The following is a 56,679-nucleotide window of genomic DNA, read 5'->3' on the forward strand; positions in this document are numbered from 1 at the left end:
CCGCATGGCCTTAGGGCGGTAGCTCAATTGGCAGAGCAGCGGTCTCCAAAACCGCAGGTTGCAGGTTCGATTCCTGTCCGCCCTGCGCGTCAGCGCACGCTGACACACGGAAGGTACTCAGGTGAGTTCGATGGTCCAGGATGAGCCGGCGGGCGGCGACGTCGTCGCCAAGCGTGACGCGCCGCGCGAGAAGAAGCCCAACTTCTTCCTGCGCATCGTCATCTTCATCCGCCAGGTCTTCGCAGAGCTTCGCAAGGTCGTCACGCCGACCCGTCAGGAGCTGCTGAAGTTCACGGCAGTCGTGCTCGGTTTCGTCGTCGTGATGATGGCGCTGGTCTACGGGCTCGACGTGCTTTTCGTCTGGGTCACGAGCGTCGTGTTCGGCGTACCGGGCGGCACCGTCCCCTGAGCGGCGCTTCTGCGCCCGCGGAGCGCGTCGAGCGCTCGCACCACGAACGGAAGAGAACACAAGTGTCAGAACGATTCACCGACGACGCCGACTGGGCGACCGCGGCCGAGCAGTCCAGCGAGGACGACGAAGCCCAGGAAGGCAACCAGCTCGCCGCCGAGGAGCGCTCCGTCGCACCCGCCGAGCAGGTCGCCCTGCACATCGAAGACGAGAACGGCTCCGATGAGAGCGACGGTCTCGACGAGATCGAGGTCGACGACCCCGAAGCCGACGCGGTCGTGAATGACGCGCTCGAGATCGACCAGGCCGCCGAGGCCCAGGCCGCCGCCGAGGTGCTCACCGAGTCGCTCGAAGACGACGTCGCCGAGCGTTCCGCCGAGGCTGCTGACGAGGTCGCCCCCTACGACGGTCCCGACGTCAATGGAGAGCCCGACGCGCCTGTGCTCGACGAGGACTTCGTCGAGGACGTGGATGCTGCGGCGTCCGTCGTCGACGACGTCGAAGCATCCGTCTCGCCCGCCGATGCCGCCGAGGCCCCGGCCGACGGTGAGAGCGACGAGGACGCCGACCCGTACGAAGAGTTCCGCATGGATCTGCGGATGCTTCCGGGCAAGTGGTACGTCATCCACTCCTACGCCGGGTTCGAGCGCAAGGTGAAGGCCAACATCGAGCAGCGGAAGTCCACGCTCGAGGTCGAGGACGACATCTACCAGGTCGAGGTCCCGATGGAGGACGTCGTCGAGATCAAGAACGGTCAGCGCAAGATGGTCACGCGCGTCCGGATCCCCGGCTACGTGCTCGTGCGCATGGAGCTCAACGAAGACACCTGGTCGGTCGTGCGTCACACGCCCGGCGTCACGGGCTTCGTGGGCAACGCGCACAACCCGACCCCGCTCCGCTTCGAAGAGGCCTTCAACATGCTGAAGAGCCTCGTCGAGGTCAAGGAGGTCGCTCCCGCGAAAGCCGGCGCCACGAAGGGCGGCCAGCCGCTCGCGCGCAGCGTCGTCACCGAGGTCGACTTCGAGATCGGCGAGACGATCACGATCAAGGAGGGCTCGTTCGCGGGTCTTCCCGGTTCGATCAGCGAGATCAAGCCCGAGAGCGGCAAGCTCACGGTGCTCGTGTCGCTCTTCGAGCGCGAGACCCCGGTCGAGCTGTCGTTCGACCAGGTCACCAAGCAGTAACCACAGACTTCCTCTCGGTCCCTGAGCCTGTCGAAGGGTCCGAGAAGGGGAACCGCTGCCCGGAGATGCCGGACGTGCGGGAGAACGGATTCGGTCCCTGAGCCTGTCGAAGGGCCCGAATCGTTCGATGAAAGGAAAAGGAAATGGCACCCAAGAAGAGGGTTACCGGCCTGATCAAGCTCCAGATCAAGGCCGGCGCCGCCAACCCCGCGCCGCCGATCGGTCCGGCGCTCGGTCAGCACGGCGTCAACATCATGGAGTTCTGCAAGGCGTACAACGCGGCGACCGAGGCCCAGCGCGGCAACGTCATCCCCGTCGAGATCACCGTCTACGAGGACCGCAGCTTCACGTTCATCCTGAAGACCCCGCCGGCCGCCGAGCTCATCAAGAAGGCCGCCGGACTGTCCAAGGGCTCGCCGACCCCGCACACCACCAAGGTGGGCAAGCTCACCAAGGAGCAGGTGCGCGAGATCGCGACCACCAAGCAGCCCGACCTCAATGCGAACGACATCGAGGCCGCGTCGAAGATCATCGCCGGCACCGCCCGTTCCATGGGCATCACGGTCGAGGGCTGAGGGGAATACGAATATGGCTACCAAGTCCAAGGCCTTCCAGGCCGCTGCCGCCAAGATCGAGGCGGACAAGTTCTACACCCCCACCGAGGCTGTCGCCCTCGCGAAGGAGACCGGCTCGGCGAAGTTCGACTCGACCGTCGAGGTCGCGCTGAAGCTCGCCGTCGACCCCCGCAAGGCCGACCAGATGGTTCGCGGAACCGTCATCCTGCCCCACGGCACGGGTAAGACCGCCCGCGTCATCGTCTTCGCCACCGGTCCCGCGGCCGAGGCTGCCATCGCAGCCGGCGCCGACGAGGTCGGCGGAGCCGAGCTCATCGAGAAGGTCGCCGGCGGCTACACGTCGTTCGACGCCGCCGTCTCGACCCCCGAGCTCATGGGCCAGGTCGGTCGTCTCGGCAAGGTGCTCGGCCCCCGCGGCCTGATGCCGAACCCGAAGACCGGCACCGTGACCCCCAACCCGGCCAAGGCCGTCGAGGAGATCAAGGGCGGAAAGATCGAGTTCCGCGTCGACAAGCACGCCAACGTGCACTTCGTCGTCGGCAAGGCGTCGTTCTCGGCCGAGCAGCTCGACGAGAACATCGCCGCGGCTCTCGAAGAGGTCGTTCGCCTGAAGCCGTCGAGCTCGAAGGGCCGCTACATCCAGAAGGGTGCGGTGTCGACCACGTTCGGCCCCGGCATTCCGCTGGACGTCAACGCCATCGTCTGACGCATCGCGTACAAGAGGGTCTCACCGGTCTCCGGTGGGGCCCTCTTCGCGTCTGCCGTCAGGCCGTGTCGCGGATCTCGAATCCGCCCGCGCCGATTGCGGGGATGTCGGTGACCTGGAGGTCGTCGACGCGGGCGCCCGGCGGCCCGTGCGCCATCCAGGCGAGCATCGCGTCGATCTGCTCGCCCGAGCCCTCCACCTCGGCCTCGACCGATCCGTCCGCTCTGTTTCGCACCCACCCCGCCACCTCGGCGCGTCGAGCGAAACGGCCCGCCGAATAGCGGTACCCGACCCCCTGGACCAGACCTCGGACGACGACACGGATGCGGCGCATCTGCCCATCGTGCCGCACGCCCGGCGCCCTGTCAGTGCGGGAGCACCAGACTGACCGCCAACGCGATCATCACGACGGCGATCACCCCGTCGAGGATCCGCCACGCGCGGGGGGTTGCGAGCCACCGGCTGAGGTAACGCGAGCCGAAGGCCAGCGCGAAGAACCAGGCCACGCTCGCCATCATGGCTCCCGCGGCGAAGACCCACCGGGTATCGCCGTACGCGGTGGCGATCGAACCGAGCAGGAACACCGTGTCGAGGTAGACGTGGGGGTTCAGCCACGTCAGCGCCAGGCACGTCAGCACCACGGGAGCCAGACGCGGTCGCGTCGCCAGCGCTGTGGCGGCGGGCGCAGCATCCGCCCTCCCGTGGGCGGGCGCGACCTCGACGCGCAGCGTCGCACCGCCCGGGCGCCAGGCGCGGCGTGCGGCGAGGAGCCCGTAGCAGAGCAGGAACGCGGCACCCGCCCACCGCACGACGTCGATCACCCAGGGCACGGCCGCCAGCACGAGCCCGATACCCGATACGCCGACCGCGATGAGCAGCGCATCCGAGGCCGCGCAGACGAGCGCCACCGTGAGGGCGAACTCGCGCCGGAGCCCCTGACGCAGCACGAAGAGGTTCTGCGCCCCGATCGCCACGATGAGAGAGAGGCCGAGTCCGACGCCGGCGAAGAACGAGGTGAGCACGCTCCGACGCTACGTGCGCGGAGATATCACGTACAGCTCAATATTCTTCGCTGCCATTAGCTTTGCTTCATGCAGATCCCGCTCGACCTCGCCCGCACTCTCGCCGTGGTCATCGACGAGGGCACCCTCGAGGCGGCCGCTCGCCGCCTGCACATCACGGCGTCGGCCGTGAGTCAGCGCATCCGCGCGCTCGAGAACCGCCTCGGTCGCGTGGTGCTCGTGCGCTCCAAGCCCGTGCGGGCGACCGACGCGGGGGAGGCGGTCGTGCGCCTCGCCCGCCAGCTCGCACTCATCGAGCACGACGCCCTCGCCGAGATCGGCGACGAAGACGAGGGGGCGACGGCTGTCGTGCCCCTCGCCGTCAACGCCGACTCCCTCGCAACCTGGTTCCTGGCGCCGCTCGCCCGTCTCGCCGAACGCCGGCGCATCGTGTTCGAGCTGCACCGCGACGACCAGGACTTCACCGCGGGTCTTCTCGAATCGGGCACGGTGATGGGGGCCGTGACCTCGCGTGCGGAGCCGGTGGGCGGATGCCGCGTCCGCGCGCTGGGGGTGCTCCGCTACGAGGCCGTCGCCGGCGCATCGTTCGCGGCCCGGTGGTTCGCCGGGGGCGTGGATGCGGCGTCGCTCACCGCCGCCCCGGTGGTCGACTTCGATCGGCGCGACGATCTGCAGTCGCGATGGCTGTCGGCGAACGATGTCGACCCGTCGGCGCCTCCACGACACCTGGTGCCGGCGTCGAGCGAGTTCGCCGAAGCGGTCGTACGCGGACTGGGGTGGGGGCTGTTGCCGCGCTTCCAATCGGAGGCGCATCTGCGGACGGGCGGGCTCGTCGCCCTGGGTGGCCCGCCGATCGACGTCGCGCTCTACTGGCAGCAGTGGAACCTCACGTCCGACCTGCTCGACGCCATCGCCGACGAGGTGGTCGCCGAGGGGCGGCGGGTGCTCGCTCACTGAACGCCCACCGCCCGCTGGGCGACGCGGTCAGGCCGCCGTGATGTACCCGTTCGGGTTGAGCACGTACTTGCGGGCCGTGCCACTGTCGAAGTCGGCGTAGCCCTGCGGGGCTTCGTCGAGAGTGATCGGGGTGGCGTGGACGGCCGTGGCGATCTGCACCTTGTCGTGCAGGATCGCCATCATGAGCTGACGGTTGTACCGCATGACCGGGCACTGACCGGTGGTGAACGACAGCGACTTCGCCCAGCCGAGTCCCAGTCGCAGCGAGAGCGAGCCGACCTTCGCGGCTTCGTCCACGCCACCGGGGTCGCCCGTCACGTAGAGCCCCGGAATGCCGAGCGCGCCGCCCGCCGCGGTGAGGTCCATCAGCGAGTTCAGCACCGTCGCCGGTGCCTCCTGCGCCGAGTCGGAACCGTGACCGCGAGCCTCGAACCCCACGGCGTCGACCGCGCAGTCGACTTCCGGAACCCCGAGGATCTGCACGATCTGATCCTTCGGATCGCCCTTCGAGACGTCGACCGTCTCGCAGTCGAACGACCGAGCCTGGGCGAGGCGTTCCTCGTTCAGGTCGCCGACGATGACCACGGCGGCGCCCAGGAGTTGGGCGGAGACGGCGGCGGCGAGACCGACGGGCCCGGCACCGGCGATGTACACGGTGGATCCCGGACGCACCCCCGCGGTGTAGGCGCCGTGGAATCCCGTCGGGAAGATGTCGGAAAGCATGGTGAGGTCGAGGATCTTCTCGAGAGCCTGCTCGCGGTCGGGGAAGACGAGCAGGTTCCAGTCGGCGTAGGGGACGAGCACGTACTCGGCTTGGCCGCCGACCCATCCGCCCATGTCGACGTACCCGTAGGCGCTGCCCGGGCGATCGGGGTTCACGTTGAGGCAGATGCCCGTCTTGCCCTCCTTGCAGTTGCGGCATCGACCGCAGGCGATGTTGAACGGGACGGAGACGATGTCGCCGACCTTGACGAACTCCACATCGGGGCCGACCTCGATGACCTCGCCGGTGATCTCGTGGCCGAGCACGAGCCCCTCGGGAGCGGTCGTGCGCCCGCGCACCATGTGCTGGTCGGATCCGCAGATATTGGTGGCGACGGTGCGGAGGATCGCTCCGTGAGGAACTTTCCGTCCGACGTTCGCGGGATTCACCCCCGGCCCGTCCTTCAATACGAACTCCGGATACGGGGTGTCGATGACCTCCACGACACCAGGACCCTTGTACGCAACCGCTCGGTTCGTCGACATCTTCGTCGCTCCTTCGTGAGGGGGCGCGCATCGTCGCGCGCCGATGCCCCCACCCTCCCACCGGGGCACCCGTTGCGCGACCCCCCTCGCGCAACGGGCGGTTCGGATCAGTCGTCGCTGACGCGCAGGACGAGCTTGCCCCGCGTGTGTCCGTGTTCGAGCTCGCGGTGCGCGTCGGCCGCCTCGTCGAGCCCGAACACCCGATCCACGTAGACCTGCACGGCGCCCGACTCGAGCAGGCGTGCGACCGTCGCGAGCGTTCCGCCGTCGGGCACGACCTTGAAGCTCGTGGCGCGGAAGCCTTCGGCGGTCGCCGCCTCGTAGAACCCCGGCCAGGCGCCGGTCGGCACCTCGATGAGCAGTCCGCCCGGACGGAGCACCCGGAGCGAGCGGGTGCCCGTGTCGTCCATGACGTTGCCGACGAGATCGATCACCACGTCGACGTCGGAGACGTGATCCTCGAAGCGCTGGGTGGCGTGGTCGATGACGGTGCGGGCGCCGAGTTCGCGCAGCCAGTCGGCATTGCGGACGGAGCCCGTCGCGATGACCTGCGCCCCGAAGTACGACGCGAACTGCACCGCGAAATGGCCCACGCCTCCGCTGCCGGCGTGGATGAGGATGCGCTGCCCCTCGTGAGCGAGGGCGGTCTCGACCACCAGGCCCCACGCGGTCAGCGCCGCCACCGGCACGCCGGCGGCTTCGACGTGCGAGAGTGACGCGGGCTTGCGCGCGAGCGAGAGCGCGGGCACCGTGACGTACTCCGCGTAGGTGCCGCCGGTGCGGGGGAAACCCGCCATACCGAACACCTCCGTTCCCACGGGGAACGCGTGCGCCTCGTACGGGGATTTCACGACGACGCCGCTGAAGTCGAAGCCGAGTACCGTCGGGAACGAACCGATCGCGGCCGACACTCCCGCGCCCGATCGCGTCTTGGCGTCGATCGGATTGACGCCGGCGGCGACGACCCGCACGAGCACCTCGCTCAGCACCGGTACGGGGGTGTCGATCGTCGCGAGGTGCAGCTGCGCAGCATCCCCCGTCCTGTCGATGACCGCGGCGTTCATCGTCGACGGCAGCGCGGGCGGATCGGCGAGCGCGACGTCGGAGGGGGACTCGGGGCGGTGGGGCCGGAATCTCATCGGCGCTCCTTCCGTGCGATGGGCGACGACGGCGACGGTGCCGGCGACGGACACCAGTCAACCGCGGAAGTGTCTCCGCGGTGTTACGCGGGTGTCACCGCGGAAAGAAGCTCGCCCTTCAGGCCTCCGGCGTCTCGCCGGAGGCGAGCGAATGCAGCAGGCGGGTGAGATGGCGGATGTCGTCGATCGACCAGTCCTCCAGCACGGTGAACAGGCGCCCCTTCTGCGGAGCGCGGGCGACGGCCAGGCGCTCCGCGCCCTCGGGGGTGACCGTGATGAGTCGAGACCGTCGATCACCCGGGTCGAGCGTGCGCGCGACGAGTCCGAGCCCCTCGAGCTCCGAGACGCTGCGGCTGACGAGCCCCTTGTCGGACGCCAGGTGCTCGGTGAGGGCCGAGAGCGTGGTCGACCCCGAGCGACCGATCAACGACAGCACCTTGAAGGTGCCGGGGAGCATGCCGGGGTGCACGCGGTCGGCCGCCGCGGCGAGGTGGCGGCGGTAGGCCATCATCAGCTCGGCGAACGAGCCCTCCAGCGCCTCGACCGCGACGGACCGGTCATCCCCCGCCGGTGCGTCGACCGGGATCGTCGCGTCGGCGGGGGAGTCGGTGGCGGTCATGTCAGTCATTCTCGCCGACGGACAAGCGCGTTGCACGTGCGTCGCTCTCGGGAACGGTCGTGACCGTACCGGTTCCGGCGAGCACCGACATGCCCTCGGAGGTCGAGACCGTCGCGAGGTCGGCTTCTCCGGCGTGGATCCGCTCGCTCGTCGTCATGCGGTTCAGCGGGTGGTTCGGCAGGAAGATGATCGCGATCAGGCTGATCACGGCGATCGGCACCGCGATGAGGAACGAGCTCGCGATCGACTGCGCGTAGATGTCCTCGACGATGATCCGTACGGACTCGGGGAGCGCCGAGACCTGCGGGATCGTTCCGGACTGCAGCTGCGCCGCTACTGCGGCGCCGTCGGCGCCGAGGCCCGCGATCGCCGTCGCGATGTCGGCTCCGCGATCGACGAAGAGGCCGGCGGCGGTCGTCGCCAGGGCCGCGCCCATGACCGAGACGCCGACGGTGCCGCCGAGGCTGCGGAAGAACGTCACGCCGGAGCTCGCGGCCCCCATGACCTCCGGACGCGCGGTGTTCTGCACGATCAGCACGAGGTTCTGCATCGTCATGCCCACGCCGGCGCCCAGGAGCGCCATGTAGACCGAGACGAGAACGAAGTTCGTGTCGTAGTGGATCGTCGACAGGAGGGACGACCCGGCGATCAGCAGCACGCCACCGGCGATGAGGTAGGGCTTCCAGTGGCCGTAGCGCGAGATGAGCGAACCGACGATCACGGATGCGAGGAGGAGCCCCGCGATCATGGGGATCGTCATGACACCGGCCTCGGTCGGGGTCGCCCCGCGCGCCATCTGCATGTACTGGCTGAGGAACACCGCGGTGCCGAACATCGCAAGGCCGGTCGCGATCGAGGCGATCGTGGCGAGGGTGAACGTGCGGTTGCGGAAGAGCGTGAGGGGCACGAGGGGCTCCGACACGCGCAGTTCGACGATGACGAACAGGACGGCCGAGACGATCGCACCGCCGACCATCAGCACGGTCTCGGTGCTCCACCAGTCGTAGTCCTTGCCCGCGTTGGTGACCCAGATGAGGATCAGCGAGACCGCGGTCGCGAGCAGCACGATGCCGAAGTAGTCGATCTTCACCGCCCGCTTCGGTCGGGCCGGGAGGTGCAGGGTGCGCTGCTGGATGAACAGCGCCGCGACCGCGAAGGGGAGCGCGACGAAGAAGTTGAAGCGCCAGCCGAACGAGTCGGTGATGACTCCGCCGAGGAGCGGGCCGCCGACGGTGGCGACGGCCATGACGGCGCCGAACAGACCCATGTAGCGGCCGCGCTCGCGGGGGCTGATGATGTCGGCCATGATGACCTGGCTCAGCGCGGCGAGGCCGCCGGCGCCGAGTCCCTGAACCGCGCGGAACGCGATGAGCATCTCGGTGTTCTGCGAGAAGCCGGCGGCCGCCGTCGCGAGCACGAAGATCGCGATGGCGATCTGGATCAGCAGCTTGCGGTTGAACAGGTCGGCGAGCTTGCCCCAGATCGGCGTCGAGATCGCGGTCGTCAGCAGGGTCGAGGTGATGACCCAGGTAAAGGCGGCCTGGTCGCCGTTGAGGTCGTGAACGATGACGGGCAGCGATGTCGAGACGACGGTCGATGCGAGCATCGACACGAACATCCCGAGGAGGAGTCCGATGAGCGCGGGCAGCACGCGCCGTGGCGCGGTTGCGGGCTCGGAAGCAGTGGTGGCCATGAGAACCTTTGCGAACGAGGAAGAAGAGTCGCGACACCGTCGACGCGATAGTTGACTTTCGTCAACCTTACTCCGATTGTTTGACTTTCGTCAACTATCCCCGCATCGTGCGGTGCGCTGCTCAGCCGTCGGTCAGCGCGAGTGCGCGGAATCTCTCGCGCGGAGGTTCGACGCGCGGGGCGGGTGCTCGCGCCGCCATGGTGCGGCGGTGCAGCTCGTCGATCAGCGCCGTGGCCAGACGCACCAGGTTGTCGATCTCGCGTTCGTCGCGGTCGACCCACTGGCACTGAGGCTCGTCTCCGACGGGCACGAACTCGTCGTGCTCCTCCCACGTGACGAGCGTGCGCTCGGCGCCGAGCACGTGCTGCTGCCACCAGACCTGTCGCAGATAGGTGCGCGGGATGCTGCGCCACTTCTTGTTCGTCGTCTTGATCTCGGCGAGGATGACCCGCCCCGCAGCATCCACCGTCACACCGTCGGGTGTCGCGAGGTGTCGCTTCTCGACGACCGCGTGGAACAGTGCCGAGGACGGCTGGATCCCGTGCGTCGCGGCGACCCACGCGGCGATCTCGGGCTCGCGTGCCTTGCCGTGCGCCGTGTAGGCGTTGCCGGAGAACCCCGATCCGAGCAGCTTCGCGTCGGCTGCCCGGGGGATGACCCGGTCGCTCGTCAACGCGGCGACGTCGGTGGCGGTGATCCCCCGCGAGCGTGCGCGCACCCACGCGACCCGGTCGCGCGAGTCGGCCACGATCCGCGCTGCCAGCTCAGGGCTGCGCGCGGACAGTTCGGGGGACATGCGTTCGACCCTAACCCCGTCTCCCCGCCGTGCGCGCCTCGACGCGCGTCGAGATCACGGCTTCGGTCCGAGAGCGCGGCGTACTGCCGCGCCGCGGCCGTGCGTTCGGCAACAACCCGTGCGTTCGCGCCTCGTCGCCCTCTCCTGCACAGGGGCGTCAGTGCGGAGGGAAGTCGGCATATGCAGATGCGGGGCCTGCACGGGCGCGCAGAGGGGCTGAAGTGGTCGCATGCGACATCTTGGGCCGGGTGAGGCGCGGCGCCTCCTGCGAACGCGCGAGGATCTGTTCCTCGAAGGAGCGACTCGACGCTCCATCGAGGCGGAATTGCAGCGAGGAGAGCTGCGGCGCGTCCGTCGCGGATGGTTCGTCCGCGAGGAGGAGTGGCGGGGGCTGTGGTCCGAGTCGCGCCATCTCCTCCACGTCTGGGCCGTCATGGAGGACGCTCGCAGCGCCGCCGTCGTGGCGTCGCACACGGCGGCCGCGGTCATGTGGGGCCTGCCGTTGTGGCGAACTCCCACGCCCCGCGTCCACCTGACGTCCCGCACGGATGCGGCGATCTCGAGCGGAAGCGACGTCATGCGTCACCGGCTCGACCTGCCCGAATCCGACGTGACGATCATCGAGGGGGTGCCGTGCACGACTCTCGAGCGAACGGTCTTCGACCTCTCGCGCACGCTATCGATGGAAGCGGCACTCGCTGCAGCCGACGCGGGGATGCGGCTCGTCAGCGTCGATGGCTACACCGTGGACGAGGCTGCCGCGGGGCAGTGGCGGGAGGGGATGCGACGTCGGCTCCACGATGCGACAGGGGTCCGTGGGGTCCGACGGGCGCGCTGGACGGCCGAGACCGCCGACGGCCTCGCGCAGCTGCCGGGAGAGAGTGTCAGTCGGCTGCAGTTGCTCAGGTTGGGATTCCGCAGGCTCAGACTGCAGGTTCCGGTGCCCTCGCCCGGGGGCAGCTTCTACTGGGTCGATGTGGGCATCGAGGATGCGGCGACGTGGGGCGAGTTCGACGGCGCCACGAAGTACACCGATCGCGTCATGCGATCGGGTCGCTCCATCGAACAGGTGATGCTCGAGGAGAAGCAGCGCGAGGACTGGATCCGCGGAACGACCCGGCGCCCCCTGGTGAGGTGGGGTGACCGCCACATCGCAAGCCCGCGCGCGCTCGGCGAGCGTCTCGCGGCGTTCGGCGTACGTCCACCCCGCTGACGCTGCGGCGCGAGCGCACGGGTTCTGCTCGAGCGCACGGCGTGGGCGCGGCTCTTACGTGCTCTCTCGGGCACACGGCGTGCGTTGGGGGATTTGGTGGGGGCGGGGGCGGGGGCGTATGGTGGGGGGTAAGCCAAAGACCGCCGGTCATCGGGGTGCGCGAAAGCGCAGCACGATCGAAGCAGCTGACGCGAATCCCGCGAGGGATCGTGAACGCAGACCTGCGCAGGTGTACGAACGAATTCCCGATCGGGAACCACGCTCCGTGCCTTGCGCCGGAGCGTTTTTTCATTGCTGGGGAAAGACCGGATGCTGCGGCCCGACGCCCGCTCCCGCGGTGCGTCTCGTACACACAAGGAGTGGCCATGGCGCAGAAGGACGCATCGGTTGCCGAGCTCACGAAGCACTTCGAGGACTCGACCGCCGTTCTGCTGACCGAGTACCGCGGTCTGACGGTTGCCCAGCTCAAGGAGCTGCGCAACAACATCCGTCAGGACGCGGAGTACGCCGTGGTGAAGAACACGCTGACCAAGATCGCCGCGTCCAACGCGGGCGTGACGGGTCTGGACGACGAACTCAAGGGTCCGTCGGCCATCGCCTTCGTGCACGGTGACCCGGTCGCCGTCGCGAAGGGGCTGCGCGCCTTCGCCAAGGCTAATCCTCTTCTCGTGATCAAGGGTGGGTACTTCGACGGTGCCGCCCTGACCGCGGATGAGGTCAACAAGCTCGCCGACCTCGAGAGCCGTGAAGTCCTGCTGGCGAAGCTCGCCGGTGCGATGAAGGCCTCGCTGTTCGGCGCCGCATATCTGTTCAACGCACCGCTGTCGAAGGCCGTTCGCACGGTCGATGCGCTGCGCGACAAGCAGGAGTCCGCAGCCTGACACGGTCAGGCGCGGTACGAATAACCCCGATCAAGGAGAATCATCATGGCAAAGCTCACCACTGACGAGCTGCTCGACGCCTTCAAGGAGCTCACGCTCATCGAGCTCAGCGAGTTCGTCAAGAAGTTCGAGGAGACCTTCGAGGTCACCGCTGCGGCTCCGGTCGCCGTCGCCGCTGCCGGTGCCCCCGCCGGTGGCGCCCCCGCCGAAGAGGAAGAGGTCAAGGACTCCTTCGACGTCATCCTCGACTCGGTCGGCGACAAGAAGATCCAGGTCATCAAGGTCGTCCGCGAGCTCACCTCGCTCGGCCTCGGCGAGGCCAAGGCCGTCGTCGACGGTGCCCCCAAGGCCGTGCTCGAGGGCGCGACCAAGGACGCCGCTGACAAGGCGAAGGCCGCTCTCGAAGAGGCCGGCGCCAGCGTTACCCTCAAGTAACCCTGTCCACGAAGGGCCCCGGATGCTTCGCAGCATCCGGGGCCCTTCGTCGTGGGCCCCGGATCGTGCCCCGTCAGCGGGGTGCGGCGGTGGAGGCCCGGACGACGAGCTGCACCGGGATCGTCGACCGTGCGGGGGCGTCGGCGTTGTCGACCATCCCGAGGAGGATGTCGACGGCCTGCTCGCCCTGCGCGGCGGGGCGCTGCTCCACCGTCGTCAACGCGAACATCTCCGCGTAGTCGTGGCCGTCGACTCCGACGACGCTGAGCTGGGAGGGGACGGCGATACCCAGCCGGCGGGCGGCGACGATCGCGCCGATCGCGATCTCGTCGCAGGCCGCGACGATGGCGGTGGGTCGGCTTTCGACATCGGCGAGCAGGGCGGCGGCGGCGGCGTAGCCGTCGGTGATCGTGAGTGTCGATTCGTGGATGCCGATTCGATCCGACAGTCCCGCGCCCGACATCGCCTGGCGATAGCCGGCGATGCGGTCGATCACGTCGTGGGCGGTGGGCTCGCCCTTCGGTGTCGCGCCGAGGAACACGATGGCTCGATGGCCGAGCGCCAGCAGATGCTGGGTGATCATGCGGCCGATGGCGGTGTTGTCGATGCCGAGCGTGGCGATCTCGGCCAGTTCGTTGCCGATGCAGACGGTGGGCTTGCCGAACGAGAGCAGCCGGGCGATGTCGGCGTCGTCGGGCTCGAGGGCGACGGCGATGACGCCGTCGAATCTCTTGCGGGCGAGGAAGTGCGTGTACAGGCTCGCCCGATCGCGTGAGTCGGGCTCGGCGACGTACAGCGTCAGGTCGTAGCCGCGCGGGATGAGCGTGCGCTCGACACCCTCGATGATCGAGCCGAAGTACCAGCGATTGACGCGCGGCACGATGAGGGCGACCGTGTTCGTGCGGCCGGTCGCGAGGCTGACCGCACTCGTGGTGGGCACGTAGCCGAGCGATCCCGCGGCATCCTGTACCCGTCGCCGGGTCGCATCCGAGACGTACCCGCCCCCCGTGAGGGCGCGGCTCGCCGTCGACTTCGAGACGCCCGCCAGGCGTGCGACATCGGCGATTCCGCTCACTGGTAGCCCTTCCTGCATCGCGGCATCTCTGCACACGGACGGCGGCGTCGCCGATCCGGATCACAGAAACCATAGTGCAGAGCGCGAAAAAAGAGAACCGGTTCCACACGGTGTCGGATGCGGCGGGCGCGGGTTTCACGCGAGGTTATCGTTTCGTGATGATTCACCGTTGTATCCGGTGAGTATCTCGCTTACCTTGGTGTGGAATCGGTTCCCGAACGGAACCTGCGCAGGTGCAAGTCGCGCCCGCGCCCTCGAAGAGGAGGAATCACATGATCAGTTCGCAGCGACGCCGCGTGATCGTACCGATCGCGTTCATCGGCATCGCGGGGCTTGCTCTTGCAGGCTGCGCAGAGGGTGGCACCTCGGACGACTCGGGCTCCGTCGAGGGCCAGACCGTGCAGATCGCCGGTGGCATCACCGGTGTCGAGGCAGACGACCTCAACGCGTCGTTCGAGCAGTTCACCGCGGACACCGGGATCGAGGTCGTCTACACCGGCGACAAGAGCTTCGAGGGCAACATCGTCACGAAGGTCACCGGCGGCTCCGCCCCCGACATCGCGATCGTTCCCCAGCCCGGTCTCGTCAAGGCGCTCGTCGACACCGGCGAGGTCAAGCCGGCACCCGAAGCCGTCGAGTCGAACGTCGACGCGAACTGGTCGCCCGACTGGAAGACCTACGGCACTGTCGACGACGTGTTCTACGCCGCTCCCATGCTCGGAAACGTCAAGGGCTACGTCTGGTACTCGCCGAAGCAGTTCGCCGAGTGGGGCGTCGAGATCCCGACGACCTACGACGAGCTCCTCACCCTCACCCAGACCATCCGCGACACCACGGGTACCGCGCCCTGGTGCGCCGGCTTCGCGTCCGACGCCGCATCCGGCTGGCCCGGAACCGACTGGATCGAAGACCTCGTGCTGCGTCAGTCCGGCGCCGACGTCTACGACCAGTGGGTCGCCAACGAGGTGCCCTTCACCGATCCGAAGATCAAGGACGCCTTCGACGCGGTCGGCGAGATCCTGCTCAACCCCGAGTACGTCAACGCCGGCTACGGCGACGTGAAGAGCATCAACTCGACGGCGTTCGCCGACGTGGCCGCTGCTGTCTCCGACGGTCGCTGCGCGATGACCCACCAGGCATCGTTCCTCTCGGCGAACTTCCTCGAGGCGAAGACCGCCGCAGGCGCGACCCCCGAGATCGGCCCCGAGGGCGACGTCTACGCGTTCCTGCTCCCGGGCATCGAAGCCGACGGCGAGACCTTCGTCGAGGCCGGCGGTGAGTTCGTCACGGCGTTCTCCGACTCCGCGGCCACGCAGCAGGTGCTCGAGTTCATGTCGACCCCCGAGTTCGCCAACGCCCGTGTGGAGCTGGGCGGCGTCATCTCGGCCAACAAGAACGCCGACCCGTCGCTGGCTTCCAGCCAGTTCCTCACCGAAGCCATGGAGCTTCTGCAGGACCCCGAGACCGTCGTCCGCTTCGACGCATCGGACCTGATGCCGGCCACCGTCGGCAACGGATCCTTCTGGAAGGGCATGGTCAACTGGATCGACGGCCGCCCGACCGACCAGGTCCTGAGCGACATCCAGGCCGGGTACGACAACTGATCTCGTAATGAGTGCGCGCCGCGGGGATCCCATGATCCCCGCGGCGCGTACTCTTCTCCGCACTACGCGAAAGGTATGACAATGTCGCATACGCTCACCGCGCCACCGGAAGCTCCGCCGGAACAGCCGCGTGCTGTCGCGTCGCAGCCGGGCCGCCGCGCCGCCACCATCGGCGTGATCGTCGCCGCCGTGGTGCTCGTCGTCGCGCTGGTGGCGCTGTTCGCCGCCCCGGCGGTCGACGATGCCCCCAAGACGACCATCGGGTTCTCGCTGAACAGCTTCTTCGTCTGGATCGGCAACCTGAACCCGCTCGTCCAGATCCCGATCGCGGTCGTCGCCTTCGGCGCCGTGGTCGCGCTGATCCTCCTCATCATCGAGTTCGCCCCCCGGGCCGGTCGCGGCTACTTCTGGATGCGGCTCGTGATCTGCTTCGCCGTTCCGGTAGTCGCCTTCATGCTCCTGCGGCCCTACCAGAACGCCGTTCTGTACGTCGTGGGCATCGCGCTCGCGCTCGGCGCACTGCTGTTCTTCTTCGACTACCGCTCGCGAGCGGGGGCCGGGTACTTCTTCCAGCTGGTGGTGTTCCTGCTGCCGGCGGCCATCCTGCTGCTCCTCGGCCTCATCTACCCCGCGATCTCGACGATCTACCAGTCGTTCTTCGACAAGAGCGGCGAGACGTTCGTGGGGCTGGAGAACTACATCTGGACCTTCACCAACCCCGAGGGGTTCTGGTCGGTCATCAACACGATCATCTGGGCGATCTTCGCCCCCACCCTGTCGACGGCGATCGGGCTGGCGTACGCGGCGTTCATCGACCGGGCGCGCGGCGAGAAGATCCTGAAGCTCTTCGTCTTCATGCCGTTCGCCATCTCGTTCGTCGGTGCCGGCATCATCTGGAAGTTCGTCTACGACTACCGGCAGGGCGAGCAGATCGGCATCCTGAACGCGATCGTCACGCTGTTCGGCGGTCAACCCATCGGGTGGCTCGATCAGACGCCGCTCGTGAACACCTTCGCGCTGCTGGCGGTGTTCATCTGGACCCAGACCGGTTTCGCCATGGTGATCCTGTCGGTCGCGATCAAGGCGGTGCCGACCGAGCAGCTCGAAGCCGCGCAGCTCGACGGCACGACGCCGTGGCAGCGATTCATCAACGTGACCGTGCCCGGCATCCGCGCCTCGCTCATCGTGGTGCTGACCACCATCACCATCGCCTCGCTGAAGGTGTACGACATCGTCGCGGTCATGACCGGCGGGCGCGCGAACTCCAGCGTGCTCGGCTTCGAGATGGTCAACCAGCAGCAGCGGTTCCAGAGCTTCGGGCATTCGTCGGCGCTGGCCGTCGTGCTGTTCCTGTTCGTGCTGCCGCTGATCGTCTACAACGCGCGTCAGATGCGCAAGCAGAAGGAGATCCGATAATGGCCACGGTGCAGGAGGCCCCCGCCTACAGCGCGCGCGCCGCCAGGAAGACGGCTCGCGAGACCCGTCGCAACGAGGCGGAGGCGCACAAGCGGCTCACCTCGCGGACCGCGACGATCATCGCGATCGTCATCGCGATCTTCTGGACGATTCCGACATTCGGTCTGTTCGTCACCTCGTTCCGACCCGGTGCCGACTCCCAGACGTCGGGGTGGTGGACGGTCTTCGTGAACCCCGGGTTCACTCTCGACAACTACTCCGAGGCGCTGACGTCGGGAGGCACCGCGCTGACGCTGGGCGACTCGTTCCTCAACTCGCTCGCGATCTCGATCCCTGCCACGATCATCCCGATCTCGATCGCCGCGCTCGCCGCGTACGCGTTCGCGTGGATCGACTTCAAGGGCAAGAACCTGCTGTTCGTCTTCGTCTTCGCCCTGCAGATCGTGCCGATCCAGATGGCGCTGGTGCCGCTGCTGTCGCTGTTCTCGCGCGGCCTCGAGATCGGCGGCACGGCCGTCTTCCCGGGTTTCGAGCTGCGAGATGTCGACCACAGCTTCGCGACGGTGTGGATCGCGCACGCGATCTTCGCCCTCCCGCTCGCGATCTTCCTGCTGCACAACTTCATCTCGGAGATCCCGACCGAAGTGATCGAGGCGGCACGTGTCGACGGTGCCGGTCACGGCCAGATCTTCTTCCGGATGATCCTGCCGCTGGCCATGCCGGCCATCGCCTCGTTCGCGATCTTCCAGTTCCTCTGGGTGTGGAACGACCTGCTCGTCGCGACGATCTTCGCGCCGACATCGTCTCTGCCTCTGACGCAGACGTTGAACTCGCTGTCCGGGTCGTGGGGTGATCGCTGGTACCTGCAGTCCGCCGGTGCGTTCATCTCGATCATCGTTCCGCTGATCGTGTTCTTCTCCCTGCAGCGCTTCTTCGTGCGGGGTCTGCTCGCCGGCGCGACGAAGGGCTGACACAGGGCGCGGGGCGGAAGCACTCCTGGATACAGTGTGCCCATGGATGCTTCCGCCTCCCCCTCCCCGCTCGTCCAGGTCGACGTCGAGACCGGTCTGACGACGGCGCAGGTCGCCGAGAGGGTGGCAGCGGGCACGACCAACGCGTATCGCGCCGACTCGAGCCGGAGCATCGGCAGCATCGTCCGTGCGAACGTGCTGACCCTCTTCAACGCGATCGTCGGTGGCTGCTTCCTCGTGCTGCTGCTCCTGGGACGCTGGCAGGACGCCCTGTTCGGGCTGAGCGCGCTGGCGAACGCCGTGATCGGGTGCGTGCAGGAGTTCCGCGCGAAGGCCGCGCTCGATCGCCTCGCCCTGCTCAACGCCCCGCTGGCCCGGGTGCGTCGTGACGGCGAAGACGCCGAGATCACACCCGACGCGATCGTGCTCGACGACGTGCTGGTGCTCCGCGCCGGCGATCAGGTGCCCGCCGATGCCGTGGTGCTGTCGGAGCGGGCTCTGCAGATCGACGAGTCGATGCTCACCGGCGAGTCCGACGCGGTCGACAAGCGTCCGGGCGACGAGGCGCTGTCGGGTTCGATCGTCGTGGCGGGGGAGGGCGCGGCACGAGTGGTGCGTGTCGGAGCGGACTCGTACGCCAACTCGTTCGCCGCCGAGGCCAAGCGCTTCTCCATGGTCTCGAGCGAGCTTCGCACCTCGATCAACCGGGTGCTGACCTGGGTCGGCTGGGGGATCGGGCCGATCGGTCTGCTCGTGCTGAACGCGCAGATGGTCGCCGCCGGCGGGTGGGTGCAGGCCTGGGAGAGCGGGGCGTGGACGCAGGCCGTGGTCAACGTGATCGCCGCGCTGACCGCGATGATCCCGCTCGGCCTCGTGCTCATGACGTCGATCGCCTTCGCGGTCGGCGCGGCCAAGCTCGCGGCACGTCAGGTGCTCGTGAACGAGCTGCCCGCCGTGGAGGGCCTCGCGCGCGTCGACATCATCTGCCTCGACAAGACGGGCACCCTCACGGCGGGCGAGATCCGCTTCGACGGTGCGCACCCCGTGACCGAGGTTGCCGGGTGGCGTGATGCGCTCGCCTGGTACGGCGCCGCACCCGATGCGAACGCGACGGCGAAGTGCCTGCGCGACCCGTTCCCCGAGCCCCGACCCCGCGAGGTGCGGGGCACCGTGCCGTTCTCGTCGGCGCGCAAGTGGAGCGCGGTCACGCTCGACGGAGCCGCGGATGCCGGGGGTGGAACGTGGGTGCTGGGGGCTCCGGAGATGGTGTTCCCGGATGCGGCGACCGACACCACGACGCCGCTGGGCTCGCTCTCGGTGACGCTCTCGTCGTCGGGGATGAGAACGCTCGTGCTCGCTCACTCGCCCGTTGCGCTGTCGGACGACGACATGGAGGCCGAGCGTCTCCCCGGCGCTGTCCAGCCCGTCGCGGTGCTGACCTTCCGCGAGGAGGTGAGGCCCGACGCCGCCCAGACGCTGGCCTACTTCCGGCGCCAGGGCGTCAGCATCCGGATCATCTCGGGCGACAATCCGCGCACGGTCGCCGCGATCGCCCGCGAGCTGGGCGTCGATGCGGGGGAGGGCGTCGACGCGCGCACTCTGCCCGACGACGAGGCGGCGCTCGGCGAGGTGCTGGAGAAGAACATCGTCTTCGGCCGCGTGACCCCCGACCAGAAGAAGCGGATCGTGCTGGCCCTCCAGGCCCGCGGGCACACGGTGGCCATGACCGGAGACGGCGTGAACGACGCCCTCGCGATCAAGACCGCCGACATCGGTATCGCGATGAACTCGGGAGCCGCCGCGACGAAGGCGGTCGCGCGCCTCGTTCTGCTGGACAGCCAGTTCTCCCACCTGCCCGACGTCGTCGCGGAGGGGCGGCAGGTGATCGCCAACATCGAGCGCGTGTCGATGCTGTTCCTGACGAAGACGGCCTACGCCACGACGCTGGCGATCCTCTGCGGGGCGCTCGTGATGGAGTTCCCGTTCCTCCCGCGTCAGCTGTCGATCACCGACGGTCTGACGATCGGCATCCCCGCCTTCTTCCTCGCCCTCATGCCGAACGCGCAGCGCTACGTGCCCGGCTTCCTTCGGCGCTCGTTGACGTTCGCGATCCCCTCGGGCGTGCTCATCGCCGTGGCCTTGACCGTCTACGCGCGGATCGCGGCCGAGATGGGCGTGGCCCAGCCCGAACTGCGCACCGGCGCGACGATCATCCTCGCGGTGATCGGCATCTGGGTGCTCGCGGTGCTGTCGCGACCGATCAACCGGTGGAAGGGGCTCGTCATCGGGGCGATGTTCATCGCCCTGTTGGCGATCTTCACGATCCCGCTGTCGACCGGCTTCTTCCAATTGATCGATCCGGGTGAGGATGCGGCGTACCTGGTCGCCGGCATCACGGTGGCGACCGTCGGGGGCATAGAGATCGTGCGCGCCGTCCATCGCCGTTTCCTCGTGCGCACGCTCGGAGAGAACCCCTTCGCGGCGGTCAGCGGCGGAACCAGCGACTTCCCGGCGGCGCCCACAGCGCGGCGACGATGAACACGTCGACCACGATCTGGATGAGTGTCACCGGATCCCACGACGTCGTCGCGACCGTGATGACGTGCAGCACGAACTGCACCACGAGGTAGACGGTCACCGCGAGGCGCGCGAGGCGGCGCCCGCGGCCCACGGCCGACGCGACGGCCAGCGTCAGCAGCCCGAGAAGAATGATCCCGGCTCCGAGGAGGGAGACGATGAGCACCTCGGCTTCGGGCACCTGGTAACGGCTGAGTAGCACGAGGAGACCGAGGGCGGCGTTGGACAGCCCACTGAGGTAGACCAGCACGAGCACGATCGTCACCAGGACGGGACGACGCATGCGCGCGGGGGTCGCAGCATCCGTCGTCATGCGATCACTGTAGCGTCGGGCGGATCGATCGCGTCGAAGCGGTCAGGCGGCGCAGCTCAGGCGCGTCTGCATCGATCGCATCGCATCGATCTCGGAGGACTGCCCGGTGATGATCGACTGCGCGACGGTGAGCACCCTCGGCTCCTGACCCAGCTCGACCACGGCCTGGGCCATCGGGATCGCTCCCTGGTGGTGGCGGATCATCAGCTCGAGGAAGAGGCAGTCCGCCTCGGAGCCGGTGGCCGCTTCGAGCTCGGCGAGCTGCGCATCGGTGGCCATGCCCATCTCGTCGCGGAGCTCCTGCTCGGTGGCCGTGGCGGGATCGTGCTGATGGGCCGACGAGTCGGACATCCACGACATCAGCGGACCGCCGGTCTGGGACAGACCCCATTCGACGAGCCAGCCGTACATCTCGCCGCGCTGCCCGGCCTGCGCGGTCGCGATGTCGTGCGAGAGGATGCGCAGCTCGTCGTCGGAGGTCTTGCGGTAGATCTCCATCGCCATGCGGACGGCCTGCTCGTGGTGCACTTGCATGTCGCGGGCGAAGCCCGCCTCAGCCGATACCGTCGAGGGGCGCGCCGGCGCGGCGGTCGCCCCGAACGCGGTGAACCGGCCGAGCGCGAAGGCGACGGCCACGATCGCCAGGACCGCGACCGCGACGAGGATCCACCGCGTCGCGGGGCGGACGGGCTTCGCCTCGTCGGTCACGTCAGAGCTTGCCGGGGCCGTTGAGCGCGCCCGAGCAGACGGCGTTGGGCTCGGGGGCGTTCTGGCTGCGCCAGTACTCCGTGAAGAACTGCTCGATGCGCGGGTCGTCGGCCGCGTCGATCTTGAGCTGGTGGTTCCAGGCGCTCAAGACGATGGGGGAGTCGAGACCCTCGTAGGGCGAGAGGAGCATGTAGGTGGCGGGGAGCTTCGACTTCAGGGTCGTGAGCTCTTCGTCGCTCACGGCGCTGGCGTCGTAGGTCACCCAGACCGCGCCGTGCTCCATCGAGTGGACGGCGTTCTCGTTCGCCTGGGGCTCGGTGTACACGCCGCAGTTCAACCACACGGCGTTGTGCGGGCCACCGGCGGGCGGGGTTTGCTCGTAGGTGACGGCGTCCTCGACGTGGTTGTTGGGGAGGTCGAAGGTCTCGACGCCCTCGATTTCGGCGCCCGAGGCGTTCGCGCCGGGGTACGTGGGCGCCGCTTGCGGCGCGAAGATGAACGAGGCGGCGACGAGCGCGATGATCGCGAGCCCGGCGGTACCGCCCACGACCCACCACAGCAGCTTGCTGCGGCGGCGCTTGGCGAGCTGACGCTGGTACTCGGCCAGCTTCTCCTGGCGCTTCTGCTCGCGCTGCTGCTTGACCGTCTGGTTGATCTGCGACTGCGTGGCGGGGTTGCCGCTGGTGCGGCGATTCTCGGAAGACATGTGCGTGGTGTGGGCGCTTCTGCTCGGGGGCGAGGACCGTCGGCGGAACTCCGACGGTTTCACCCTATGCGGGAGGATGCGTTCGAGACTGAGAATGCTCTCGAACAGTCATGAATGACACGGTGCGCAGACCGGATCGGTTCGATATCATCGATATCAGACGACCGAATCGATTCGATCCTGTGAGATCGAACGCCGTCGTCGCACCGATCTCCCTCCTGGTGCCCGGCGCGTCCGGGTGTCCGCCGACGTCCCGAAACGAAGACTTCTTGCTCGACACCGCCTCCACTCCCGTCGTCCCCGACCGTGCACCGACGGCGCCGCCCGCCACGACCGGTGCGATCCGCACGCTCGGGTCGAATCCGGCGACCGCGCCGATCATGCTGCACCCGGGCGACGCGATCCCGGCGCGACGGCGCATCGTGTTCATCGTGCTGCTCGGGGCGCTGACGGCCCTCGGCCCGTTCACGATCGACATGTACCTCCCCGCCTTCCCGATCCTGCGGGAGGACTTCCAGACGACGGAGGCGGCCATCCAGCTGACGCTGGCCGGCACCATGATCGGCTTCGCCCTCGGCCAGTTGATCGTCGGTCCGCTCAGCGACAAGGTGGGGCGCCGCATCCCGCTGCTCATCGTGACCGGTCTGCACGTCGTCGCGAGCGTGCTCGCCGCTTTCGCGCCCAGCCTCGAGCTGCTCGGAGCCGCGCGTGTGCTCATGGGGATGGGCGCCGCCGCGGGTGGCGTCGTCGCCATGGCCATCGTCCGCGACCTCTTCGGCGGCAAGCGGCTCGTGGTCGTGCTGTCGCGCCTGGCGCTCATCACGGGCGTCGCGCCCGTGATCGCGCCGCTGGTCGGCTCGGCTCTGCTCGAGATCATGCCGTGGCGCGGTCTGTTCATCGTGCTCGCCGCGTACGGCGCGCTCATGCTCGTATGCGCCCTGTTCCTCATCTTCGAGACGCTTCCGCCCGCCCGCCGTCAGGACCGCGGCGCGACCACGGTGATGCAGCGCTACCGCAGCGTCTTCAGCGACCGTGTCTTCGTCGGGGTCCTGGTGATCGGAGGCATGAGCTTCAGCGGACTGTTCTCCTACCTGTCGGCGTCGTCGTTCCTCTTCCAGGGCACGTACGGGTTCAACGCGCAGATGTACGGCGTGCTCTTCGCGGTCAACTCCGTCGGCCTCGTCATCGGCAACCAGATCGCCGCCCGCCTCGCCGCGCGCTTCGGACCGCAGTGGGTGCTCGCTTTCTCGACGGCGGTGCTCATCCTGGCCTCGGGGGCGATCATCGTCGCCGACCAGCTGGGTCTGGGGCTGTGGGGCACGGTCATCCCGCTGTTCGTCTTCATGAGCGCGTGCGGGTTCACGTTCCCCTGCGTGCAGGTGCTCGCCCTCGACCGTCACGGCAAGGCCGCCGGCACCGCCGCATCCGTGCTCGGAGCCGTCAACTTCGGCGTCGCCGGCCTCGTCTCGCCGCTCGTCGGTTGGCTCTCGGGTTCGGCGGGGATCACGGCGACGTCGATGGCGGTCGTGATGTTCGGCTGTGCCCTCATCGGCGCCGCGTCGCTGTGGTTCATCGTGCGACCCAGGAGCGTCGCTCAGCTGACCCCCTGAGCCGTCAGCTGAGCGGCTGGTGGTCGGCGTCGGCCCGCACGCAGCACCGGGGGCGGCGGCCACGGCACTACGCTGACCGCATGAGCGACCCCACGGCGGAGGCGGAACTGGCGCGACTGCGCGCGGAGGCGGAGCTCGCGGAGGCGCGGCTGCAGGCCGCCCAGGCGCGCGCCGCGCTCGCCGCGGCAGAGGCGGCGCACGCGGGCTCGGCACCGACCCCGGATGCAGCGGCAACACCCGATGCGACGGCACCGGATGCGGCGGCCGCCCGTGGCTCGGCCCCTGATCCCGCTGCATCCGGCCCGCTGAGCAGCGACGAGGTCGCCGCGCTCACCGAGGCGTACGCGTTCGCCGGTGCTGCGCTCGACCTCGGAGCGCTCGTCAACGGCGAGGCCGTCGCGTCGGCGCAGGTGCGCATTCCGCTGGCCATGACGAACCGTCACGGTCTCGTCGCGGGGGCGACCGGTACCGGCAAGACCCGCACGCTGCAGCTGCTCGCCGAGCAGCTCTCGGCGCACGGGGTCGCGGTGTTCGCCGCCGACATCAAAGGCGACCTGTCGGGCGTGGCCACTCCGGGTCAGCCGAACGAGAAGCTCCTCGCCCGCGCCGCCGGTATCGGGCAGGACTGGGCCGCCGGGGCCTCGCCGACGGAGTACTTCGCCCTCGGCGGCTCGGCGGCCGGGTCGGGGGCGAGCCGGGGCGTGCCCATCCGCGCGACCGTTTCGGGCTTCGGCCCGCTGCTGCTGGCGAAGGTGCTCGGACTCAACGCGACGCAGGAGTCGAGCCTCGGTCTGGTCTTCCACTACGCCGACCGCGAGGGGCTCGCGCTGGTCGACCTGTCGGACCTCCGCGCCGTGCTGACCTTTCTCACGAGCGATGAGGGAAAGGCCGAGCTCAAGGAGCTGGGCGGATTGTCGTCGGCGACGGCGGGCGTCATCCTGCGAGAACTCATCACCTTCGCCGACGCCGGGGCCGACGTCTTCTTCGGTGAGCCCGAGTTCGACGTCTCGGATCTCCTGCGCACCGCGCCCGATGGACGCGGCGTGATCAGCCTGCTCGAGGTGCCCGGGGTGGCCGACCAGCCGACGCTGTTCTCGACGTTCCTCATGTACCTCCTCGCCGAACTGTTCGAGGTGCTGCCCGAGGTCGGCGACCTCGACAAGCCCAAGCTCGTGTTCTTCTTCGACGAGGCGCACCTGCTCTTCCGCGACGCCTCGAAGGACTTCATCGCCGCGATCACGCAGACCGTGCGGCTCATCCGGTCCAAAGGCGTCGGGGTGTTCTTCGTCACCCAGACGCCGAAGGACGTGCCGGGCGATGTGCTCGCCCAGCTGGGCTCGCGCGTGCAGCACGCGCTCCGCGCCTTCACGCCCGACGATGCCCGAGCGCTGCGGGCATCCGTTCGCACCTATCCGACGTCGGGGTACGACCTCGAACGGGTGCTGCAGGAGCTCGGCACCGGTGAGGCGATCGTCACGGTGATGGGCGAGAAGGGCGCTCCGACGCCCGTCGCGTGGACGCGGCTGCGCGCCCCGCGCGGACTCATGTCGCCGACACCGGCTGCCGCGATCGAGGCGGCGGTCGCCGCATCCGCGCTTCTGCCGGCCTACGGCACCTCGATCGATCGCGAGTCGGCCCGCGAGATCCTCACCGCGCGCATGAACGCCGCGCACGAGGCGTTCGCCGCCGCGGAGGCGGCGAAGGAGAAGGCGAAGCTCGACGCGGAGTACGCGAAGCAGCAGGCGGCGATCGACAAGGCCCGCGCGGCGGCCGACAAGAAGGCCCAGCAGGAGTACGAGCGGTTGCTGCGGCGGACGGCGGGGTCGACCCGCACCACCTCGCGCCGCGCACCCAAGACCCCGATCGAGCAGATCCTCGGTTCGACATCGGCGGACACCCTGCTCACGGGCGTCATCCGCGGACTGTTCGGCACCGGCCGACGGTAACGCGGCGTCCCGTCGGCCGGTGCCGGTCATCAGTGCCGCTGCACGTCGAGCGGCATCGTCGAGGTGTCGAGCAACGGGTTGTCGTCTTGGTGCGCGACAAGATCGCGGGCCTCGGCGGTGGTCTCGACCGTCGGCACCGATCCGAGGAGCGGCCGGCGAGCGGTCTCCCGCATCGACAGGAGGGCGACGAGCCCGAGCGCGGCGAAGAACATGATGTAGAACGCCGGCATCAGGGTGTTGCCCGTCAGCTCGATGAGACCCTGGCTGAACAGCGGCGTCGTGCCGCCGAACAGCGAGACCGACACGTTGTAGGCCACGGCCATGGCCCCGAACCGTGAGGCGGTCGGGAACAGCGCGGGCAGCGCCGAGGCCGAGATCGCGACGTAGAACGCCACCGGGATCGCCGCCAGGGCGAGGGCGATCATCACGGCCCACAGCTCGCCGATCTGCATGATGAGGAACGCGGGCACCATCAGCACGAGCGCCGACCCCGCGGCCAGAACGTAGACGGGTTTGCGTCCGATCCGGTCGCTGAGGCGTCCGATGAAGGGGAGCGCCACCGACATGACGATCAGCACGGGCACGGTGGCGACCGCGGCGAACAGGTTCGAGACGCCGACCTCGCGTTCGAGGTACGTGGGCATGTAGCTCGTCAGCGCGTAGCCGGCGGAGTTCGTAGCCGCCACCAGCGCGATCGCGATCAGCAGCGACTTCCCGTGGTGGCGCACGATTCCGACGAGACCCTGGCGGGCGAAGGGCCCGTCCTCGGCGATCGTGGGGTCGGCCCCCTTCTCCTGCGCCAGCTCGAACGAGGGGGTCTCGGGGATGCGCAGGCGGAACCAGATCGCGACCGCGCCGAGCGGGATGGCGAGCAGGAACGGGATGCGCCATCCGTATTCGACCATGCCGTCCGGCCCGCTGACCGAGGAGACGATCGCGGTCGTGATCGCCACGACGCTCGCACCAGCGGCGAAGCCGATGTAGGAGCCGACGTCGAGCCACGACGACCAGAAGCCCCGGGAGCGATCGGGCGAGAACTCCGACACGTAGGTCGTCGCCCCGGCATACTCGCCACCGGTCGAGAAGCCTTGGATCATCTTCAGCAGGTACAGCGGCACGATGGCCCAGAGCCCGATCTGGGTCGAGGTCGGCAGCATCCCGATCAGAGCGGTGGCGAGGGCCATCATCGCCATCGTGAGGAAGAGCACCTTCTGGCGGCCGATCCGGTCGCCGAGGGGGCCGAGCACGAAGCCGCCGAATGGGCGGACGAGGAACGAGATGGCGAATCCGAGGAGGGTCACCAGCAGGCCCCAGGGCTCGGGAAGGTCGGAGGTGAAGACGACCGCCAGGGTGACCGCGAGGTACCCGTAGATGCCGAAGTCGAACCATTCCATGAAGTTGCCGACGACGGTGCCGCCTATGGCGGTGCGCACTTTCTTGCGGTCGACGACGATGACGTCGTCGACCTCCAGGCGGGGGGTGGACGATGTGGGCGGTGTTGACTCGCTCATCGGTCCAGCCTTTCGCGATCACCCCGTCGATTCCAGTCGAGGCCGCGACGTGCGATGTCGGAAGGGATGCGGTATGGGCGCACGAGTGCGGTCAAGCCCTCCGGGGGAGAGGATGCTGCGGCGTAACGTCCAGGTATGAGCGAGCTGACCGCGCCCACCGGGCGCGAACCCGAACTGCGAGCCGAACCCCGGACGGACGGGACGCCGCCGCGCGCGCTCGTGATCGGCGCCACCGGATACCTCGGCGGACGACTCGTCCCCCGCCTGCTCGAAGCGGGCTACACCGTGCGCGTGCTCGCCCGGTATGCGCCGCGAGTGGCCGCCTTCGAGTGGGGCTCGCGGGTCGAGGTCGTCGAGGGCGATGCGGGCGATGCCGACGCGGTGGAGCGGGCGGTCGCCGACGTCGACGTGCTCTACTACCTCGTGCATTCGATGGCGGCCGGGAAGGACTTCGAAGACACCGACCGCGTCGCCGCGCAGACCGTCGCCGACGCGGCGGCCGCAGCATCCGTCGCGCGCATCGTGTACCTCGGCGGACTCCACCCCGACGATGCGCCGCTGTCGGCGCACCTGCGCTCGCGTGTCGAGGTGGGGGAGATCCTCCTCGCCAGCGGCGTGCCGACGCTCGTGCTGCAGGCCGGTGTCGTCATCGGCTCGGGGTCGGCGTCATTCGAGATGGTGCGGCACCTCACCGACGTGCTGCCCTACATGCCGGCGCCCAAATGGGTGCGCAACCACATTCAGCCGATCGCGGTGCGCGACGTGCTGCACTACCTCCTGGGCGCCGCGCGCGTCGACGCGACCGTGAACCGCGCCGTCGACATCGGCGGGCCCGACGTCTTGCGCTACGGGCAGATGATGAACGGCTACGCGGTGGAGGCGGGGCTGCACCAGCGCGCGATCGCTGCGCTTCCCGTGCTCACGCCGCGGCTGGCTTCGCACTGGGTGAACCTCGTGACGCCGATCCCGCGGGCGACCGCCCGGCCCCTCGTGGAGTCGCTGCAGAACGAATGCGTGATGAAGGACCACGACGTCGACGCGCTGATACCCCGCCCCGCCGGAGGACTGACGCCGTACCGCCGAGCGGTCGCTCTCGCGCTCGGGCGTGTGCAGGACGACACGATCGAGACCAGCTGGCAGGACGCCGAGGTCTCGGGCGTGCCGAGCGACCCGCTGCCCAGCGATCCCGAGTGGGCGGGGCGGATGGTCTTCGTCGACGCTCGCTCGGTGACGACGACGGCGTCGCCCGAGCAGGTGTGGGCGGTGATCGCGGGGATCGGCGGGGCGAACGGCTGGTACTCCTCGAGGCTGCTGTGGTCGATCCGCGGCCTGATGGATCGGGTGGTCGGCGGCGTCGGTCTCGCACGCGGACGCCGCAGCCGCGCGGTGCTCACGGCCGGCGACGCGCTGGACTTCTGGCGCGTCGAGGCGATCGAGCCGGGGCATCTGCTGCGCCTGCGCGCCGAGATGAAGGTGCCGGGTCTGGCCTGGCTCGAGATGCGCGTGAGCCCCGACGGCGACGGCGCCCGCTATGAGCAGCGCGCGGTGTTCTTCCCCAAGGGCCTGGCCGGACGCCTGTACTGGCTCGGAGTGCTGCCCTTCCACGGGCTGATCTTCCCCGGCATGGCCGCCCGGATCACCGCGGCCGCCGTTGCGGCCGGCCAGCGGTCCGAGCGCGTCGCGGTTTAGGGTGAGCAGCATGCAACGCACTGCCGCCGTGATCACGGTGTCCGACAGGTCGGCGACGGGCGAACGCCCCGATGCGAGTGGTCCGGTCGCCGTCGAAGCGCTCCGTGAGGCAGGCTTCGCGTGCGAGGAGGCGGCCGTGGTCGCCGACGGCGTCGACAGCGTCGAGGCGGGACTGCGGGCCGCCATCGCGGCGGGAGCGCGACTGATCGTCACCACCGGCGGCACCGGCGTCGGGCCGCGCGACCTCACGCCCGAGGGCACGCGGCGGGTCGTGACGCGGGAGCTCCCCGGAATCGCCGAGGAACTGCGTCGTCGCAGTACGGCCGAGAAGCCCGCGGGGATGCTCTCGCGCGGCGTCGCCGGTGTCGTCGACGGATCGGGGGCGCTCGTGGTGAACCTTCCGGGCTCGCCCCGCGCCGTGGCGTCCGGCATGCCCGTCATCGCGTCGATCGCCGGACACGTGATCGACCAGCTCGGCGGATCGGACCACTCGTGAGCGCCGTGCGCCTGGCCGCGCTCTCCGACCGACCGCTCGATCTCGACGCGCACCTCGCGGCCGTCGACGATGCGACCGCCGGGGCGGTGACGACCTTCATCGGTCGCGTGCGCGATCACGATCCCGATGCCTCGACCGAGGTCGTCGCACTGGAGTACTCCGCGCACCCCGACGCCGAGGCGACGCTGCACGGCATCGCCGAACGTGCCGCGGCCGGCACCGACGCGATCGTCGCGGTCAGCCACCGCACCGGGCGGCTCGGCGTGGGCGACGCGGCCGTCGTCATCGCGGTCGCCTCGGGGCACCGCGCCGAGGCGTTCGAGGTGTGCCGCGCGGTGATCGAGGCCATCAAGCTCGAGCTGCCGGTCTGGAAACGCCAGGTGGAGGCCGACGGCACCACGGCGTGGAAGGGCCTCGGAGGCTAGCTCACCCGCCGGGCTCGGCTCGGCTCGGCCGCTCGAGACGCGGGGGATCGCGCGAGGTGCGGGCTGTGGCGCGGGGATTGCCCGCGTGTGGGCCGATTGCCCGCGTGCGGGGACGCGGGCGGGGGCGGCTCAGCCGCCGGCAAACGGCGGCAGCACGTCGACGAGCGTCGCGTCGACGAGCGTCGCGTCGGTGTCGGTGCGCACGCCGTCCACGAGCACCGCGCAACGCGGCAGGATCTCGCCGAGGTCGGGGTGCTCTCCGACGATCGCCGCGCGGAGGGCGGCGAGGGATGCTTCGAAGCGGTGCTCCTCGTCGACGCCCGCGCGCTCTGCGGCCGCGGCGAAATACCTCACACGGACGCTCATTCGGGGCGCGTCCAATCTCCTGAGCGGCCGCCGGCCTTCGCCGTGATGCGCACGTTCTCGATCACCGTGGCGCGGTCCATGCCCTTGATCATGTCGACGATCGCGAGGGCCGCGACCGAGACCGCGGTCAGCGCCTCCATCTCGATGCCGGTGCGGTCGGCGGTGCCGACGGTGGCTTCGATCTCGACGCCGCCGTCTGTCACGACGAGGTCGACGGATGCTGCGTGCACCCCGATCACGTGGGCGAGGGGCAGGAGGGCGGGAGTGGACTTGGCGGCCTGGATGCCGGCGATACGGGCCACGGCGAGGACATCGCCCTTGGGGGCGGTGCCGTCGCGGAGCGCGGCGATCACCTCGGGAGAGCAGCGGACGAAGCCCCGCGCGGTGGCCGACCGGACGGTCGGCTGCTTCGCGGTGACGTCGACCATGCGGGCGTGGCCGGCAGCGTCGAGGTGGGTGAAGCTCATCCCACCAGTATGACGTCGAGCGGATCGCCCTCGGCGACCTCCGTGACCTCCGCGGGCACGATCGCGAAGGCTCGGGCCTGCGCGAGGCCTCCGGCCAGATGCGACCCCGAGCCCCCCGCGGTGGCCGGGCGCACGGTGCCCGCGGCGAGGTCGACGACGGCGGGGAGATACTGTCGCCGCGCCGGGGGCGTGCGCCAGCTCTCGGCCGCCCGCAGCCGCACCGCGGGGCGGGCGATGTCGGCGCGTCCCTGCAGGTGCAGGAGCGCGGGACGAACGAAGACCTCGAACGACACCGCGACGCTGACGGGGTTGCCGGGGAGGCCGAAGACGAGGGTGCCGCTCGGGAGCGTGCCGAAGGCCTGCGGCTTGCCCGGCTGCATCGCGACCGCGGCGAATTCGATCCCGCCCCGGCCCGCCCCGTCCGCCGAGAACGCGCCGCGCACGGGCTCGTACGCCCCCGCGCTCACCCCGCCGGTGAACACGATGACGTCGGCGCCCGCGGCCTCCGCCTCCCGGGTGACGCGTGTCACCTCGGCCGGGTCGTCGCCCACCCGGTGGAGCCCGACGAGCTCGGCGTCGGCTCCGACGAGCAGGGCGGCCAGCAGCGGACCGTTCGAGTCGGGGATGCTGCCGCGTCGTCCGTCGGCGCCGGGGGCGGTCAGTTCGCTGCCCGTCGACACGACGACCACGCGGGGCGCGCGAGAGACCCGCACCTCGCCGACGCCGGCGGCGACGGCGGCCGCGATCTGGAAGGCTCCCAGCCGCACGCCCGGCGCCATGACCTCGTCGCCCGTGCGCAGGTCGCCGCCACGGCGTCGCACGAAGAGCCCGGTTTCGCGAGGAGCGCGCTCGATCACCACGTCGTCGAGCCCCGCGGAGAGGCCCCCCGCGGTGTCTTCGAACGGCACGATGACGTCGGCGTCGCCCGGAACCGGGGAGCCCGTCATGATCCGCGCCGCCTCGCCGGGCCCGAGGGCGGGATCGAGGGAGGTGCCGGCGGGGAGGTCGGCGACCACCCGCAGCGTCACCGGTGCGTCGGGCGCCGCATCCGCGACGTCGTCGAAGCGCACGGCGAACCCGTCCATCGCGGAGTTGTCGAACAGGGGGATGTCGCCCGCGGCGATCACGGGGTCGGCGAGCGTGCGTCCGAGCGCCGCGGTGACGGGGAGCACGTCGACCGGAAGGGGGCGGACGGCGGCGAGGATGCGCCCGAGCTGCTCCTCGACGCTGCGCAGCCCCGGGCCTGCGCCGCTCACGCGGGCACCGCCGAGGCGCGCGCGAGGAGGGGCACTTCGCTCTGGCGGGCTCGGAGCGCGTCGATCACGACGACGCGACCGAGAAGGGGGTCGCCGGCCCCGGTGATCAGCTTCACGGCCTCGGTGGCGAGGATGCCGCCGATCTGCAGGCAGAGCGATCCGAGCACCCCGACCTGCTCGCACGTGGGCGGCTCGCCCGTGCTGTCGGTCGGGTAGAGGTCGTGGAGCGAGATCGGCGCGACGCCGGCCGGTGGCCGCGACCAGAACACGGTCGCTTGGCCGGCGAACTCCTGCACCGCGCCCCAGACGACGGGGATGCCGAGGGCGTCCGCTCCGGCGGCGACCGCCTCGCGCGTGCCGAAAGTGTCGCTCCCGTCGACGACGAGGTGCGCGCCCTCGAGCAGTCGCACAGCGTTGTCGGCGTCGAGCCGTTCGGCGCGGGGGATCACCCGGGTCGTCGGGGAGAGGTCGGCCGCGGCGCGGACGGCGGAGTCGACCTTCGGGCGGTCGAGGTCGCCCAGCCGGTGCAGCACCTGCCGCTGCAGGTTCGAGCCGTCCACCACGTCGTCGTCGATCACCACGATCTCACCGACACCGGCGGCGGCCAGGGCGAGGATCACGGGCGACCCGAGCCCCCCGGCGCCGATCACCGCGACACGGGCGGCGGCGAGACGGCGCTGGCCCTCGTTGCCGATGCCGGCGAGCACCGCGTGACGGGCGGTGCGGATGAGCTCGGTGGGGGCGAGGGCGTCGATCGGCTCGACCAGCGGTTGCATGCCCCTCAGGCTACGCGGGGTGCGGGGAGATGCGCCCGTTCTCGATACGAAGGGTGCGGTCCACGAGCGCGGCGGGCACGTCGACGTGCGAGATGAGCACGACCGCACGGTCGCCGGGCACCGCGGTGAGCAGATCGGCGAGCAGGGCGTCGGATGCTGCGGGGTCGACCCCCGCGGTCGGCTCGTCGAGCACCAGCACGGGGAAGTCGTGGAGAAGGGCCCGCGCGAGCGCGATGCGCTGCGCCTGCCCGCCGGAGACGAGGGAGCCGCGCTCGCCGACCGCGACGTCGAGCCCCCCGCGGCCGGTCGCCCAGTCGGCGAGGCCGACGCGCTCGAGGACGCCCTCGAGCTCGTCGTCGGTCGCGGTGTCGCGGGCGAAGAGCAGGTTCTGCCGCAGCGACTCGTCGAAGAGGAACGGCTGCTGCTCGACGAGCCCGACGGTCAGGCGCAGGTCGTCGCCTGAGAGGTCGCGCGCCTCGATGCCCCCGATCCGGTACGAGCCCGTGTAGTCGAGGAAGCGCACCAGCACGTGCGCGAGGGTGGTCTTGCCTGCCCCGCTCGGCCCCGTCACCAGCACGCGCTCGCCCGCCCCGACCCGCAGCGTCACGTCGTCGAGGCGCCCGGGGTCGTCGACTCCGGCTCCGCGACGCGGCCACGAGGCACCGAGGCCGCGCAGGTCGATCCCGCTCCCGTCGGGGCCGACGAGAGGCGCAGCCCGGCCGGTGGCGTCGGGTTCGTCTCGGGGGAGTCCTGCGGGGACCTCGCCGGGCACGGCCTCGGCGATCCGAGTGGCCGCCGCGCGCACCTGGCGCCACGACGCGAGGGCGAGGGGCACGGGGCCGAACACCTCGAACACGGCCATCGGCAGCAGTACGACGATCGCCAGCGCCGGGCCGGTGAGCGTGCCGTCGACCACGCCCGGGGCCGCGACCGCGAGCGCGAGAAGGGAGGCGGTGCCGGCCAGCAGCGACACTGCGCCGGCGGTGAGGCCCTGCGCGACACCTCGGCGCACCACGGCGCGACGCAGGCGCTCGTCGGCCCGCCGCACGCGGTCGTGCGCCGCATCCACCGCTCCGAAAGCGGTGAGCACGTCGATCGAGGTCAGCAGGTCGAGCAGGGCGTCGGAGACTTCCGACCGCAACGGCGAGATCGCGCGTTCGGCGCGTCCGCCGGCGGCCCATCCGACCCACACGGCGAGAGCGAATGCCGCGGTGAGGCTCAGTGCGAGCACGACGGCGGCGCTCCACGAGATGAAGGCGAGGAAGACGACGCTGCCGAGGGCCGCGAGTCCGGCGACGGCGAGCGGCTGCACCACGCGCAGCGGGAGGTTCTGCAACTCGTCGACGTCGTCGACGAGGTTCGATAGCAGCGCACCGCGGCGCGCGCGGCCGAGACCGTCGGGGGCGAGCGGCACGATCTCGCGCACCAGTCCCGCCCGCACGGTGGCGAGCTGGTCGAGGGCGGCGTCGTGGCCCGCGAGCCGTTCGAGGTAGCGGAAGACACCGCGCCCCACGGCGAACGCGCGCACCGCGACGACCGCGGCAGAGAGGTAGAGGAGCGCGGGCTGCTCGGCGGCGCGGGCGATCAGCCACGCGCTCGCCGCGAGCAGAGCGATGGCGCTGACGGCGGTGCCGACACCGGCGAGCACACCCGGGGCGAAACGGCGGGCCGACGGCTGCGCCGTCCGCAGCACCGCTCTCACACGCCCGTTCATGAGCGCACCTCCGTCGCTGAGTTGCCGCTTTCGGGGCCTTCCGCGGCCGTGGATGACCCGGGTCGCGGCAGGTGAGAGGCGGATGCTGCGGCAAGGGGAGCGGCGAGGGTGACCACGTCGTCGGCGATGCGGCGCGCGGAGGTGCGGTGCGAGACCAGCACCACGGCCGTGCCGTCGTCGGCGAGGGAACGCAGCCTCGTCCACAGGGCGGCTTCGGTGTCGGAGTCGAGGGCGCTCGAGGGCTCGTCGAGCACGAGGACGCCGACGCCCTCGGTGCGATGCAGCCGGTAGAGGGCGCGGGCGACGGCGATGCGCTGCGCCTGGCCGCCCGACAGACCCGCGCCCTGAGAACCCAGTGCGAGTGCGGGGTCGATGTCGTGCGCCTGGGCGTCGGCGAGGCTGCGGCGCACGACCGCCGCGTCGGGCGCCGGGTCGCCGAGCGCGACGTTGTGCGCCACGGAGCCCGCGACGAGACCGGGGCGCTGCCCCGCCCACGCGATCGCCGACCGTGCATCGGATGCCGCGACCCCGTCGATGTCGATGGTCCCCTCGTACTCGGCGAACCCCAGGAGGGCGGCGACGAGACTCGACTTGCCCGCCCCGCTCGGTCCGTCGAGCAGCACGATGCGGCCGGGGCGGGCGTCGAGATCGACCGGCGGCAGCATCCGTTCTCCTCGGCTGACCCGCAGCCCGCGCACCGCGATGCTCCGCCCGCCGGCACCGGGGCGGGCGTCGTCTTCCCGAGGGCCCTCTTGCTGGGCGCTGTCGAGCACGTCGAAGATCTCGTCGGTCGCGGCGACGCCCTCGGCGGCGGCGTGGAACTGCACGCCGACCTGGCGCAGCGGCAGATACGCCTCGGGGGCGAGAAGCAGCACGAAGAGCCCGACGAGCAGGTCCATCTCGCCGGCGAGCAGGCGGAAGCCGATGGTCACCGCGACGATCGCGACCGAGATCGAGGCGAGGAACTCGAGGGCGAACCCCGAGACGAACGAGACGCGCAGCACCGACATCGTCTCGCGCTTGTAGCGACGCGTGACGGTCTCGATGGTGTCGGCGGCCCGGTGCTGGCGGCCGAAGGCCTTGAGGGTGCCGAGCCCGTTGACGGTGTCGGCGAAGCGGGCGGCGAGGCGCTGGAGCGTGTCGAACTGGCGCCGCTGAACGGCGCGGGTGGCGAGTCCGATCAGCACCATGAAGAGGGGGATGAGCGGAATCGTCAGCACGACGATGAGGGCCGACAGGGGGTCGGCGAGCAGGATCGCGCCGATGACGATCGGCATCGTGAGGGCGGTCGCGACCAGCTGCGGCAGGTAGCGGCCGAAGTAGGCGTCGAGCGATTCGAGCCCGTGGCCGGCCACGACGGCGAGCGAGGCGGCGTTGCGCGTGCCGAGCCATCGGGGCCCCAGCCTGCCGACGGCCGTGACGAGCGCGTCGCGCAGCTGCAGCGAGGCGCGGGCCGCGCCCATCGCCGACACCCGCTCGGACGCGACGATCAGCAGGGAGCGCACCACGACGAACGCGGCGGCCGCACCCACCAGCGGCCAGAGCTCGTCGACAGGACGACCGGCGATGGCTCCGACGAGGGCCGAGGTCAGCGTCCACGCGAAACCGACGATCACACCGGTCTGGGCGAGCACGATCGCCGCCGTCACGCCGAGGAACGACCGCGACGCCGTCGCGTACCGCACGAGTCGAGGGTCGACCGGGCCGCGCACCCGGTCCGCCCGCTTCTCGCTCACCCGGTCCATCCTTCCATCCGCGCGACCGGGGTCGCGGGTCAGTGGACGGATGCTGCGGCCGTCTCGATCCGCTCCCGCGTCACCCGCTTGCGGAAGATCCAGTAGGTCCAGGCCTGATAGGCGAGAACCAGCGGTACGAAGATGAGCGCGGCCCAGCTCATGATCGTGAGCGTGTAGTCGGTGCTCGAGGCGTTCTCGATCGTGAGGTTGAACGCGGGATCGGTCGACGAGGGCATCACGTTCGGGAACAGCGCGAAGAAGAGCATCGCCACGGCGGCGACGATCGTCACCGCGCCGAAGGCGAACGCGCGCCCCTCTCGGTCGCGGGCGTTCGCGAGCACCGACGAGATGAGGCAGATCGCGGCGACCGCGCCGAGGGCGAGCACCGGCAGCGAGAAGTGCGCGGTCACGGTCCAGAGCACGAAGACGGCGGCCACCGCGACGGTGAGCACCCCGGCCCGTGTCGCCAGGCGGCGTGCCTTCTCGTGCACCGGTCCGTCGGTCTTGAGCGCCACGAACGTCACGCCGTGCACGAAGAACAGCAGCAGGGTGGTCGCACCGCCCAGGAGGCCGTAGGGGTTGAGCAGCGTCAGCAGCGATCCCGTGAACTCCATATCGGCGTCGATCGGCACGCCCTGCACGATGTTCGCGAAGGCGACGCCCCAGAGGAACGCCGGCACGGCCGAGCCCACGACGATCATCGTGTCGAAGCTGCTCTTCCACCGCAGCCCGTCGCGCTGGTGGCGGTACTCGAACGAGACGCCGCGGGCGATGAGTGCCAGCAGGATCAGCAGCAGCGGGAGATAGAACCCGCTGAACAGCGTCGCGTACCACTCCGGGAACGCGGCGAACAAGCACGCTCCGGCGACGATCAGCCAGGTCTCGTTGAGGTCCCATACCGGGCCGATGGTGTTGATGATCTGCCGGCGGCCGACGTCGTCCTTCGCCAGGAACGGCAGCGACATGCCCACACCGAAGTCGAAGCCGTCGAGCACGAAGTACCCGATGAAGAAGAATCCGATGATCCAGAACCAGAGGAATGCGAGGTCCATGTCAGCTCCTAGTAGACCGTCGTCGGGGTGTTCTCGACGGAGTCGGGTTCACGGGGGGCGTTCGGGTCGGGAAGGGGGTCGGGCCCCTTCTGGGCGTACTTGACGATGAGCCCGACCTCGATCACGGCGAGCACGGCGTAGATGCTCGTGAAGGCCACCAGCGAGAGGAGCACGTTCCATCCCGGAACGCTCGGCGAGACGCCGTCCTCGGTCAGCATGAGGCCGAACACGATCCAGGGCTGGCGGCCCATCTCGGTGAAGATCCATCCGACGAGACTGCCGACCAGCGGAAGCGGAGCGCTCCAGACCAGCACGCGCCACATCCAGGGCTTCATCGTGAAGCGCGACGTCGTGCGCGTCAGCCACAGGCCGGCGACGGAGAGGAGAGCGGCCGCGCCGCCCAGGCCCATCATCCAGCGGAAGGCCCAGTAGGTCACCCAGATGACGGGCGTGTAGTCGCCGGGGCCGAACTGGGCGTTGTACTGCGCCTGCAGGTCGTTGATGCCCTCGACGCAACCGTCGAACGAGTGCGTCGACAGGAGTGACAGCAACCACGGCACGCGCAGCGACCACACCTCCGCCGAACCGTCGGGGGTGCCGAGAGAGAAGATCGAGAACGACGCGTCGGCCCCGCAGGCGGTGTTGTACATCGCCTCGGCGGCGGCCATCTTCATCGGTTGGGTCTGCACCATGACGAGGCTCAGCTGGTCGCCTGAGAGGGCGACCCCGGCGAACGAGATCACCAGGAACCACATGCCGAATCGCAGCGAGGGTCGCATCATCTCCGCGTTGCGACCGCGGGCGAGATGCCAGGCGGAGACCGCGATGACGATCGCACCGGCGAACATCCACGCCGAGGTGATGGTGTGGGGGAAGGCGGCCAGGGCGACGGGGTTCGTCAGCATCGCCCAGAAGTCCACGAGTTCGGCGCGCGACCCGTCTGCGGCCATCTCGTAGCCGACCGGGTTCTGCATGAAGGCGTTCGCGGCGAGGATGAAGTAGGCCGACAGGGTCGCGCCGAGCACCGCCATCCAGATGCTCGCGAGGTGCGCGAGGCGCGGAAGCTTGTCCCACCCGAAGATCCACAACCCGATGAAGGTCGCCTCGAGGAAGAAGGCCAGCAGTCCCTCGAAGGCGAGGGGGGCGCCGAAGACGTCGCCGACGAAGCGCGAGTACGCCGACCAGTTCATGCCGAACTGGAACTCCTGCACGATGCCGGTCACCACGCCCATGGCGAAGTTGATGAGGAAGATCTTGCCGAAGAACCGCGTCAGGTGAAGCCACTTCACCGATCCGGTGCGGTACCAGACCGTCTGGAAGATCGCGACCACGAGGCCCATGCCCAGCGTGAGGGGCACGAAGAGGTAGTGGTAAAGCGTCGTCAGGCCGAACTGCCAGCGAGCGAGAAGCAGAGGGTCGAGCCACTCCACGGTTGCCTCCTAGTGAGCACTCATATGTGGTCTGACCACAGGATATCGCGCGTGATTCCGGGGATTGCGGAGGTCTCTCGCTGTCGAGCGATCACCCCTCCGCGTCGATCGTGGCGGTCAGTCGACCGGGTACTGGGGGACTTTGGTCCCAGCGTCCGCACGGAGCCCCGTGTCGATTCCGCGGGTAGCCTCGGAAGATGACCCCGCAGGAGCCGCGCTCGTGACCGCCGTACCGGTGGCGCTGCGGCGGCGCTCCGACGTCGAGGCGGCGGATGCGGCATCCGGGCCCCTCATCGACACGCACGGGCGCGTTCACCGCGACCTGCGGATCTCGCTCACCGACCGCTGCTCGCTGCGCTGCACGTACTGCATGCCCGAGCAGGGCAACGAATGGCTGGCCCGTAACAGCATCCTCACCCTCGACGAGATCGTCGAGATCGCGGAGGTCGCTGCGGCCGCCGGCGTGCATACCTTCCGCCTTACCGGCGGCGAGCCGCTGCTGCGCCGCGACATCGTCGACATCGTGCGACGCCTCGCCGTGATCGAAGGTCCGGGAGGGCCCGTCGAGATCGCCATGACCACGAACGGCATCCGCCTCCCCGAAGTGCTCGACGACCTGGTCGATGCCGGGCTCGCGCGACTGAACATCAGCATCGACACCATTCAGCGCGAGAAGTTCGCCTCACTCACACGACGCGACCGTCTGCCGGAGGTTCTCGAGGGGATCGCGGCGGCCGCGGCATCTCCGCTTCGCCCCCTCAAGCTCAACGCGGTGGCGATGCGCGGGGTCAACGACGACGAGATCATCGATCTCGTGCAGTTCGCGGTGGACTCCGGTGCGCAGATGCGGTTCATCGAGCAGATGCCGCTCGACGCGGGTCACACGTGGGACCGCGAGCAGATGGTCACGCGCGAAGAGATCGTCGCGACCCTCTCGTCCCGCTGGGACCTCACGCCGGTTCCGGGGCGCGGCGGAGCGCCCGCCGAGAAATGGGTGCTCGGCGGGGTCGAGAACGGCGGCGGTCCTCACGAGGTCGGTGTGATCGCGTCGGTGACCGCGCCCTTCTGCGGCGACTGCGACCGCCTGCGGCTCACCGCCGACGGACAGGTGCGCAACTGTCTGTTCTCCATCGCCGAGTACGACCTCGTTCCCGTGTTGCGCGGGGGAGCGCCCGACCGCGGCGCGGCCATCGACGCCGTCCTGCGCGCCAGCGTGCGCGGCAAGCTCCCCGGTCACGCGATCAACGATCCGTCGTTCCTGCAGCCGCCGCGCGGGATGAATGCCATCGGCGGCTGAGTCGGCTTTCGTATACTCGGTACGTACATACCCGATATCCCGTTCGGAGGCCGCATGTCGGTGCGCCACGCGCTGCTCGCGATCCTCGACCAGGGGCCGTGCTATGGCTACCAGCTGAGAGCCGAGTACTCGCGACGCACCGGGGCTGCGGTCAACGTCGGTCAGATCTACACGACCCTCGAGCGTCTCGAGCGCGACGGCTTCGTCGGCAACCGCGGCGCCGATGAGCGCGGACACGTCTACTGGGGCATCACCGATGCCGGGCGAGCGCTCGCGGCGCGGTGGGTGGCGGAGCCCGACGAGCCGGCCGCGCGCGGCGAGCTCGCACGCAAGATCGCCCTCGTCGCGACGTTGCCCGGCGTCGACGCCGAGAAGGCGATCGCGGCTCAGCGCGCGGCGGCGGTGCTGCGCCTCGCCGAGGCGGAGTCGTCTCCGGATGACGGGGGTGCCCCCGAGAGCGGGGGCGTCTCGTCCGTGATCCTGCGGGCCGCGGAGGGCGCTCACGCGCGTGCCGAGATCGAGTGGCTGGATGCCGCGGCCGCGGCGGTGACACAGAATCCGGTCGGGCGCACCTTCCCGCTGTCGGCGGAGCGGCCCCGACGAGGACGCCCGCGGACCGTCTCGTAGCTTCTGTCGACGGGTAGGACACAGAGTCGATTTCGTCAAGCCCGATCGCCCGCCCGACCTCGCGCGGCACAGTGGAGCGAGCGGACGGAAGGAGCTGCCATGGTCATGGAAGCGCGGCATATCGACCAGGAAGAGGCGTACGCCCCGTCTGAGGTTCCGTGGAACCGCATCGATCTCGAGCTGTACGAGATCGCCCGCGACGGCGTCGTCGTCGGGTTCATCGAAGTGGCAGGGCCCGTGTTCGTCGCCCTCGCCGGGCCTCGCTACGACCGCGCGGTCGAGGTGAGCCAGGAGCTCACGTTCCACGCGGCCGTCACGGCCGTGCAGCGCTGGCGCTGACGGCCCACGTCGCGGGAGACGTCAGACGAGCCGGTAGCCGGCTTCGTCGATCGCTGCGCGCACGGCATCGTTCGTGACGGGTGCCGAGGTTCGCATGCGCACGCGAGAGGTTCCGCCCGCGACCAGGTCGATGTCGACGCCGTCGACACCGTCGAGCGCGCGCAGCTCTTCCGTGACCGCGCGTACGCAGTGATCGCACGTCATCCCCTCGACGAGCAGCTCGCGCCCCTCGCTGGCCGCGGCGTCCGTCGCGGGTGCCGAAGCGACACCGCACCCGCCACCGCCGCAGCACGAGCCGGACGGTGCGACGGTGACCGCATCGCCGATCGAGGTGAGGGAAATCGGCTGGATCGTCACGGGAATCTCCTGTCGGAACGGGACGAGCGTGTCAAGAACGGACGAGACGAGCGATCGCCTCGTTTGCTTCGCGGATCTTCTCCTGTGCGACCGGACCACCCTGAGCCGTCGCCTCGGCCACGCAGTGACCGAGGTGATCGCTCAGCAGGGACAGCGCCACGGTTTCGAGCGCCTTCGTGGCCGCCGAGACCTGGGTGAGGATGTCGATGCAGTACTTATCGTCTTCGACCATACGCGCGATTCCGCGCACCTGGCCCTCCGCCCGGCGCAGACGCTTCAGCAGGTCGTCTTTGTTGGCTTCGTATCCGTGCACGCCTCGATGATACCCCCGGGAGGTATCACCGAGGGCATCAGACCGACGTGCGCAGGTCGTCGGGTCCGTCGTCGTCGAGACCCGCTCCGACCTCGTCCTCCGCGGCCAGATCTCCCTGCCCGTCCTCGCCGAGAGCGGCCTCCACGGGCGAGTCGCCCTGCGTGACGGGCTGATCGGCGTCGGTGAGATGGAGGTCGGATGCGGGGACGTCCTCGCGGCGCTCGGGCGCCGACTCGTCGTCGACCTCCTCACCGTCGAAGGCCGCGGCGAGCACGGCCTCGCCGTTCATCGTCGGGTCGTCGAGAGTCGTGTCGTCCTGCGTCGCGGCGAGGGCCGCGTCGTCGCCCGTCGTCGTGTCGAGGGAGTCGGATTCGTCGAAGGGGATGCTCATGGAGTGTCCTGTCTGTCGTGTCCTCCCACGGTGCCGTCCGCCACGGGCCGGCGCCCCCGGGTTGACGGCGCTGGCGGGGCGCGTTAGTCGGGTCTGCGCAACCCCCGCGCGGACGGCCGTCTTTGGGCGGTGAGAGGCATTACGGTCGACGTATGGCTTCCGCGGACCGCGACGACGAGGTGGATCTCCTCATCGACGCCTGGTCGCGTCGGCTCCCCGACGTCGACCTCACCCCCCTCGATGTCATGTCGAGACTCCGGCGCGTCTCGCACCGGCTCACGCGACTGCGGGCGAGCGCCTTCAACGGCGCCGGGCTGGCGAGCTGGGAGTTCGACGTGCTGGCGGCCCTCCGCCGCACCGAGCCGCCGCACGAACTGAGCCCCGCGCAGCTGATCGGGGCGACGATGATCGGCTCCGCCGCCATGTCGAACCGCCTCGACAAGCTGTCCGGTCGCGGTCTCATCCAGCGCCGCCCCAACGACATCGACCGCCGCAGCGTGATCGTCCAGTTGACCGACGAGGGTGCCGCGCGCGTCGACGCGGCGATGGGCGAGCTCGTGCGTCGCGAAGCGATCGAGCTGCGCGAGGTGAGCCTGGCCGATCAGGCCCACCTCGCCCGCATCCTGCGGCAGATGCTCGACACCGACACGTGAACCGGCTCGGGCCGGTTGCCCACGAGGAGACCGCATGATTCGGATAGCGACGATCGGCTCCGGCGCGATCACGACCCTGTTCGCCGAGGCCGTGGCCCGCACGCCCGGCATCCGCATCGAGGCGGTGTTCTCGCGCGACCTCGCGAAGGCCCGCGACATCGCGGACGGCTGGGGTGCGGCGGCGGCATACTCCGATCTCGACGAGATGCTCGCGTCGCCCGACGTCGACGCGGTCTACATCGCGAGTCCGAACAGCGTGCACGCCGAGCAGGTGCGGGCGGCACTGCGGGCCGGGCGTCACGTGCTCGTGGAGAAGCCGGCGGTCCTCAGCGCCGACGAATGGGGAGAGCTCGTCGCCGAGGCGGATGCTGCCGGAGTCGTGCTCCTCGAGGCCTTCCGCACCGACTACGACCCGGGCTTCGTCGCTCTGGTCGAGATGCTCCCCGAACTCGGGACGCTCCGTCGGGCGTCGCTGCGCTTCGAGGGTCTGTCGTCGCGTTACGCCAAGGTGCGTGCCGGCGAGCACGTGAACATCTTCGATTCCGTCATGGGTGGGGGCGCTCTTCTCGACCTCGGTGTCTACGGGCTGCACACGATGGTGACCCTGTTCGGTGCGCCGGATCGGGTCGCGGGCGAGGCGGTCACGATCTCTACGGGAGTCGAGGGGGCCGGGGCGGTGATCGCGGCCTATCCCGGCCTGGTCGTCGACGTGTCGTACTCGAAGATCACTCGCTCGTCGCTTCCGAGCGAGATCCAGGGCGAGCACGCATCGGTCGAGATCGATCACATCGCCAGCCCTCGCCGCCTCACGATCAGCGGTGCCGACGGCACCCGCACCGTGACGGTCGAGGGTGAGCAGCATGCGCTCGACGGCGAGGTGGCGCGGTTCGTCGAGCTGGTGGCCACCGAAGCATCCGCCACCGCCGATCAGGACCGCACGACCGAGACCCTGCGCCTCCTCGACGCCCTGCGCGCCCGGTAGGTTCCCGTGTCCGCACCGGCGGGGTCGCCGCGTGGCCTCTGTCTCAGCCGACGCGCCGGCGAGGTCTGCACGCGCGAGCGCGGGCACCGCGGCCTGCATCACCGGCGCGGCACCGGGCTCCTGTGGACCGAGCTCGAGGCCGACCCGCCGACGTGCCCGGGCGAAGGTCTCGCCGCGGGCGCGGCGCCCGAGCTCGCGGACGGCTTTCCCGGCGGCCGCGCGCTGTGCCCGGTGTGCACGAGGTTCGTCGCGCTGCGGCGCGACGGCACGCTGCCCCGGCACCGCAGCTGGCGCGGTCGCGCGTCGCGCGGCGAAGAGGCACGACGTCGGGAGTGGTTCAATGCGTTCGGCTGGTGAGCGAGTCGTAGAATCGGCGCGTGAACGCCCACCGTCCGAGCCGAGGGCGCCGCATCGCGGTCGCGGGCTTCGTGATCAGCACGGTGCTGCAGGCCGTGCTGGTCGTGCTGGGTCTCGCGTACATCCTGACCGACGCGCGCACCACGTCGCTGACGCTGCTGCTCGCGTGGTGCGGCATCGGCACGGCCTACGCGATCGGCATCCTGCTGGTGCTGCGCACCGCGAGTCGGTCGGCGGAGTCGGACGAGCCTCCCATGCTGCTCGAACTCGGCCTCGTGCCCCGCGCCATCTCGCTCGTCGCGACGATCCTCGTCAGCTTCGTCGGAGTGACCGCCACCGTGCAGCACATCCTGCTGGAGCCCCACGACGAGGTCGATGTCGCGCTCGACGCCATCGGCATCTGGGCGATGATCCTCGCGTGGGTGCTGTTTCACTGGGGATTCGCTCAGCTCTACCTGCAGCTCTATTACCGCGAGACCGATCCGCCGCTGCGCTTCCCTTCGGCGGCGGCGCCCGGCATCCTCGAGTTCGCCTACTTCGCGTACACCCTCGCGGTGAGCCTCGCCGTCTCCGACGTGGACGTGCTCGATCGACGGATGCGGTGGCGCGTGCTCGTGCACTCGGTGCTGAGCTTCTTCTTCAACGGTCTGATCATCGTCACGGCGCTCGGGGCGATCTCCGAGATCGGCAACGGCGTGCTCTGAGCGCGCTCACGTGCGCGGCGCCGGGTAGATGCGGCGCAGCACCAGACGCTGTCCGAGGGTCCACGTCACGGTGACCACGAGGTAGAGCCCCGCTGCCAGAGGCACGAACGCGGCCACCACGGCTGTGACGAACTGGAGGGCTCCGATCAGGCCCCCGGCGATGGCGGGCATCGCGAGGTCGCCGGCGACGGGGGTCATCCGGAACGCGCGTCGGGTGATCTCGCCGACCACGGCGATGACGACGACGATCGCCGCGCAGACGAGAACGCCCGCCGTGTCGCCGCGCGACAGCGAGCCCAGGAGGGTGGAGCCCAGCGGTACTCCGAGCAGGGTCTCGTCGAGGAGCGCGTTCGGGTGGCCGGCGATCGTGGTGTGGAGGAACAGGGTGTACAGCACGCCGACGACGGGCGCTTGGATGAGCACGGGCAGACAGCCGGCGAGCGGCGAGGTGTTCTCGTCGCGGTAGAGCTGCATGGTCTCGCGCTGCAGGCGCTCGCGGTCGTTCTTGTGCTTCTTCTGCAGCTCGCGCAGGCGTGGTGCGAGCCGTGCGCGCGTCTGTTCGGCCTTCGCCTGGGCGATGCCGGTGGGGATGAGGGCGGCGCGCACGAGCAGGGTCACGAGCACGACGGCGAGGGCGGCGGATGCGGCAGTGAGCGGTGCGAGCGCCGTGCTGAGCGTCATGAGCCCCGAGTACGCGAGGTCGAGGAGGGCGGCGAGGGGAGGGAAAGCGAAAAGGTCCACGGAGAGGTCCGTTCTTCGAGAGCGATCGATGGCGGGGTCGATCGGCCGCGAAAGGGACGCCGGGGGCGCCACGACGTCGACGGACGTGCGGGCGCGGCGGTCTACGCGGCCGAAGCCGCGGACTGCGGTGCTCTCGGGCGTGGGTGGCCCGCCGCATCCGGATCGCTCTGTGCGAGCGGCGTGGAGATGTCGATCGCGCGCCGCGGATGCGGGGCGCTGACGTCGCCGGAATCGGGCAGGCCGATGGCGACGGCCGCGAGCACGAGCAGACCGACCGCGGCGACCGCGACGGCGACGCCGATCGCGGCGGGGTCGGGGGTGGCGACGAGGCCCAGCACGGTCGCGAGCAGATGGAAAGCGGCGACGATGGATGCGAACACGCGCGCCCCCTTCCGGTTTCGTGGCGACACGATCACGCTAACACCCGGGGGAACGTCGGCGGGGTCGGCCCTGTCAAGCCCCGGGGCCGCGGTCGCGCACGCGCCTACCGTCGTACATATGTCTGATACATCGAACACGCTCGGATCGTCGGAGCCCACGGGCGACAGTGCCGAGAAGAACCCCGAGGAATGGGTCACCGGCGACGAGTCGATGACCGGTCCGCAGCGGTCGTACCTCGACACCCTCGCGCGGGAGGCCGGCGAGGAGCTCTCGGCCGACCTCACCAAAGCCGAGGCGTCGGAGCACATCGACCGTCTGCAGCAGAAGACGGGCCGCGGCGCGAGCTGACGGGCGTGTGCGGCAGGCCCCCTCGAGTCGGCGCGGTCTACTCGGGGGTGCCGTCCATCACCACGACCGATGAGCCCTCGAGCACGAAGCGCAGGGCGGTTCCGTCGGGGAAGTGATCTCGGAAGTCGGCCGGGACTCCTGCTCACCATGCTTCGCGCGTACGGGGCGCCCCGATCCCGGCCGAGCGCGTCGCGTGAAAGGGTAGAGCGTGCCTGAATCCCTGCTCGAACGCGTGCCGCGCGGTGCCGACTCGGATGCCGCCTATACCGGCTTCGTCGAGTGGGCGACCGATCGCGGCCTCTCGCTGTACCCCGCGCAGGACGAAGCGGTCATCGAGCTGGTCTCGGGCGCGAACGTGGTGCTGTCGACGCCGACCGGCACGGGCAAGTCGCTCGTCGCGATCGCCGCCCATGCCGCGTGTCTTGCCGCCGGGGGTCGCACCTACTACACGGCGCCCATCAAAGCGCTGGTCAGTGAGAAGTTCTTCGCCCTCGTCGACATCTTCGGCGCCGAGAACGTCGGCATGGTCACGGGCGACTCCTCGGTCAACCCCGACGCGCCGATCATCTGCTGCACCGCAGAGATCCTCGCGAACCTCGCTCTGCGGCAGGGCCCCGACGCCGTCGTCGACCAGGTCGTGATGGACGAGTTCCACTACTACGGCGACCCCGACCGCGGGTGGGCGTGGCAGGTGCCGCTTCTGCTCCTGCCGCGCGCGCAGTTCCTGCTGATGTCGGCCACCCTCGGCGACGTCACCGACCTCGCCGCCGACCTCACTCGGCGCACCGGCCGTCCGACCGCGCTCGTCACGGGGGTCGAGCGCCCCGTGCCCCTGCACTTCTCGTACGCTCGCACGCCCGTGCATGAGACGGTGCAGGAGCTGCTCGACACGCGCCAGGCTCCGGTCTACATCGTGCACTTCTCGCAGGCCGCCGCGATGGAGCGGGCGCAGGCCCTGTCGAGCATCAAGATCATCACGCGCGAGCAGCGCGACGAGATCGCCGAGGCGATCGGCGGCTTCCGTTTCAACACCGCCTTCGGGCGCATGCTTTCGCGGTTCGTGCGCGCGGGGATCGGCGTGCATCACGCCGGGATGCTGCCGCGCTACCGCCGGCTCGTCGAGACCCTCGCCCAGCGGGGGCTCCTCCGGGTCATCTGCGGCACCGACACGCTCGGGGTCGGGATCAACGTGCCGATCCGCACGGTGCTGATCACGGCACTGACGAAGTACGACGGCCAGAAGATGCGGCAGCTGAGCGCCCGCGAGTTCCACCAGATCGCCGGTCGCGCCGGTCGCGCGGGGTACGACACGGCCGGGACCGTGGTGGTGATGGCGCCCGACCACGAGATCGAGAACGCCGCGCAGATCATCAAGGCGGGCGACGACCTCAAGAAGCAGAAGAAGATCGTGCGCAAGAAGGCGCCGCAAGGGTTCGTCAACTGGACCGAGCAGAGCTACGACCGCCTGGTCGCTGCCGAGCCCGAGCCGCTCGTCGCCCAGATGCAGCTCACCGCCGCGATGCTGATCAACGTCATCGCCCGCGGCGGCGACGTCTTCGCGAACGTGCGTTCGCTCGTCTTCGACAATCACGAACCGAGAGCACGCACCTACGAGCTCGCCCGTCGGGCCATCGACATCTTCCGCACGCTCCGCACCGCAGGGGTCGTCGAGGTGGTCGACGGACGTGTTCGTCTCACGGTCGAGCTGCAGCCCAACTTCGCGCTCAATCAGCCCCTGTCGCCGTTCGCGCTCGCCGCGATCGAGCTGCTCGACCCCGCGACCGAGATCGGTGGCGGCCCTTCGACAGGCTCAGGGACCGAGGGGACCGACTCCGGCCCCGGCGTCGGCACGGGGCACTACGCCCTCGACGTGGTGAGCATCATCGAGGCGACCCTCGACGATCCGCGCCCGGTGCTCTCCCAGCAGCAGTTCCTCGCCCGCGGCGAGGCCGTCGCCCAGATGAAACGCGACGGCATCGAGTACGACGAACGCATGGAGGCGCTCGAGCAGGTGACGTGGCCGAAGCCGCTCGAAGAGCTGCTCGCGCAGTCGTTCGAGGTGTTCGCCACAGGTCAGCCCTGGATCCGCGATTTCGAGCTCTCACCGAAATCGGTGGTGCGCGACATGTTCGAACGGGCGCTGTCGTTCGGCGAACTCATCTCGGTGTACCAGCTCGCCCGCAGCGAGGGCCTTGTGCTGCGCTACCTCAGCGACGCCTATCGCGCGATCCGGCAGACGGTGCCGTCGGAGGCGCAGACCCCCGATCTCCTCGATCTCATCGCCTGGCTCGGCGAACTTGTGCGACAGGTGGACTCGAGCCTCGTCGACGAGTGGGAGGCGATGACGAACCCGCAGGAGCTCGCCCTTCGACAGGCTCAGGGACCGGAAGGTGGAGAGGTCGTGCCGCCCGCTCCGCCCTCGGTGCTGACGAACCGACGTGCGTTCAGCGTGCTCGTGCGCAACGAGCTCTTCCGTCGCGTGCAGCTGGCCGCGCTGCAGCGCGACGACGAACTCGAGACGCTCGACCCTGAGGTCGACTGGCCCGGCGCGCTCGACCGGTACTTCGACGAGCACGACGAGATCCTCACCGGGGGCGCGGCGAGATCGTCGGCGCTCGTGAGCATCGACGAGACGGATGCTGCAGCATCCGGTGTCTGGAAGGTCGAGCAGACCATCGACGACCCGGCCGGCGACCACGATTGGCGCATCCGCGGCGAGATCGACCTCGCGGCGTCCGAGGAGGCGGGCACCGCGGTGCTGCGCATCACCGAGGTGCTGCGGCTCTGACGGCCATTTTTCTGTCACCCGCAGGAAACCTGCGCGTGCCCCCGCGGTCAGACGCGCCCCGTTGAGTGCGTGATGGTTGTCGCGTGTGTTGCGACAACGCCTCTGACATCGCGACTGAAGTGGTTGACACATGCGCAGCATCACCCCCGTGGGGTCCAGATCCGTACGAATCGGCATTGTGGGGGCGGTGATCGCGGCGCTGGCGGTGCCGCTCGCGGCTCTTCCGGCCCAGGCGGCGACCCTCGCCGGCATCGAGGGAACGGGAAGTGCGGGTGACCCCTTCCGCATCGACAGCGCTGAGGACCTCCTGACCTTCGCGGCCGCCGCGAACGGCGACCCGGGCACCTACGGCGCTTCGCACCTGCAGCTCACGGCCGACATCGACATGGCAGGAAAGCCCGAGTTCCCGGGCATCGACCAGTTCTCGGGAAATCTCGACGGCACCGGCCACACGGTGAGCGACATCGTGTACGGCACGTCGAGCGCATCGGGCGGGCACCGCGGGTTCATCCGCCGCCTCACCGAGGGCACGGTGGCCAACCTGACGATCGAGGGCCCGAGCGCTGACAACGGCCAAGGAACGGGGTACATCGCCGGAGTCGCGGTCTACGCGACCCGAGCGACGATCACCGGCACCCAGGTCATCGACGCCGACTTCACCGCGACCAATGGCGAGAAGGTCGCCGGTCTGGTCAGTGAGTCCGACGGCAGCACGATCACGGACAACTTCTCGCAGGGCACGTTCGTCGCGGCGAAGATGCCCGGCGGCCTGGTGGCCTATTCGAAGGGCGCTTCGCGGATCGAGCGCAACCTCGCCGACGCCGACCTCACCGTGCTCCAGGCCGGTGCGGCCGGCGGATCACGCGGTATCGACGCGGCGATGATCGTGTCGTATCCCGGAAACCCGAACTCGGGAACCTTCGCGAACAACGTCGCCCTCGGCGGGTCGATCGCCTACACCGGCCTCATCGACGGCTTCGTCGGGCGCGTCATCGGCTACACGGGCTACTCGGGGTGGAGCGCGCTCGACAACCTCGCCAGCTCTGACATCACCATCTCGGGGGCGACGGTTGCCGGCCCCGGCACCAAGAGCCAGCATGGCCGCGACACGGCCCCGGCGGATCTCGCGAAGCAGTCGACCTACGAGGCGCTCGGCTGGGACTTCGCCGAGACGTGGACCTTCGACGCTGTGCTCGGCCACCCTGTGCCGACCTACATCTACTCGCTGGCCGGAGCGGGAACGGCCGACGCCCCGTACGAGATCGCGACACCGGCCGACCTCGAGTTTCTCGCGGCGGAGCTGAACGCGGGGAACGCCAAGTACACCGGAGCTTCGCACTTCGCGCTCACCGCCGACCTCGACTTCGCGGGTCGCGCACCCTTCGTCGGCATCGATCGCTTCACCGCCGTGCTCGACGGGCGCGGGTCGACGATCAGCGACATCACCTACGCCCGCAGCACCTCGTCGGCGCGTCTCGGTCTCATCCGTGCCATGAACGGCGGCGAAGTGCGCGATCTGGTGCTCGACGGAGTCACGGCGCACTCGGCCAGCACGGCCGAGGGTGACTGGGTCGCGGCGATGGCGGTCGTGGCAGAGAACTCCCGCTTCGACGGTGTCTCGCTGCTGGGCCTGGACCTGCAGGCGCCCGGGGCCGAGAAGGTGGCCGGTTTCGCCGCAGAACTCCGCGGCGACAGCCGCGTGACCGGAAGCTGGGTCGACGGCGCCATCACGGCGAAGAAGCTGCCCGCGGGCATCGCGTCCTACGCGCACAACTCCTCGGTGATCCGCGACAACCTCGCCTCGGTCGACCTCGACGTGACCGCTGCAGGCGGGGACGGAGGCACGCGCGGTATCGACGCGGGCGCCGTGGTCGCTTACCCGGGCTCGGGCAACAAGATCACGATCGAGCGCAACGTCGTCTACTCGGGCTCGATCGACTACAGCGGCCGTGTACCCGGGTTCGCCGGTCGCGTGCTCGGCTACTACCAGACGAGCGGCAACTACCGCGTGCCGACGCTTCGCGAGAACCTGGCCAACAGTGCCTTCACGGTGAACGGCGCGACCGTCACCGGCACCGCGACCGATGCGCACGGTGCGGACACCACCGCTGAGCAGCTCGCGCAGCAGGCCACCTACGAGAAGATCGGGTGGGATTTCGGCGCAGACTGGACCTTCGATGCGCAGCTCGGTCACCCCGTGCCCCGCTTCGTGCAAGACGCCGAGCGACCGAACCGCATCGCCACGACCTTCTCCGGCGACAGCAAGAGCCAGCGCGGGTTCTCGTGGTACTCGACGCTCTCCGGCGACGGCGGCATCGTCAGGCTCGGCACCGACCGTGAGCTCGCCGACCCGATGACGGTGAAGGCCGAGCGCAAGGTCAACCGCCACGGAGAGACGTTCTTCCAGGCGGTGGCCACCGGCCTCGAGCCCGGCACCCGCTACTTCTACCAGGTGGGCGATCACGCCGCTCAGGTGTGGAGTGCGACCGGCTCCTTCGTCACGAGCGACGGCGAGTCCGACTTCGCCTTCGTCGACCTCACCGACACGCAGTCGCAGAACCTGACCGAAGCCGAACTGTCGGCCGCGACGATCGCGAAGTCGCTCGCCACCGTGCCCTCGGCCGAGTTCGTCATCCACAACGGCGATGTGGTCGAGCACGGCGACCTCGAGCAGGACTGGATCGACCTGCTCGACGCGTCGCGCGAGAGCCTGCTCTCCACGACCCTCGCGCCGGCATCCGGAAACCACGACCAGGCAGCGAACGCCTTCACCGATCACTTCGCGCTCGAGGCACCGAACGGCCAGGACACCTCGACGGGTGCGTACTACTCCTACGACTACAACCGGGCGCACTTCGCCGTGCTGAACACCAACGAGGGCGGCGCGCAGGGCGTGTCGGCGAGCCAGATCGAGTGGCTCCGCAGCGACGTCACCGCGGCGCGCGAACGTGGCGCGCAGTGGATCATCGTCACGATGCACAAGGGGCCGTACACGACCGCCAACCACCTCGACGACGGAGATGTCATCGCCATGCGCGACACTCTCGTGCCCGTCATCGACGAACTCGACATCGACCTCGTCTTCCAGGGGCATGACCATGTGATGAGCCGTTCGAAGGTGCTCGCCTACGACGCCGCCGGCGTCGAGAGCGCCCGACCGGTCGAGACGACGGTCATCACCGAGATCGTCGCCGGCAAGCGCGCCGAGTACGCGCTCAACCCCGACGGCACCATCTACTTCCTGCCGAACACGGCCGGAGCCAAGCACTACCAGCAGGCGCAGAGCGTCGGCGGAGGCATCGACCTCGAGCGCTATCTGCAGTTGTTCGATCGCACGGGTGAGCAGAGTTCCGAGAACTTCGTCGGGGTCAACGTCACCGAGGGTCGCCTGACCGTCAACGTGTACGACATCAAGGAGAAGGGCCAGCCGCGCCTGTTCGAGAGCTTCGGCATCGATCGCGAAGTCACCCCGGTCAGTGCGCTGATCGATGCGCTCCCGGCAGTCGAGCAGCTGACGGCGGCGGATGCTGCGGCCGTGGCCGACGTCCGCACCGCGGTCGACGCCCTGTCGTCTGCCCAGCAGAGTGGTCTCGGCAACCTCGAGGCGTTCGAGGCCATCGAGGCGCGGATGCGCCAGCTGACCGGTGCCGTCGTGACCGACGGCAGCGAGATCGCGTGGGCGACGAACGCCGATGCGCGCCAGAGCGTGACGGTGCGCAACCACACCAGGACGCCGTTCGCCGACGTGCCGGTCAAGGTGACGCTGACCTCGACGCCGGGTCAGGATGCCGCGGGACTCGCCATCTTCGGCACCGATGGCGTCGCACTGCCGCACGAGGTCGAGACCTGGAACCCGGGCGGCGACTCCGTCATCTGGGTGCGCATGCCCGAGGTGCCCGCCGAGTCGGCGGCGACCGTCTGGGCGTACTTCGGCGCCGAAGGCGTCGAGAACGACCCGACCCTCGTCTGGGCCGAGGACTACTCGCTGGTCGAGCACTTCTCGCGTTCCGCCACCGCAGGGCAGACGCTCACCGACTCCACGGGCGCCCACCAGGGCACCGTCGTCGGAGGCGACCTCGTGACCGCGGCAGGCTCGCGCGGTGACGCCATCGCCGCGATGGGAACCTCACGCCTGCAGTACGCGGGCGACGTCGGAGGCGACGACGACCGCATCTCGATCAGTTCGGTCGTCTCGCTCACCGAGGCCCAACTGGCGCAGATGAAGGGGAACGCGCCGCTCGTGGCGAAGGAGTCTGCCACCGGCGACGGGCTGGCGAGCTTCTGGCAGGGCATCGTCCCCGGCGAGCGCCGTGTGGGCACCCGCTATCTCGGCAACAGCTGGGAGTTCGGCAACGCCGACCTCGGCCACCGCTTCGAGATGCCGTTCGACGGCAACAAGCACCTGGTCACGCAGACGTACGACGGTATGACCTACTCGGTCTTCATCGACGGCGAAGAGGTGCACTCGCAGTTCCTCGAGTACCGCACCACCTACGGCGACGCCAAGGTGCTGACCACGATCGGCGACTACTTCACGAACGACGGGTCTCTGAAGAGCCCCTTCGTCGGCGAGCTGGCAGAGGTGCAGATCGCCGGGGTCGAGTTCACTCCCGACTTCGAGGCGTTCCGCTACGCGAACTATCTCGGCGACGCCGTCGAGCTCGGTGACGTCGTCACGAAGGACGCCGACCGGGTGGTGCTCGCGGTGGCGACACCGCAGCCCGACGGCGAGATCGAAGCCGGACTCGTGGACGTGACCGGCACGGTCAGCAAGCGTTCCGAGCTGGTGGCCACCGTCGGAGGCGCAGAGGTCTTCCGACAGTCCGTCGACGCGGGTCAGTTCTCGGTGCCGGTGCCGGTCAACGCGGTGGGAGAGCAGCAGCTGACCCTCACGGCGACGGCGGGCGCAGCATCCGATGAGATCACCACGGCACTTTCAGTGAGCGACACGACCGCGCCCGCCCGCCCGGAGGTGTCGGACACCTCGGCCACGGCGACGAGCGTCGATCCGGCGGTCACCCTCACGGTGACCCCCCAGACCGACGACCGCGAGCGGGTGGACGCCTCGTTCTACGCCAACGCGACCGTGCCGCTCGGGGCGGCCAACACCGTCGTGCGCACGGGGTCGACCACCGACCGCACGCCCGAAGCGCTCACGCCGAGCAGCGGGGTCGTCGGTGGCGACCTGCTGCCGACGACGGTGGGAGACGACCAGAATCCGTTCCAGGTGTACACCGTGCAGCTGACGGACGAGCAGGCCGCTGAGGGCGAGTTCCACTTCTCATGGAGCGGCACGGGCGATGACCGTCGCGTGTCGGCGTGGGTGTGGGACAACACCGCGAGTGCTTGGGTGCTCTCCGACTCCGGGAACGACCGCGAGGGCGGTGTCGTCGAGCTCGACGTCGTGGCCCGCGCCGAGCAGGGTGCCGTCGCGAGCGACGGCACGGTGAGCCTTCTCGTGTGGCGAGGCCTCACCGAGCTGCCGTGGGGCGAGGGGCACGTCTTCGAGGCGGCTCCTGACGCGGCCGACTTCGACTGGGGCCTGCCGCACATCCCCGACACGCAGCTGTATTCGCAGGCGACGCCCGACTACATGACCAACCAGTTCGAGTACGTCGCGGCGCAGGCCGAGGAGCGCAAGACGAACATGGTCATCCAGTCGGGTGACTGGGTCAACCGTGAGTACCTCTCGCAGGAGTACCAGTGGAAGAACGCCGAACCGTCGGCGAAGGCGCTCGAAGACGCCGGGCTTCCCTACCTGATCTCCTGGGGCAACCACGATTACTCCGCCCCGCGCAACAACCGCGTGATGCTGCCGAAGTACTTCCCGATGTCTCGATTCGAGTCGAGCCTCGAGGGAAGTGACTGGACCTTCGGCGGAAGCAACGACATCGACAACTACTACTACACGGGCGAGGTCGATGGCGCGAAGCTCCTGCTGCTGACCGTCGGGTTCTTCTCGATCGACAACGCCAATGACGCCGGGCTCGCCTGGGCGCGCGGCGTGATCGCCGCGCACCCCGATCGCAGCGTGATCCTCGCCGTGCACCAGTCGGTGACCACCGGAACCAACCGCTGGGCGAACAGCAACGTCACCCAGATGATCGACGACTTCGACAACGTGAAGCTCGTGCTCGGCGGTCACATCTCCGGCACCGGCGTGGCGTCGCGCACCAATGCGCGGGGCAACACCGCGTACGGTCTGCTCACCGACTACCAGAGCCGTGTGTACGGCGGCCAGCAGTTCTTCCGCAACATGAGCTTCGACGCGGAGAACAATCTGCTCTACTCGAACACCTGGTCACCGCTGCTCGAGACCGCGGTGTCGGATGGTCCGTACCACTCGTCGATCGACGCGTCGGCCGTGCCGGGCTTCCACGGTTCGGACTCCGAGAACTTCGTGATCGAGTTCGATCTCGGGGGGACGACGACCCGCACCCTCCAGACGCAATCTCTGACGCTGTCGGCCGGAGAGCCCGTCAAGATCGGCGACACGGTCTCGACGGTCGGTGACGAGCCGGTGTCGATGGTGCTCGAAGGGGCAGAGGCCGGATTCGAGTACGAGTGGTACGCCGACCTGGTCGACGCGGCAGGCAACGCGACACGCAGCCCTGTCTCGACCTTCACGATCACCGAGGTCTCGGCGCCGACTGCTCCCCGCGACGTCACAGCCGCGGTGACCGCAGACACGGTGCACGTCGAGTGGGCCGCGCCCGAGGCCGACGGCGGCATGCCGGTGACGCGCTACGAGATCACGGTGGGTGAGAGGGTCGTGACCGTCGACGGGGGTATCCTCTCGACCGACGTCGCCGGCCTCGAACCGGGCACGTATGCGGTGACGGTGCGCGCCCAGAATGCGGCGGGCTGGTCGACGGCTTCTGCGGCGGTCTCGGTCGAGGTCACGGCTGCCCCCGAGGTCCCCACCCCCGTGGTGTCGGTCACGGGTGTTCTGAAGCCCGGAGGCGCGATCTCGGTCGCCGGTTCCGGACTCGCCGGGCAGACCGAGTACACCGTGCAGCTGCGTTCGACTCCGACCACGTTGGGCACGGTCACCACGGCCGCCGACGGCACCTTCGCCCTGTCGTCGACGATCCCGGCAGACACGACGCCCGGTGAGCACTCGGTCGTGGTCATGCTCGGTTCGGCGGACCTCGCCTCGACGAAGATCATGGTCACCGCGGGGTCCAGCGATCCGGGTGAGACGCCCGGCCCCGGTGAGACCCCCGGCCCCGGTGAGACGTCGGGCCCGGGTGCGACCCCTGGCCCGGGTGCGACCACTGCGCCGGGGACGACGCCCGGGTCGGCTGCCGGCCCCTCCGACGGCCTCTCAGGTCACCTGCCGACGACCGGTGCCGACGCCACGTGGGTGCCCTGGGCGGTGGGGGCGGCGCTGCTGCTCCTGATCGCGGGCTCGGGGGTGATGCTCGCGCGTCGACGTCGCGTCGGCGTCTGACGACGATCGTCTCGAGAGACGGCCGGGCCTGCGGGCTCGGCCGTCTCCGTGCGTGGCAGACTCCGGTCGAATCCCGCCGCCATCGACTGCGGCGCGTTCGCCCGCGTGGTCTCGTGCGTCTCTAGACTCGCGATGTAGGGCCGAAACCGCCGTGGTCTCGGTCGCGGGGAGAGGGAGTTCGATATGCAGATCGCCATGGTGGGTCTCGGGCGCATGGGCGGCAACAT

At 69.6% G+C, this 56,679-nt stretch carries 53 protein-coding genes and 1 tRNA gene (1 of these 54 running past the window's edge); 29 read left to right on the forward strand and 25 right to left on the reverse strand.

The window, feature by feature from the left end; translation table 11 throughout:
- Positions 1-12 precede the first annotated feature (12 nt).
- The 5 genes from ABTU82_RS11035 to rplA all read left to right on the forward strand — a co-directional run bounded on the left by ABTU82_RS11035 (position 13) and on the right by rplA (position 2,874).
- Positions 13-85, forward strand: a tRNA-Trp gene (locus ABTU82_RS11035).
- Positions 86-130: 45 nt separating this feature from the next.
- Positions 131-409 carry a preprotein translocase subunit SecE gene (secE, locus tag ABTU82_RS11040; protein WP_116647801.1) on the forward strand — a complete coding sequence of 93 codons (279 nt, stop codon included), beginning with the start codon at positions 131-133 and terminating at the stop codon, positions 407-409.
- 62 nt (positions 410-471) lie between these two features.
- Entirely contained in the window at positions 472-1,593 is a 1,122-nt protein-coding gene (nusG, locus tag ABTU82_RS11045) for a transcription termination/antitermination protein NusG (RefSeq protein ID WP_116647802.1), read from the forward strand.
- Positions 1,594-1,736: 143 nt separating this feature from the next.
- Positions 1,737-2,168, forward strand: a complete 432-nt coding sequence (rplK, locus tag ABTU82_RS11050) for a 50S ribosomal protein L11 (protein WP_116647803.1) — start codon at positions 1,737-1,739, stop codon at positions 2,166-2,168.
- Positions 2,169-2,181: 13 nt separating this feature from the next.
- Positions 2,182-2,874: a 50S ribosomal protein L1 gene (gene rplA, locus ABTU82_RS11055; protein WP_121149939.1), complete on the forward strand. Its 693-nt coding sequence runs from the start codon at positions 2,182-2,184 to the stop codon at positions 2,872-2,874.
- 58 nt (positions 2,875-2,932) lie between these two features.
- Here rplA and ABTU82_RS11060 read toward each other — a convergent pair whose 3' ends face one another.
- Together ABTU82_RS11060 and ABTU82_RS11065 are read right to left on the reverse strand one after the other, a co-directional pair.
- Entirely contained in the window at positions 2,933-3,208 is a 276-nt protein-coding gene (locus ABTU82_RS11060; protein ID WP_116647805.1) for an acylphosphatase, read from the reverse strand.
- 31 nt (positions 3,209-3,239) lie between these two features.
- Positions 3,240-3,896 (reverse strand): LysE/ArgO family amino acid transporter, encoded by a 657-nt coding sequence (locus ABTU82_RS11065; RefSeq protein WP_407173507.1) that lies wholly within the window; start codon positions 3,894-3,896, stop codon positions 3,240-3,242.
- 69 nt (positions 3,897-3,965) lie between these two features.
- On the opposite strand from ABTU82_RS11065, the gene ABTU82_RS11070 reads away from it, so the two are divergent.
- Positions 3,966-4,853 (forward strand): LysR family transcriptional regulator ArgP, encoded by an 888-nt coding sequence (locus tag ABTU82_RS11070; RefSeq protein ID WP_116647807.1) that lies wholly within the window; start codon positions 3,966-3,968, stop codon positions 4,851-4,853.
- A 27-nt stretch (positions 4,854-4,880) separates the two neighbouring features.
- Here ABTU82_RS11070 and fdhA read toward each other — a convergent pair whose 3' ends face one another.
- The 5 genes from fdhA to ABTU82_RS11095 all read right to left on the reverse strand — a co-directional run bounded on the left by fdhA (position 4,881) and on the right by ABTU82_RS11095 (position 10,348).
- Positions 4,881-6,101, reverse strand: coding sequence for a formaldehyde dehydrogenase, glutathione-independent (fdhA, locus tag ABTU82_RS11075; protein ID WP_407173508.1), 1,221 nt, complete (start codon positions 6,099-6,101; stop codon positions 4,881-4,883).
- Positions 6,102-6,208: 107 nt separating this feature from the next.
- Complete coding sequence (locus ABTU82_RS11080) at positions 6,209-7,240, reverse strand: NADP-dependent oxidoreductase (protein WP_407173509.1); 1,032 nt, start codon at positions 7,238-7,240, stop codon at positions 6,209-6,211.
- 118 nt (positions 7,241-7,358) lie between these two features.
- Positions 7,359-7,859, reverse strand: a complete 501-nt coding sequence (locus tag ABTU82_RS11085; RefSeq protein ID WP_407173510.1) for a MarR family winged helix-turn-helix transcriptional regulator — start codon at positions 7,857-7,859, stop codon at positions 7,359-7,361.
- Between the two features lies 1 nt (position 7,860).
- On the reverse strand, positions 7,861-9,552 hold the full coding sequence (locus tag ABTU82_RS11090; protein ID WP_407173511.1) for an MDR family MFS transporter: 1,692 nt from the start codon (positions 9,550-9,552) through the stop codon (positions 7,861-7,863).
- 121 nt (positions 9,553-9,673) lie between these two features.
- Entirely contained in the window at positions 9,674-10,348 is a 675-nt protein-coding gene (locus ABTU82_RS11095; protein WP_407173512.1) for a YqaJ viral recombinase family protein, read from the reverse strand.
- A gap of 229 nt (positions 10,349-10,577) precedes the next feature.
- Here ABTU82_RS11095 and ABTU82_RS11100 point away from each other — a divergent pair, with 229 nt between their 5' ends.
- From ABTU82_RS11100 to rplL, 3 genes are all read left to right on the forward strand, one after another.
- Positions 10,578-11,561 (forward strand): hypothetical protein, encoded by a 984-nt coding sequence (locus ABTU82_RS11100; RefSeq protein WP_407173513.1) that lies wholly within the window; start codon positions 10,578-10,580, stop codon positions 11,559-11,561.
- 365 nt (positions 11,562-11,926) lie between these two features.
- The gene (rplJ, locus tag ABTU82_RS11105; protein WP_116647812.1) at positions 11,927-12,442 is read left to right on the forward strand and encodes a 50S ribosomal protein L10; all 516 of its coding nucleotides are present in this window, start codon (positions 11,927-11,929) and stop codon (positions 12,440-12,442) included.
- Positions 12,443-12,487: 45 nt separating this feature from the next.
- Positions 12,488-12,877 (forward strand): 50S ribosomal protein L7/L12, encoded by a 390-nt coding sequence (gene rplL, locus ABTU82_RS11110; RefSeq protein WP_116647813.1) that lies wholly within the window; start codon positions 12,488-12,490, stop codon positions 12,875-12,877.
- Between the two features lie 73 nt (positions 12,878-12,950).
- Here the strand turns inward: rplL and ABTU82_RS11115 are convergent, their stop codons facing one another.
- Positions 12,951-13,952 (reverse strand): LacI family DNA-binding transcriptional regulator, encoded by a 1,002-nt coding sequence (locus ABTU82_RS11115; protein ID WP_407173514.1) that lies wholly within the window; start codon positions 13,950-13,952, stop codon positions 12,951-12,953.
- A gap of 272 nt (positions 13,953-14,224) precedes the next feature.
- On the opposite strand from ABTU82_RS11115, the gene ABTU82_RS11120 reads away from it, so the two are divergent.
- From ABTU82_RS11120 to ABTU82_RS11135, 4 genes are all read left to right on the forward strand, one after another.
- Positions 14,225-15,556 carry an ABC transporter substrate-binding protein gene (locus ABTU82_RS11120; protein WP_407173515.1) on the forward strand — a complete coding sequence of 444 codons (1,332 nt, stop codon included), beginning with the start codon at positions 14,225-14,227 and terminating at the stop codon, positions 15,554-15,556.
- 81 nt (positions 15,557-15,637) lie between these two features.
- Entirely contained in the window at positions 15,638-16,972 is a 1,335-nt protein-coding gene (locus ABTU82_RS11125; protein ID WP_116647816.1) for a carbohydrate ABC transporter permease, read from the forward strand.
- On the forward strand, positions 16,972-17,943 hold the full coding sequence (locus ABTU82_RS11130) for a carbohydrate ABC transporter permease (protein WP_116647817.1): 972 nt from the start codon (positions 16,972-16,974) through the stop codon (positions 17,941-17,943). The genes ABTU82_RS11125 and ABTU82_RS11130 overlap by 1 nt, the downstream gene beginning before the upstream one ends.
- 42 nt (positions 17,944-17,985) lie before the next feature.
- Positions 17,986-20,481, forward strand: a complete 2,496-nt coding sequence (locus ABTU82_RS11135; RefSeq protein WP_407173518.1) for an HAD-IC family P-type ATPase — start codon at positions 17,986-17,988, stop codon at positions 20,479-20,481.
- Here the strand turns inward: ABTU82_RS11135 and ABTU82_RS11140 are convergent.
- From ABTU82_RS11140 to ABTU82_RS11150, 3 genes are read right to left on the reverse strand one after another with little or no spacing between them, the layout of a single operon-like run.
- Entirely contained in the window at positions 20,429-20,833 is a 405-nt protein-coding gene (locus tag ABTU82_RS11140) for a hypothetical protein (RefSeq protein ID WP_407173519.1), read from the reverse strand. The two genes, ABTU82_RS11135 and ABTU82_RS11140, sit on opposite strands and share 53 nt — an antisense overlap.
- Before the next feature lie 42 nt (positions 20,834-20,875).
- A complete protein-coding gene (locus ABTU82_RS11145; protein ID WP_407173520.1) occupies positions 20,876-21,541 on the reverse strand; it encodes a DUF305 domain-containing protein in 666 nt (221 codons plus the stop codon).
- 1 nt (position 21,542) lies between these two features.
- Positions 21,543-22,247, reverse strand: coding sequence for a DUF3105 domain-containing protein (locus tag ABTU82_RS11150; RefSeq protein WP_407173521.1), 705 nt, complete (start codon positions 22,245-22,247; stop codon positions 21,543-21,545).
- A gap of 269 nt (positions 22,248-22,516) precedes the next feature.
- On the opposite strand from ABTU82_RS11150, the gene ABTU82_RS11155 reads away from it, so the two are divergent.
- Entirely contained in the window at positions 22,517-23,857 is a 1,341-nt protein-coding gene (locus ABTU82_RS11155) for a multidrug effflux MFS transporter (RefSeq protein ID WP_407173661.1), read from the forward strand.
- 80 nt (positions 23,858-23,937) lie between these two features.
- Positions 23,938-25,803, forward strand: coding sequence for a helicase HerA-like domain-containing protein (locus ABTU82_RS11160; RefSeq protein ID WP_407173522.1), 1,866 nt, complete (start codon positions 23,938-23,940; stop codon positions 25,801-25,803).
- Positions 25,804-25,832: 29 nt separating this feature from the next.
- Here the strand turns inward: ABTU82_RS11160 and ABTU82_RS11165 are convergent, their stop codons facing one another.
- On the reverse strand, positions 25,833-27,314 hold the full coding sequence (locus ABTU82_RS11165; RefSeq protein WP_116647823.1) for an MFS transporter: 1,482 nt from the start codon (positions 27,312-27,314) through the stop codon (positions 25,833-25,835).
- Between the two features lie 135 nt (positions 27,315-27,449).
- On the opposite strand from ABTU82_RS11165, the gene ABTU82_RS11170 reads away from it, so the two are divergent.
- The 3 genes from ABTU82_RS11170 to ABTU82_RS11180 are packed head-to-tail and all read left to right on the forward strand — an operon-like array spanning position 27,450 to position 29,924.
- Complete coding sequence (locus ABTU82_RS11170) at positions 27,450-29,003, forward strand: SDR family oxidoreductase (protein WP_407173523.1); 1,554 nt, start codon at positions 27,450-27,452, stop codon at positions 29,001-29,003.
- Between the two features lie 10 nt (positions 29,004-29,013).
- Entirely contained in the window at positions 29,014-29,499 is a 486-nt protein-coding gene (locus ABTU82_RS11175) for a MogA/MoaB family molybdenum cofactor biosynthesis protein (protein ID WP_407173524.1), read from the forward strand.
- Positions 29,496-29,924, forward strand: coding sequence for a molybdenum cofactor biosynthesis protein MoaE (locus ABTU82_RS11180; RefSeq protein ID WP_116647825.1), 429 nt, complete (start codon positions 29,496-29,498; stop codon positions 29,922-29,924). Before ABTU82_RS11175 ends, ABTU82_RS11180 begins: the two co-directional genes overlap by 4 nt.
- Positions 29,925-30,053: 129 nt before the next feature.
- Here the strand turns inward: ABTU82_RS11180 and ABTU82_RS11185 are convergent, their stop codons facing one another.
- From ABTU82_RS11185 to ABTU82_RS11220, 8 genes are read right to left on the reverse strand one after another with little or no spacing between them, the layout of a single operon-like run.
- Positions 30,054-30,290: a MoaD/ThiS family protein gene (locus ABTU82_RS11185; protein ID WP_407173525.1), complete on the reverse strand. Its 237-nt coding sequence runs from the start codon at positions 30,288-30,290 to the stop codon at positions 30,054-30,056.
- Entirely contained in the window at positions 30,287-30,757 is a 471-nt protein-coding gene (gene moaC / locus ABTU82_RS11190) for a cyclic pyranopterin monophosphate synthase MoaC (protein ID WP_116647827.1), read from the reverse strand. The genes ABTU82_RS11185 and moaC overlap by 4 nt, the downstream gene beginning before the upstream one ends.
- Entirely contained in the window at positions 30,754-32,013 is a 1,260-nt protein-coding gene (locus ABTU82_RS11195) for a molybdopterin molybdotransferase MoeA (RefSeq protein WP_407173526.1), read from the reverse strand. Before ABTU82_RS11195 ends, moaC begins: the two co-directional genes overlap by 4 nt.
- On the reverse strand, positions 32,010-32,789 hold the full coding sequence (locus tag ABTU82_RS11200; RefSeq protein WP_407173527.1) for a HesA/MoeB/ThiF family protein: 780 nt from the start codon (positions 32,787-32,789) through the stop codon (positions 32,010-32,012). Before ABTU82_RS11200 ends, ABTU82_RS11195 begins: the two co-directional genes overlap by 4 nt.
- Positions 32,790-32,799: 10 nt before the next feature.
- Complete coding sequence (cydC, locus tag ABTU82_RS11205) at positions 32,800-34,503, reverse strand: thiol reductant ABC exporter subunit CydC (RefSeq protein ID WP_407173528.1); 1,704 nt, start codon at positions 34,501-34,503, stop codon at positions 32,800-32,802.
- Positions 34,500-36,239: a thiol reductant ABC exporter subunit CydD gene (gene cydD, locus ABTU82_RS11210; protein ID WP_407173529.1), complete on the reverse strand. Its 1,740-nt coding sequence runs from the start codon at positions 36,237-36,239 to the stop codon at positions 34,500-34,502. Before cydD ends, cydC begins: the two co-directional genes overlap by 4 nt.
- Positions 36,240-36,277: 38 nt before the next feature.
- Positions 36,278-37,291: a cytochrome d ubiquinol oxidase subunit II gene (cydB, locus tag ABTU82_RS11215; protein ID WP_116647831.1), complete on the reverse strand. Its 1,014-nt coding sequence runs from the start codon at positions 37,289-37,291 to the stop codon at positions 36,278-36,280.
- An 8-nt stretch (positions 37,292-37,299) separates the two neighbouring features.
- Positions 37,300-38,721, reverse strand: a complete 1,422-nt coding sequence (locus ABTU82_RS11220; RefSeq protein ID WP_116647832.1) for a cytochrome ubiquinol oxidase subunit I — start codon at positions 38,719-38,721, stop codon at positions 37,300-37,302.
- Between the two features lie 220 nt (positions 38,722-38,941).
- On the opposite strand from ABTU82_RS11220, the gene moaA reads away from it, so the two are divergent.
- From moaA to ABTU82_RS11235, 3 genes are all read left to right on the forward strand, one after another.
- Positions 38,942-40,018 carry a GTP 3',8-cyclase MoaA gene (gene moaA / locus ABTU82_RS11225; RefSeq protein WP_116647833.1) on the forward strand — a complete coding sequence of 359 codons (1,077 nt, stop codon included), beginning with the start codon at positions 38,942-38,944 and terminating at the stop codon, positions 40,016-40,018.
- A 54-nt stretch (positions 40,019-40,072) separates the two neighbouring features.
- Positions 40,073-40,645, forward strand: coding sequence for a PadR family transcriptional regulator (locus tag ABTU82_RS11230; protein WP_116647834.1), 573 nt, complete (start codon positions 40,073-40,075; stop codon positions 40,643-40,645).
- A 99-nt stretch (positions 40,646-40,744) separates the two neighbouring features.
- Complete coding sequence (locus ABTU82_RS11235; RefSeq protein ID WP_165817963.1) at positions 40,745-40,984, forward strand: hypothetical protein; 240 nt, start codon at positions 40,745-40,747, stop codon at positions 40,982-40,984.
- Positions 40,985-41,005: 21 nt separating this feature from the next.
- Here the strand turns inward: ABTU82_RS11235 and ABTU82_RS11240 are convergent, their stop codons facing one another.
- The 3 genes from ABTU82_RS11240 to ABTU82_RS11250 are packed head-to-tail and all read right to left on the reverse strand — an operon-like array spanning position 41,006 to position 42,045.
- Positions 41,006-41,341 carry a heavy-metal-associated domain-containing protein gene (locus tag ABTU82_RS11240; RefSeq protein ID WP_407173530.1) on the reverse strand — a complete coding sequence of 112 codons (336 nt, stop codon included), beginning with the start codon at positions 41,339-41,341 and terminating at the stop codon, positions 41,006-41,008.
- A 31-nt stretch (positions 41,342-41,372) separates the two neighbouring features.
- Complete coding sequence (locus ABTU82_RS11245) at positions 41,373-41,654, reverse strand: metal-sensitive transcriptional regulator (protein ID WP_116647836.1); 282 nt, start codon at positions 41,652-41,654, stop codon at positions 41,373-41,375.
- Positions 41,655-41,691: 37 nt separating this feature from the next.
- Positions 41,692-42,045 (reverse strand): hypothetical protein, encoded by a 354-nt coding sequence (locus ABTU82_RS11250; RefSeq protein WP_407173531.1) that lies wholly within the window; start codon positions 42,043-42,045, stop codon positions 41,692-41,694.
- A gap of 152 nt (positions 42,046-42,197) precedes the next feature.
- Between ABTU82_RS11250 and ABTU82_RS11255 the strand changes: the two genes are divergently transcribed.
- The 4 genes from ABTU82_RS11255 to ABTU82_RS11270 are packed head-to-tail and all read left to right on the forward strand — an operon-like array spanning position 42,198 to position 44,741.
- Positions 42,198-42,698, forward strand: coding sequence for a MarR family winged helix-turn-helix transcriptional regulator (locus ABTU82_RS11255; RefSeq protein WP_116647838.1), 501 nt, complete (start codon positions 42,198-42,200; stop codon positions 42,696-42,698).
- 34 nt (positions 42,699-42,732) lie between these two features.
- On the forward strand, positions 42,733-43,680 hold the full coding sequence (locus tag ABTU82_RS11260; RefSeq protein WP_407173532.1) for a Gfo/Idh/MocA family protein: 948 nt from the start codon (positions 42,733-42,735) through the stop codon (positions 43,678-43,680).
- A gap of 6 nt (positions 43,681-43,686) precedes the next feature.
- Positions 43,687-44,037 (forward strand): hypothetical protein, encoded by a 351-nt coding sequence (locus ABTU82_RS11265; protein WP_407173533.1) that lies wholly within the window; start codon positions 43,687-43,689, stop codon positions 44,035-44,037.
- Between the two features lie 20 nt (positions 44,038-44,057).
- Positions 44,058-44,741 carry a DUF1345 domain-containing protein gene (locus tag ABTU82_RS11270; protein ID WP_407173534.1) on the forward strand — a complete coding sequence of 228 codons (684 nt, stop codon included), beginning with the start codon at positions 44,058-44,060 and terminating at the stop codon, positions 44,739-44,741.
- 6 nt (positions 44,742-44,747) lie between these two features.
- Here the strand turns inward: ABTU82_RS11270 and ABTU82_RS11275 are convergent, their stop codons facing one another.
- Both ABTU82_RS11275 and ABTU82_RS11280 read right to left on the reverse strand, forming a co-directional pair.
- Positions 44,748-45,482 (reverse strand): YidC/Oxa1 family membrane protein insertase, encoded by a 735-nt coding sequence (locus tag ABTU82_RS11275; RefSeq protein WP_407173535.1) that lies wholly within the window; start codon positions 45,480-45,482, stop codon positions 44,748-44,750.
- A gap of 101 nt (positions 45,483-45,583) precedes the next feature.
- Positions 45,584-45,862, reverse strand: coding sequence for a DUF6412 domain-containing protein (locus ABTU82_RS11280; protein WP_116647842.1), 279 nt, complete (start codon positions 45,860-45,862; stop codon positions 45,584-45,586).
- A 118-nt stretch (positions 45,863-45,980) separates the two neighbouring features.
- Here ABTU82_RS11280 and ABTU82_RS11285 point away from each other — a divergent pair, with 118 nt between their 5' ends.
- The 4 genes from ABTU82_RS11285 to gnd all read left to right on the forward strand — a co-directional run.
- Positions 45,981-46,211, forward strand: coding sequence for a DUF3072 domain-containing protein (locus ABTU82_RS11285; protein WP_116647843.1), 231 nt, complete (start codon positions 45,981-45,983; stop codon positions 46,209-46,211).
- 208 nt (positions 46,212-46,419) lie between these two features.
- On the forward strand, positions 46,420-48,999 hold the full coding sequence (locus ABTU82_RS11290) for a DEAD/DEAH box helicase (RefSeq protein ID WP_407173536.1): 2,580 nt from the start codon (positions 46,420-46,422) through the stop codon (positions 48,997-48,999).
- A 148-nt stretch (positions 49,000-49,147) separates the two neighbouring features.
- Positions 49,148-56,452, forward strand: a complete 7,305-nt coding sequence (locus tag ABTU82_RS11295; protein ID WP_407173537.1) for a DUF2341 domain-containing protein — start codon at positions 49,148-49,150, stop codon at positions 56,450-56,452.
- 183 nt (positions 56,453-56,635) lie between these two features.
- Positions 56,636-56,679, forward strand: partial view of a phosphogluconate dehydrogenase (NAD(+)-dependent, decarboxylating) gene (gnd, locus tag ABTU82_RS11300; RefSeq protein ID WP_407173538.1) — the 5' portion only. Its footprint extends 1,012 nt past the window's final position; only the first 44 of its 1,056 coding nucleotides appear in the window; the start codon lies at positions 56,636-56,638; its stop codon lies off the right edge, out of view.

Source organism: Microbacterium deferens, from assembly GCF_045517775.1.
Lineage (GTDB): Bacteria > Actinomycetota > Actinomycetes > Actinomycetales > Microbacteriaceae > Microbacterium.

Bases quoted from the DNA above. Each gene is read 5' to 3' on its own strand.
- ABTU82_RS11080 (WP_407173509.1), bottom strand. From the start codon at position 7,240: ATGAGATTCCGGCCCCACCGCCCCGAGTCCCCCTCCGACGTCGCGCTC.
- ABTU82_RS11090 (WP_407173511.1), bottom strand. From the start codon at position 9,552: ATGGCCACCACTGCTTCCGAGCCCGCAACCGCGCCACGGCGCGTGCTG.
- ABTU82_RS11140 (WP_407173519.1), bottom strand. From the start codon at position 20,833: ATGACGACGGATGCTGCGACCCCCGCGCGCATGCGTCGTCCCGTCCTG.
- ABTU82_RS11120 (WP_407173515.1), top strand. From the start codon at position 14,225: ATGATCAGTTCGCAGCGACGCCGCGTGATCGTACCGATCGCGTTCATC.
- ABTU82_RS11135 (WP_407173518.1), top strand. From the start codon at position 17,986: ATGGATGCTTCCGCCTCCCCCTCCCCGCTCGTCCAGGTCGACGTCGAG.
- ABTU82_RS11170 (WP_407173523.1), top strand. From the start codon at position 27,450: ATGAGCGAGCTGACCGCGCCCACCGGGCGCGAACCCGAACTGCGAGCC.
- rplL (WP_116647813.1), top strand. From the start codon at position 12,488: ATGGCAAAGCTCACCACTGACGAGCTGCTCGACGCCTTCAAGGAGCTC.
- ABTU82_RS11165 (WP_116647823.1), bottom strand. From the start codon at position 27,314: ATGAGCGAGTCAACACCGCCCACATCGTCCACCCCCCGCCTGGAGGTC.
- rplK (WP_116647803.1), top strand. From the start codon at position 1,737: ATGGCACCCAAGAAGAGGGTTACCGGCCTGATCAAGCTCCAGATCAAG.
- rplJ (WP_116647812.1), top strand. From the start codon at position 11,927: ATGGCGCAGAAGGACGCATCGGTTGCCGAGCTCACGAAGCACTTCGAG.
- rplA (WP_121149939.1), top strand. From the start codon at position 2,182: ATGGCTACCAAGTCCAAGGCCTTCCAGGCCGCTGCCGCCAAGATCGAG.
- moaC (WP_116647827.1), bottom strand. From the start codon at position 30,757: ATGAGCTTCACCCACCTCGACGCTGCCGGCCACGCCCGCATGGTCGAC.
- ABTU82_RS11095 (WP_407173512.1), bottom strand. From the start codon at position 10,348: ATGTCCCCCGAACTGTCCGCGCGCAGCCCTGAGCTGGCAGCGCGGATC.
- ABTU82_RS11285 (WP_116647843.1), top strand. From the start codon at position 45,981: ATGTCTGATACATCGAACACGCTCGGATCGTCGGAGCCCACGGGCGAC.
- ABTU82_RS11130 (WP_116647817.1), top strand. From the start codon at position 16,972: ATGGCCACGGTGCAGGAGGCCCCCGCCTACAGCGCGCGCGCCGCCAGG.
- ABTU82_RS11200 (WP_407173527.1), bottom strand. From the start codon at position 32,789: ATGCAACCGCTGGTCGAGCCGATCGACGCCCTCGCCCCCACCGAGCTC.
- ABTU82_RS11255 (WP_116647838.1), top strand. From the start codon at position 42,198: ATGGCTTCCGCGGACCGCGACGACGAGGTGGATCTCCTCATCGACGCC.
- ABTU82_RS11070 (WP_116647807.1), top strand. From the start codon at position 3,966: ATGCAGATCCCGCTCGACCTCGCCCGCACTCTCGCCGTGGTCATCGAC.
- ABTU82_RS11230 (WP_116647834.1), top strand. From the start codon at position 40,073: ATGTCGGTGCGCCACGCGCTGCTCGCGATCCTCGACCAGGGGCCGTGC.
- ABTU82_RS11175 (WP_407173524.1), top strand. From the start codon at position 29,014: ATGCAACGCACTGCCGCCGTGATCACGGTGTCCGACAGGTCGGCGACG.
- ABTU82_RS11160 (WP_407173522.1), top strand. From the start codon at position 23,938: ATGAGCGACCCCACGGCGGAGGCGGAACTGGCGCGACTGCGCGCGGAG.
- fdhA (WP_407173508.1), bottom strand. From the start codon at position 6,101: ATGTCGACGAACCGAGCGGTTGCGTACAAGGGTCCTGGTGTCGTGGAG.
- ABTU82_RS11260 (WP_407173532.1), top strand. From the start codon at position 42,733: ATGATTCGGATAGCGACGATCGGCTCCGGCGCGATCACGACCCTGTTC.
- ABTU82_RS11250 (WP_407173531.1), bottom strand. From the start codon at position 42,045: ATGAGCATCCCCTTCGACGAATCCGACTCCCTCGACACGACGACGGGC.
- cydB (WP_116647831.1), bottom strand. From the start codon at position 37,291: ATGGACCTCGCATTCCTCTGGTTCTGGATCATCGGATTCTTCTTCATC.
- secE (WP_116647801.1), top strand. From the start codon at position 131: ATGGTCCAGGATGAGCCGGCGGGCGGCGACGTCGTCGCCAAGCGTGAC.
- ABTU82_RS11235 (WP_165817963.1), top strand. From the start codon at position 40,745: ATGGTCATGGAAGCGCGGCATATCGACCAGGAAGAGGCGTACGCCCCG.
- ABTU82_RS11085 (WP_407173510.1), bottom strand. From the start codon at position 7,859: ATGACCGCCACCGACTCCCCCGCCGACGCGACGATCCCGGTCGACGCA.
- ABTU82_RS11100 (WP_407173513.1), top strand. From the start codon at position 10,578: ATGCGACATCTTGGGCCGGGTGAGGCGCGGCGCCTCCTGCGAACGCGC.
- ABTU82_RS11060 (WP_116647805.1), bottom strand. From the start codon at position 3,208: ATGCGCCGCATCCGTGTCGTCGTCCGAGGTCTGGTCCAGGGGGTCGGG.
- ABTU82_RS11150 (WP_407173521.1), bottom strand. From the start codon at position 22,247: ATGTCTTCCGAGAATCGCCGCACCAGCGGCAACCCCGCCACGCAGTCG.
- ABTU82_RS11185 (WP_407173525.1), bottom strand. From the start codon at position 30,290: ATGAGCGTCCGTGTGAGGTATTTCGCCGCGGCCGCAGAGCGCGCGGGC.
- cydC (WP_407173528.1), bottom strand. From the start codon at position 34,503: ATGAACGGGCGTGTGAGAGCGGTGCTGCGGACGGCGCAGCCGTCGGCC.
- ABTU82_RS11125 (WP_116647816.1), top strand. From the start codon at position 15,638: ATGTCGCATACGCTCACCGCGCCACCGGAAGCTCCGCCGGAACAGCCG.